Source organism: Sedimentitalea nanhaiensis DSM 24252 (genome assembly GCF_000473225.1).
Classification (GTDB): domain Bacteria; phylum Pseudomonadota; class Alphaproteobacteria; order Rhodobacterales; family Rhodobacteraceae; genus Sedimentitalea; species Sedimentitalea nanhaiensis.
Genome location: NZ_KI421509.1, coordinates 2,074,534 through 2,130,731, shown reverse-complemented (window position 1 = coordinate 2,130,731; position 56,198 = coordinate 2,074,534). Strand labels below are relative to the sequence as shown.

Here is a 56,198-nt window from a genome sequence, read left to right as displayed (position 1 = left end):
CTTTTGGTGGCTGCGGGTTTGTTCTGGATGATTGGGCGGACCCGGATCGGTATCCGTATCCGTGCCGGTGAAAACGACCGTGAAATGATTGCGGCGCTAGGTGTGAATATTTCATTGCTGTACACGTTTGTGTTCGCGCTTGGCGCGGCACTCGCCGGGCTCGCGGGGGCGTTGATCGGGGCGATCCAGTCGGTGCAGGTCGGCATGGGAGAGCCGGTTCTGATCCTGGCGTTTGTCGTTATTGTCATTGGTGGCATCGGGTCGATCAAGGGCGCTCTTGTCGGTGCGATTCTGGTCGGGTTGACCGATACGCTGGGACGCAGTTTTTTGCCGTCATTCTTCGGACTGTTTCTTGAGCCGTCATCGGCGATGTCAATTGGCGCCTCCCTTTCCTCGATGTCGATATATCTGCTGATGATTGGCGTCCTGTTGTTCCGGCCCAAGGGCCTGTTTGGAGGCATCTGAAATGCGCAAGGAATTCTTTTTGAACGCAGCGCTTCTTGGGGTGCTGCTGGCTTTCCCGCTGTGGGCCTGGTCCGTGGATGAGCCATATCTGATCACGCTGGCAACGCGGGCTATCGTCTTTGCAATCGCGGGCATCGGGTTGAATTTTGCCCTGGGGTTTGGTGGGCTGGTCAGCTTGGGACACGCGGCATTTTTTGGTCTCGGAGGTTATGTGATGGGTGTTCTGGCCTTCCATGCGCAGACCTATACACCGGTGATGGGTTGGCCCTTGGTGATCAATGGAACCAAGTCGATGCCGACCATCTGGCTGATCGCGATCGCCCTCTCGGCTCTTCTGGCTGTCGGGATCGGAGCATTGTCGCTGCGCACATCCGGTGTCTATTTCATCATGATCACACTGGCATTTGCGCAGATGCTTTACTACTTTACGATTTCCTGGCCCACCTATGGCGGCGAGGACGGCCTGTCGATCTATGTGCGCAACGGGTTTCCGGGGCTCAACACCATGGACCCGATCCAGTTCTTCGCGATCTGCTACGCCATATTGTTGATCGTTCTCGCCTTTGTCTTTGCCGCTTCGCGTTCGCCGTTCGGGCTGGCGCTGGGGGCCTCGCGCCAGAACGAGGAGCGGATTCAGGCGGTTGGCCAGGTCCCGTTTCGCCTGTACCTGACCGCATTCGCGATTTCCGGGGCCATCACCGGGCTTGCGGGTGCGCTGTTTGCCGATCTCAACCGGTTCATCAGCCCAACGATGTTCTCGTGGCAAACCTCGGGAGAAATCATGATTTTCGTCATTCTTGGCGGTGTCGGGCGCGTGTTCGGGCCCGTTGCCGGCGCGGTGCTGTTTATTCTGCTCGAGCACACGCTGGGAGGCCTGAGCGAGTTCTGGCACATCTATCTGGGGGCGATTCTGCTGGGGGTCGTGCTGTTCGCACGAGGTGGGCTGTACGGGATGGTCGCAGGGCGCGAGGTTGCCCATGACTGAGCCAATTCTTGATATTCGCGGCATCAGCAAAAGCTTTGGGGCCTTGCGGGCGAGCAACAATATCAACATCGATCTTCGCGCTGGCGAGATCCATGCTCTCATCGGGCCGAACGGCGCGGGAAAATCGACTCTGATCAAACAGATCGCCGGTGGATTGCGGCCCGATACCGGCAGCGTTCATTTTGACGGCCAGGATATCACGGCACTTTCCACGGCGGCGCGTGCGCGGCTGGGGATGGGGCGGACCTTTCAGATTTCGTCGCTGGCGATGGAATACACCGTGCTTCAGAATGCTGTGCTTGGGGCGCTTGGCCATCGGGGGGATGTCTTTCGCTTTTTCCGCCCGGTCATGAAAGACGCCGGTCTTTTGGCGACGGCAAGGGCGTCTCTTGAGCAGGTTGGCCTTGAGGAGTTTCACGATGCGCGCGTGTCTGAACTGTCGCATGGTCAACGCCGTCAACTCGAGGTTGCGGTGGCCCTGACCTTGTCGCCAAAGGTTTTCCTGATGGACGAACCGATGGCCGGGCTTGGCGCCGAGGGATCGCACCGGTTGATGGGTTTCCTTGATCAACTCAGACACAAGGCGCCGATCCTGCTGGTGGAACACGATATGGATGCCGTTTTTACACTGGCCGACCGGATCAGTGTGCTGGTCTATGGCGGAATTATCGCCACGGGACCGGTGGAGGACATCAGAGGCAACCCGATTGTCCAAAGCGCCTATCTGGGCGAGGAGACAGCGGCATGAGCCTGTTGAAACTCTCCAATATTTCGGCCTTTTACGGCGCCAGCCAGGCCCTGTTCGATGTCCATCTCAGCCTTGAGGACGGTCAGGTTCTTGCCATGATGGGACGCAACGGAATGGGGAAATCGACCACGATAAAGGTGATCTGCCGATTGCTGAAGCATCGCGGCGGCACGACTATGTTTGGGGGGCGGGACATCAAGCGCTTGCCAGCTCACAAGGTCGCCCGGTTGGGGATCGGCCTGGTTCCGGAAGGGCGGCGCTGTTTCACCAATCTGACCGTGCATGAAAATCTGATCGTCGCGGCGCAGCCCGGAGAATGGGATTTCAGTGCAATTGCAACGTTGTTTCCAAGGCTTGAGGAACGCAAGGATCAACTGTCCCACTCGTTGTCCGGCGGTGAACAGCAAATGCTTGCCATTGGCCGCGCGTTGATGACCAACCCGCGCCTGCTGATCCTGGACGAGGCCACCGAAGGGCTTGCCCCTGTGGTCCGCAACGAAATCTGGGACGCGATCGCGCGCCTAAAGACGCAGACGGGCATGGCCATCCTGGTGATCGACAAATCCATCAAAGAGCTCGCACGGGTCGCAGACACCGCCGTGATCCTGGAAAAGGGCCGCTCTGTCTGGCACGGCGCATTCACCGAGCTTACGCCCGACATCACCGACCGGTATCTGGGCGTCTGACCAAATGAGCTATGTCTTTCCGCAGAAAATCCTTTTCAAACATTGCGACCCGGCCGGTATCGTGTTTTACCCGCGATATTTCGAAATTATCAATGACTGCGTCGAGGCGTTTTTCGACGATGTCGTTGGCCTGCCTTTCGAGCAGTTGCACGGGTATGGCGGTGTTCCGACCGCCGAAATACGAACGACGTTCAAGGCACCAAGCCGTCATGGCGACCGGATCGTATTGGTCCTTGATTGCCTGAAGGTCGGACGCAGCAGTCTGGATCTGTCCATCGTTGCATCCCAGGGGGACGAGGTGAGGTTCATATCTCACTCGACACTGGTGTTGGTGAATGACGAAGGCAGGCCAACACACTGGCCTGACACCGTAAAGGCAAAACTGATACAACAAATGAAAGGAGCCGAATGATGGCAAACAGCATTATTCAGCCTGAAGGATGGACCGACGCCAAGGGCTACGCGAATGGCGTTCTGGCCAAAGATGGCACGCTTTATGTCGGAGGCCAGATCGGCTGGGATGAAACCCAGACGTTTCAGTCCAGCGATTTTATCGGCCAGATGGAACAGGCCCTTACCAATATCCTGGCTGTCGTCAAAAGCGCCGGTGGCGAAGCCGCTGACATTGTGCGGCTGACCTGGTACGTGACCGACAAGAAGGAATACCTCGCGCGCCAACGTGAAGTCGGTGAAGTTTACCGCCGGATTCTCGGGCGGCACTTCCCGGCCATGACAATGGTTGTCGTCAGTGCGCTGATCGAGGATGAAGCCCTGATTGAAATCGAAGCGACCGCCGTTCTGGGCGCAGCCGGTTCGTGAACGGGGCGATATCTGCAATGACATGCAGCAGGCAAAGGGCGGTTCCGTAGCGCGGTGTCCGCAGTCCGCACAGAGGTCCTCGCGACGGTTGCGATAAAGAAGGTCGGTGCGGCGCCTATCGGGCCGGCGATGACAGTCGATACCGGCGCGCGCGACAAAGTCCGGGGATGAACCGCTCACGGGCGGGATCTATTATCGGTACAGCAAAGCCCAAATCCGATCACGATGGCGCATCCGCTGCGGAGCTGTAATCAACCGCTGATATGCGCCCTGTCCAACCCCAGGATGGAAGGTCGTCGCAAAAACTGATGGCGTGCAGGAAATTTCTCCGCCACGAAAAAGGGCCGCGCGAGGCGACCCTTTGACTTATTCTATTTCGTGTCTCAATCAGCCGTTGACGCTGTCCTTGAGGGCCTTGGCAATGGTCATTTTGACCACCTTGTCGGCTTCCTTCTTGAACTGCTCGCCAGTGGCCGGGTTGCGGACCATGCGCTCGGGGCGCTCGCGGCAATAGATCTTGCCGACGCCCGGCAGGGTAACGGCACCGCCGCCGGCGACTTCACGGGTGATCAGCCCGGTGATCGCATCCAGCGCCGCGCCGGCTGCTTTCTTGTCGGTGCCCATGTCCTCGGCCAGTGCGGCGACGAGTTGGGTTTTGGTCATTGGTTTTGACATTGTTTTTAGTCTCCTTCGTCTGCCCGATTTCTAGGGCCTCATGCCGCATATTTAACGGTATATGGTGTATGAACACAACGAATAGTGGTAACTGACAAGCCCAAATATGTGCTTTTTCGCGGTTTTCGGTCGATTGTGGCGAATCAGAGAAAGGCGGTTTCGTCAAATGACCGCAATTTTCGGCTGTGCAGCCGTTCCAGAGGCATGGTGCGCAGGGTTTCCATGGCGCGGATTCCGATGTTCAGATGGCGCGAAACCTGGGTATTATAGAACTCGGACGCCATGCCGGGCAGCTTCAATTCGCCATGCAGGGGCTTGTCGGAGACGCAGAGCAGGGTGCCGTAGGGCACGCGGAACCGATAGCCATTGGCGGCAATGGTGGCGCTTTCCATGTCCAACGCGATGGCCCGCGATTGCGACAGGCGCTGCACCGGGCCGGACTGGTCGCGCAATTCCCAGTTGCGGTTGTCGATGGTGGCGACGGTGCCGGTGCGCATGATGCGTTTGAGGTCATAGCCTTCGAGTCGCGACACCTCGGCCACCGCCTGTTCCAGCGCAATCTGGATTTCTGCCAGTGCCGGGATCGGGGTCCAGATCGGCAGGTCGTCATCCAGGACGTGGTCTTCGCGCAGATAGGCATGGGCCAGCACGAAATCGCCCAGAGCCTGTGAATTGCGCAGCCCGGCGCAGTGCCCGACCATCAGCCAGGCATGGGGCCGCAGCACGGCGATATGATCGGTTGCCGTCTTGGCATTGCTGGGGCCGACGCCGATATTGACCAGGGTAATGCCCGATCCGTCGGCACGTTTGAGATGATAGGTCGGCATCTGCGGCAGCTTAAGCGGTTGCCGGATGGAGGTGTCGGGATCGGTGATCTCGACATTTCCGGTGCTGACAAAGCTGGTATAGCCGCTGTCCTTGTCCGCCAGCACCGAGCGGGCATAGGTTTCGAATTCCGAGACATAGATCTGGTAGTTGGTGAACAGCACGTGGTTTTGGAAATGCTCGGCATCGGTGGCGGTGTAATGCGCCAGCCGCGCCAGCGAGTAATCCACCCGCTGCGCGGTAAACAGCGACAGCGGGCCGGTGCCGTTGGGGGCCACATAGGTGCCGTTGACGATGTCGTCATTGGTGGTGGCCAGGTCCGGCACGTCAAAGATGTCACGCAGGGTGAAATCGGTCGCGCCCTCTTGCGGCACGGTCAGGCTGGGGTTCTGGGCCACGGCGAAATGCACCGGGATCGGGGTGTCCGATGCCCCGATTGTCACCGGCAACCCGTGATTTTTGATCAGCAAGCCGATCTGTTGCGTCAGGTAAGAACTGAACAGATCGGGCCGGGTGACGGTGGTGGCATAGGTGCCGGGGGCGGCGATATGGCCAAAGCTGAGCCGGGTGTCCACATGGGCGTAGCTGGAGGTGGTCATGCGGATTTCCGGATAGAAGGCCCGGATCCGCCGGTCCGGCGCACCGGATTGCATGACCTCGATGAACCGGTCGCACAGGTAGCCAACCGCCTGGCTGTACAGATCCTGCAAGCGGGCCACCGCCAGAACCGGATCGGTGAACTGTTCCGGGGCGGTCACGTCGGGGGTCAGGGTGTCTTTCATGTCTGGGGGTCCAGTACCGGAATTCTTTCAAAGGTTCGTACGTCCACAAGACCCAGGTCCGAGATCCGCAGCTCTGGGATCACGACCAGCGCCAGCAAAGAATGTTGCATGTATGCGTTGTTCAGGGTGCAGCCGCAATCGCGCATGGCTTGCATCATGCGCTCTGCGCTGGCGGCGACCTCGGCGGCCGGGCGGTCCGACATCAGCCCGGCGATGGGTAACTCGACCAGCGCCAGTTCGGTGCCGTCGCGAAACAGGGTGATGCCGCCGCCGACCTCGGCCAGCCGGTTTGCGGCCAGCGCCATCTGATCGCGGTCGGTGCCGACCACGATCATGTGGTGGCTGTCATGGGCCACGGTCGAAGCCATGGCCATCGCGCCGTCATAGCCAAAGCCCGAGACAAAGGCGTTGGTGACCCCGCCGGTGGCGCGGTGGCGTTCCACAAGTGCGATCTGGCAGGTGTCGCCGTCGCCTTGCACCAGCCCGTCGCGCACCGGCAAGTCGGCCCTGAGCGCCTTGGTCGGGGCCTGGTTCTCGACCACGCCGATGACGTTGGCGGTGACGCTGTTGGCGCCCGCGGGCGCGGCAATCTCGAAGTCTGTCGCATCGAGTGCATGGCCCAGATGCACGGTGTTGCGCGCGGTGTCGGGCCAGTCGTAGTGCGGACACTCGATCAGGCATTCACCGTTTTGCGCCACAATCTGCCCGCGTCCGATCACGGTTTCGATCGGCAGGTCATGCAGGTCCGAGGACAGGATCACATCCGCGCGCCGCCCCGGGGTGAGCGATCCGATTTCGCGCTCCAGCCCGAAATGGGTGGCGGTGTTGATCGTTGCCATTTGCAGCGCGATCAGCGGATCGCACCCACAGGCGATGGCGTGACGCACCACCCGGTTCATATGGCCTTCGTTGACCAGCGTGCCGGAGTGGCAATCGTCGGTGCACAGGATGAAATTGCGCGGGTCCAGCCCTTGTTCGGTCACGGCGGTAATCTGCTTTTCCACGTCATACCAGGCACTGCCCAGTCGCATCATCGAACGCATGCCCTGACGGACGCGGGCAATCGCGTCGGACACGCTGGTGCCTTCGTGGTCATCCGCAGGTCCACCGGCGACATAGGCGGCAAAATCCGGACCCAGATCGGGGCTGGCATAATGGCCGCCCACGGTCTTGTTTGCGCGTTGGGTGGCGGCGATTTCGGCCAGCATTTTGGGGTCCGCATTGGCGACACCGGGAAAATTCATCATCTCGCCCAGACCGATGATGCCGGGCCACCCCATCGCCTCGGCCACGTCCTCGGGCGAAATTTCAAAACCGGTGGTTTCCAGCCCCGGCGCACTGGGCGCGCAAGAGGGCATTTGGGTGAAGATGTTGACCGGCTGAATCAGCGCCTCGTCATGCATCATCCGCACCCCTGCGAGACCCAGCACATTGGCGATTTCGTGCGGGTCGGTGAACATGGACGTGGTGCCATGGGGGATCACCGCGCGGGCGAATTCCGCCGGGGTCAGCATGCCGCTTTCGATATGCATATGGGCGTCGCACAGGCCAGGTAGCATGTACCGCCCCTGTGCCTCGATCACCTGGGTGTCGGGGCCGATCTGTGCGCGTGCATCTGGCACCACACAGGCAATGCGGCCCCTGGTAATGGCGATGTCATACCCGGGCAGGGTTTCGCGAGAATGGACATTGACCCAGATGCCACCGCGAACGACCATGTCGGCGGGGGCGCGACCGGCGGCAACGGCGATCAAATGGGCGGCAGCGTCGGGCCAGCTGGCAAGGGGTGTTTGTGTCATGGAGCAATTGTCCTGAATGCAAAGGCGGGTGCAACCCCCTGAACCGCTTGCCAGAGGCAGGGAATTGCGAAAGGCTGCGACGCATGGACTATGAAACGATCAAAGCCGACGCTTTTGGCCGAAGCCTGTCAGGGATCGGGCTGAACCTGCTGGTGCGCGATGTGCCTGCGCAATGCGCATTTCTGCATGCCGTATTCGGCATGACATCGCATCGGGTCACAGCGGATTTTGCCATTGTCACCTATGGCACGCAGGTGTTTCAGCTGCACAGCGATGGCACGTATCATTCCAATCCGCTGTTGGGTCTGGTGCCGGAAAGCCCGCCGCGTGGCGGGGGCGTCGAGATACGACTGTATGAGACGGACCCCGACAAGGCCGCCGGGCTGGCGGACAAGGCGGGTGGAACGATACTGCAGGCACCGACCGACAAACCGCATGGCCTGCGCGAAACCTATATCCTGTGTGAAAACGGCTATGCCTGGGTGCCAAGCCGACCCTTGTGATGTGCCGCCATTTCAGCGCGCAGCCACGAGGCAAAGGCCACGGTGCCGGGTGAATGTTCGGCCTGCGGAGACAGGATCAGGTAATAGGCTTCCTGCATCGGGGCGCGGTGGTCGAACGGAGCCACCAATTGCCCGGCATCGATCAGGCCCCCGGCAATTGCGTCATGCGCCAGCGCCAGCCCGCCGCCGGACAGGGCGACGGACAGGGACAGGCTGAATGTGGTGGCATAGGTCACAGGCGGATCGGGCCATGTCAGCGACTGATCCTCGGCCCAGGCAGCCCAGTTGCACAACAGATTCGAGCAATCGTACAGCGGCTGCATTGCCAGATCGTTCAGAGTGACCGGATAGCCAGGGGCACAGACCGGGTAGTAATGGTCGCTACGCAGCAGTTCGGCGCGCACCGTATCGGCGGGGCGCAGAGAAAACCGGATTTCCACATCGACACCGTCCGCCATGCCGCGCGGCTCCCACAGGTCGGTCGAGATGTTCAGTTGAACTTCGGGGTGAACGGTGCGGAACCGGGCCAGACGCGGTGCCAGCCAATGTACCGCAAAGGTCAGGTTGGATTGCACCTGTACCACGTCCTGGTCGGTTCCGGTGACCGCGCGGGTGCCGCGCACCAGGGTGCGAAAGGCGTCGCGCACCACGGGCAGATAGGTCATCCCGGCCTCGGTCAGTTCCAGTGCGCGGGGGCGGCGATGAAACAGCGGGCGGCCCAGATAGCTTTCCAGCGATTTGATCTGCTGGCTGACCGCGCTTTGCGTCATGTTCAGATCGCGTGCGGCACCGGTGAACGACAGGTGGCGGGCTGCGGCTTCAAACGTGCGCAACCAGCCCAGCGGGGGGAGGGGGGCTTGCATGCCATAAATCTGCCATAAGTCAGGCTAATGGGAAAGGTCGGAATTATTCGTTCGCAAAGAACCGCCTGCACAGGCACAGTTCGCTACAAAATCAGGAGGCTGAAATGGCTGGCACGGAATTGCGCCGCAACATGGATCACTGGCAGGACCGCGTGGATCTGGCGGCGGCGTTTCGCTGGACCGCACGGCTGAACATGCACGAAGGCGTATCGAACCATTTTTCGCTGGTGGTCAATGACGAAGGCACGCGGTTTCTGATGAACCGCAATCAGGTGCATTTCAGCCGCATCAAAGCCAGCGAACTGTTGGAACTGGATGCTACCGATCCCGCCCCGCTGAGCGGACCGGACGTGCCGGATGCCACTGCCTGGGGGCTGCACAGCGCCATTCATCGCCATTGCCCGCATGCGCGCTGTGCGATGCATGTGCATTCGATCCATGCCACGGTGTTGGCCAGCCTGGCCGACAGCCGCCTGCCACCAATCGATCAGAACTGTGCCACCTTTTTTGACCGCTACGTCATTGACGATAACTATGGTGGGTTGGCGTTCGAGCAAGAGGGCGAACGCTGTGCCGGACTGTTCGCGGATCCACGCCATAAGGTGATGATCATGGGTAATCATGGCATCCTGGTGATCGGCGAAAATGTCGCGGACACGTTCAATCGGATGTACTTTTTTGAGCGTGCCGCCGAGACCTATATCCGCGCGCTGCAAACCGGTCAGCCGTTGCGCATGCTACCCGATGACGTTGCCGAAACGACCGCGCGTGAACTGGAAGATTACCCCGAACAGGCAGAGCGGCACCTGGCAGAACTCAAGGCAATTCTGGATGACGAAGGCAACAGTTACGCCCAGTAAGCCAAGTCTGCGCACTTACCTTACCCTTTGACAGAAAGACCCGTCGCTATGCAATACGGCCTGACCGAAGAACAGGAGATGATCGTCTCCACCGTCCGCAGCTTTGTGGAAAAGGAAATCTATCCGCACGAGGATCTGGTCGAACGCACCGGAGAGGTGCCTGCCGAAATCGCGGATGAGATCAAGCGCAAGACGATCGCGTTGGGGTTCTATGCCTGCAATTTCCCTGAAAGCGTGGGCTGCGCCGGGTTGAACCATATGGAATTCGCCCTGGTCGAGCGCGAATTGGGGCGCGGATCGATGGCGTTGAACCATTTCTTTGGCCGTCCGCAAAACATCCTGATGGCGTGCCAGGGCGAACAGGTCGATCGATATCTGATGCCGGCGGTGCGGGGCGAGCGGATGGATGCGCTGGCGATGACCGAACCGGGGGCGGGATCGGACGTACGCGGAATGAAATGCGCCGCACGGCGTGAGGGTGGCGACTGGGTCGTCAATGGCACCAAGCATTTCATTTCCGGAGCCGAGCACGCGGATTTCATCATCGTTTTCATCGCCACGGGTGAAGATCAAACCCCAAAGGGGCCGAAAAAGCGTATCACTGCTTTTCTGGTGGATCGCGGCACGCCGGGGTTTACCGTCCGGGACGGCTATAAATCGGTCAGCCATCGCGGTTACAAGAACACGATCCTGGAATTCGACGATTGCCGCCTGTCCGATGCGCAGGTGCTGGGCGAAGTCGATGGCGGGTTTGCGGTGATGAATACCTGGCTTTATGCCACCCGGATCACCGTGGCCGCCATGTCGGTGGGCCGGGCGCGGCGGGCTTTCGATTATGCGCTGGACTATGCGGCGACCCGTGAACAGTTTGGGCAGAAGATCGGTAAATTTCAGGGAGTCAGCTTTCAGATTGCCGATATGATCACTGAAATCGATGCCGCCGATCTGTTGACGCTAGCCGCAGCCGACCGGTTGGACAAGGGGTTGCCCGCCAATCGCGAAATCGCCAGTGCCAAGCTCTATGCCAGCGAGATGCTGGCACGGGTGACCGATGCGGCGATTCAGGTTCATGGCGGCATGGGGTTGATGGATGACTATCCGTTAGAGCGATTCTGGCGCGACGCAAGGGTGGAGCGGATATGGGACGGAACCAGCGAAATCCAGCGCCACATTATCAGCCGTGACCTTTTGCGGGGCCGGGGCGCGTGATCCGGTTTCGAATGGGCTGCGCCCATCCGACCGAGGCGAGGGGCCAGCCCCTCGCGCTCCCCGGGATATTTGGGGCAAGAGGAAAAGGGGGCAGGATGTCACCCGCCCCCAGCGGAAAAGAAAAAATCTCTTCCCCTTGCACGGTCATCGGCGTCCCCGCCTGTACCGTAGTGCTTTTGTTGCGTTCCAAGATTAAGAAATCGTGTCTTCCTCTTGCTTTAAATATCCCCGCCGGAGGCTCCCGACATCTACGTCCTTCGCGAGGGATTGCGTAATGCGTGATCTGGCCCGTTTACTTAATCCACACAGCATTGCCGTGATCGGTGGAGGTGCCTGGTGCGCGTCGATCATGCAGGCTGCGGACCGCATCGGGTTTTCTGGCGAGATTTTTCCGGTACATCCCGAAGGCAAAAACATTTCAGGCAGGAAGGCCCTGCGACGGCTTGAAGATTGGCCGGAACCGATTGATGCGGCGTTTGTCGGTATCAACCGGCATGGGACTATCGCGGCGATTGAGACCCTGTCCGGGTTGAATGCGGGCGGTGCGGTGTGCTTTGCCTCGGGGTTCACCGAGGCGACGGCAGAAGATGCCGGTGGAGCGGATCTGCAAGCCCAGCTGGTGTGGGCAGCAGGCCGGATGCCGATTCTGGGACCCAATTGCTATGGCTTCATCAACGCGCTGGACCGGGTCGCGATCTGGCCGGATCAGCATGGCATGCAGCCGGTGGATCGCGGGGTAGCGATTCTGTCCCAGTCTTCGAACATTGCCATCAACCTGACGATGCAGAAACGCGGCCTGCCGATTGCCTATATGGTGACCTGCGGGAACATGGCGCAGGTCGGACAGGCTGAACTGGCGGCGGCACTACTGGATGACACCCGCGTGACCGCCATCGGGCTGCATGTCGAAGGGTTCGGCGACCTGCGGGCCTGGGAGGCATTGGCGCAGAAAGCAAATACGCGCGGAGTTCCACTGGTGGCGCTCAAGGTTGGGCGCAGCGAACAGGCCCGCCAGGCGACCGTGTCGCATACGGCGTCTTTGGCGGGAAGCGATGCCGGGGCGCAGGCGTTTCTGGATCGGTTGGGCATTGCCCGGTTGCACGGGTTACCCGAGTTTCTGGAAACGCTGAAACTGTTGCATTGTACCGGGCGGCTGGGCGGCAACCGAATTGCATCGATCAGCTGTTCAGGGGGCGAAGCGAGTCTTGTGGCGGACATGGCAACCACAAGAGCGCTGTCCTTGCCGCCACTGGATGCGGGGCAAAAGGAGACTCTGCGGCACACCCTCGGGCCGATGGTGGCCTTGGCCAACCCGTTGGATTACCACACGTACGTTTGGCGGGATGCGGACGCCATGGCGCAGGCTTGGGCCGGGATGACGGGCGGAGATATCGACCTGACCCTCAGTATTGTCGACTATCCGCACACGGACGCGACGGATTGGGACTGTGCCACGCAGGCCGCAATCCAGGTGCGCCGGGACACTGGCCGCCCCTTTGCTGTTGTCGCGACCCTGCCCGAATTGATGCCCGAGCCGGTGGCGCGGGACCTGATGGCGCATGGCGTGGTACCGCTGGCGGGGCTGAACGAGGCGCTGGCCGCTGCCGAGGCCGCCGCCGTTGGGCGCGCGCCGTGCCCTGAGCCGGTTCTGTTGCCGGGTTCGGGAGTTCCCGATCTGATCTTGAACGAAGCCGAGGCCAAGGCGGCGCTGGCGGCACATGGCCTGCACGTTCCGGCATGGGGTCTGGTTCTGGCAGGCGCGGAAATGGCGAAAGCGGCAGAACATCTGAGACCGCCTTTTGTTGTCAAGGGCCTCGGCCTGACACATAAATCCGAACATGGCGCCGTACGATTGGGTTTGCAGGCGGATGATCTGGCGCGGGCGGCCCAAGAGATCGGCACTGACGAGGTGTTGATCGAAGAGATGGAAACCGGCGGCGTGGCCGAATTGTTGGTCGGCGTCACCCGCGATGCGGCGCATGGCTTTGTGCTGACCCTTGGGGCGGGGGGGGTACTGACCGAACTATTGCGCGATACCGTTTCGCTGTTGGTCCCCAGCCCGCCCGAGCAGGTTGAACAGGCATTGCGCCAGCTTGGCTGTGCCCCTTTGCTGGCTGGCTATCGCGGCAAGCCCGCTGCACAGATGGCGGCGATCCTGCGCGCGGTGATGGCGGTGCAGTCCTATGTGATTGCCAATGCCGATACTGTCACCGAAGTTGAAATAAACCCGCTGATCTGCACGCCTGACCGGGCGATTGCAGTGGATGCACTGATTCGAAAGGCCCGAAAATGAGTACCGATACATCCCCGATCAAGACCGAGCGCGATGGTCCGATCCTCTTGGTTACGCTGGATCGACCCAAGGCCAATGCGATCGACCTGGCAACCAGTCGTATCATGGGCGAGGTGTTTCGCGACTTTCGCGACGACCCGGACCTGCGGGTGGCGATCCTGACCGGCGGTGGAGAGCGGTTCTTTTGCCCCGGCTGGGATCTTAAGGCGGCCGCAGGTGGCGATGCGGTGGATGGCGATTACGGCGTTGGCGGGTTTGGTGGCTTGCAGGAACTGCGCGGCATGAACAAGCCGGTGATTGCCGCCGTGAACGGCATTGCCTGCGGTGGCGGGCTGGAACTGGCGCTGAGTGCTGACATGATTCTGGCCGCCGATCACGCCACATTTGCGCTGCCCGAAATCCGGTCGGGGACGGTTGCGGATGCGGCGAGCGTCAAGCTGCCCAAGCGCATTCCGTATCATATCGCGATGGAGCTGTTGCTGACAGGTCGATGGTTCGATGCCCCCGAGGCACATCGTTGGGGGCTGGTGAACGAGGTTCTGCCCGCGGATCAACTGATGGACCGCGCGTGGGAGCTGGCGCGGCTGATGGCCAGCGGCCCGCCGCTGGTCTACGCGGCGATCAAGGAGATCGTGCGCGATGCCGAGGATTCCAGGTTTCAGGATGCGATGAGCAGAATCACCCAAAGGCAGTTGGAAACGGTCGACAGGTTGTATTCATCCGAGGATCAGCTTGAAGGCGCGCGCGCCTTTGCCGAGAAACGCGATCCGGTCTGGAAGGGGCGCTGATCCTTCAAGATGCGGCCCGGCACGTCAGCCTCGGCCAAGTGTCAGCCCGTGCCGGACGTGTCGGGCCTATGACATTCCCGCACCAATCCGCTGACGGGTGACGGACGCAGGGTCGTTCACGCCGATGCGCCGCCCTGAACTTTTGCGTGCCTGTGCCCCAGGGGGGCTTTGCGGACCGCCGGAAAAAATCGGAGTGCGACATGGCCAAACCGACAGGGCCACCGTCAGACAGTGGCCCTGTTTTGGACTGTACCCGGCGTTATGTTTTAACGCTTGCGGTCGCGGCGCGAGCTCATCGGCTGGAACGCAACGCCCACATGGGCCTCGCAATAGGGTTTCCCGGCCTGAACCGGCAGGCCGCAGAACCAGAAATCCTCGGTCGCGGGATCGCCCACCGGCCATTTGCAGGTCCGTTCGGTCAGCTCCATCAAGCTGATTTTCTTGGACTTCTTTTCGACCTCGTTGACCTTGGCCAGGGCCTCGGGGCTGATCTCGTTGGCCGAAGGCTGCGGCGGCAGCGGTTGTCCGGCGGGAATGATCTGCTTGCGCAGCGGCACTGCGGGTCGGGTTTCGGGTTCGGTCGAGACCGGGCGCGCGGCCTCGGTCTTGGGGCTGGGGCGCGGCTTGGCCTCGGGCTTGGGCGGCGCTGCCGGGGTCGCCGGTTTTGCCTTGGCTTCGGGTTTGGCCGCAGGGGCACCCGCGCTGCGGTTGGACAATCCCAGCCGATGCACTTTGCCGATTACGGCATTGCGGGTTACCCCGCCGAGTTCCTTGGCGATCTGGCTGGCCGATTGGCCTTCGCCCCACATTTTCTTGAGCGTCTCGACGCGCTCGTCGGTCCAGGACATGGGCTACCTTTCCAGCTAAAAAGCGGCCACCGAATGCGACCGCTTCCGAAATCTGTCTGAGCCCCCTATTTTAATCACTGCGGGCCGAGTTACAAGGCACCTTGGCGGCCGCTGTCGCCGAGACCCTACGAACAGAGCAGGAGGCAGACGGATGCAGCAACAGGGAGAGTCGGGCCAGCCGGGTATGCGCCGCTTTGGCTGGGTAAATTGGCTGGGGCTGCACACGCTGGCGTCGCGCGAGGTAAAGCGTTTTGCGGCTGTGTGGACCCAGACGCTGTTGGCGCCGCTGGTCACCGCCGCGCTGTTTCTGATGATCTTCAATATCGCCATCGGGCCGCGGCGGGGCGATGTGATGGGGGTGCCGTTCCTGCATTTTATCGCGCCGGGTATCCTGATGATGACGGTGATTCAGAACGCTTTTGCAAATACCTCGTCCTCGATCGTGATTTCCAAAGTGCAGGGTAATATTGTCGATACGCTGATGCCGCCGTTGTCGGCGAGCGAACTGGTGCTGGGCTATCTGGCCGGTGGTATCGCGCGCGGCACGGTGGTGGCGCTGACCATTGGCGTCGGGCTGGCGCTGGGTTTGGGGATCGTGCCGCAGTACCCGCTGCTGACGTTGCTGTTTGTGGTACTGGGGGCGGCCCTGATGGGAGCGTTGGGCATCGTTGCGGGGATTTATGCCGAGAAGTTCGATCAGATGGCGGCGATCACCAATTTTATCGTGACCCCGCTGGCCTTTTTGTCGGGCACGTTCTATTCGGTGCAGTCGCTGCCTCCGGGGCTGATGCAGGTGACCCATCTGAACCCGATCTTCTATCTGATCGACGGGGTGCGGTTTGCCGTGATCGGCGTGTCGGACAGCCCGCCAATGCTGGGGCTGGGGGTGGTCTGCGCCAGCGTGCTGGCGGTGACCATGCTGGCCTGGTGGATGCTGAAAACCGGCTATCGGCTCAAGTCCTGACCGCAGGCTCCATCGCCAGCCGCGCCTGACCCAGACGCGGATGCAGATGCCGGGCGATGCCATAGGCGACAAACATCGCCGCCCCTCCGGCGGCAAAGACACCGGCCAACGGCGTTACCAGCAACACCAGCCAGGCCAGACCCGGGGTGGCGATGCCGGACACGTCGCGATAGCTGGAATAGATCGCCGACATCTCGGTGCGCTCGGACGGTTTCACCGCCATCAGGAATGGCAGACCGGCGCAGACATCCAACACGATCAGAAAGAACGACGCCGCCATCAGCACCGCAACCGCCGCCACCGGCAGACCCGACACCAGGGTGGCCAGGCAGAACAGCGCGCCGCAGGCGGCAAAACCGGTGCGCACCGCGCGGCGCAAGGGCTGGCGCTGCATCCATCGCAGGATCAGCGGCGCGGCGAACAGGCTGGCGTTGGTGATCGACAGTGCAAGACCGCCCAACTGGTTGCTCAGTCCGCTTTGAACCGCGAAGATCGGCAGGTATACCACATAGATCCACCATCCACAGGACCGGATCACGGCGAACAGCCAGCCTGCCACCAGCCGCGGCTGGGCAAAGAACCGGGGCAGGAACGCCAGCGGATTGGGTGGCACCCGGTGCGCCTTGGTGATGAGCTTGCCATTGCCCAGCCGCATGAACCAGAAGGTCGCCAGCATGACCAGCGCCGCAGCACCCGAAATCAGGAACGGTGCCGGATACCACACGTGCAGCAGGCTGACCCCAGCGACTGGACCCACGGTCCAACCCAGGGCGCTGTAGAACATACGCGACGTCTCGCAACGGCCCAGTTCAACCCGGGCCACATAGTCCAGCACATAGGCGTTGAAACAGACAAAGGTCATCACGGTGGCGACTGTGTTCAGGGCCAGCGCCAGAACAATGCTGTTGGCGCTGCCCTCGATGGCCAGCGCGGCGGCGGCCACATACAGCAGCGCGCCGGTGCTGTAGACCCGGCGGCGGGGTACGAACCGGATCAGCCAGGGCACCATCAGCCCGGCAACCAGAGACGCGATACCAACCGCAAAATACAGCGCCGACACCACCTGTGCATCCTGCAGCGCCTGGTACAGGATGAGCGGAAATACCGAGATCAGGATACCGCGCACGACAGCCTCGAGCCCCGCCAAAGTGGCAAAGCCGCGAATCCCCGGCGCTGGGGCATGGCGGACCCATTCCGGTATGCGTTTCTCGTGCATCGTGCGTCTCTCTGGGTTGCTTGCTTTGTGTCAAGACTGTCAAAGTAGACAGCGCGGGTCGCCCGCAAACACGACGTTTTCAGGGGTCGCTTTTGCCCGCTGGAGCGGCGAGCGTTTTGCGGGCGGGCCAGGTCCGAGACCATGGCCAGGCGGACCGTTTTGCCTGACCGTTCTGTACGATCCGGCGAGAAAATGTTAGGGTAGGATGTCTCCGCGCGTTATCTGCAAAATATTTGCCCCTGCAGAAAGGAGGGCAGTCAATGATCATGCGCATCTTTCAGGTCACGACCCGACCTGGCAAAGAACAGGCGTTCAGCCGGTTCTTTCACGACACGGCGATCCCGCTGATGCGGCGCACCGAGGGGCTGGAGACCATCTTGCCCGGACGCGCCCGCGCCGACAGCCCACGTGAATTCAGTTTTGTCATGGTGTGGCGCGATCTGGCGTCGCTTCAGGCCTTTGTGGGCGAGGATTACCAGACCCCCCATATCGACCCGGCCGAGGCCGAGTTGGTCGAGAGCCGGACGATCAGGCATTACGATCTGGTCCAGGGCTGAACCGCGCCCCCGCAACAGGAGAGATCCAGATGCTGACAGGACAATGTGGATGCGGGGCGGTGACCTATCGCCTGATGTCAGAGCCAATGTCCGTTCATTGCTGCCATTGCCGGGATTGTCAGCGGCAGACCGGTTCTGCCTTTGTGCTGAACGCCCTGATCGAAGCCGAACGGGTCAATTTCCACGGGCCCGTGGCCGAAGCGACCTTTCCTTCCGGCAGCGGCAAGGGGCAGGTGGTGACCCGTTGTGCGGTCTGCGGAGTCGCGCTGTTCAGCGCTTATCTGATCCGCGAAGGCAAGCTGCGCAACGTGCGGGTCGGAACCCTGGACCAGCCCTCTGCATGCCCGCCGGATGTTCACATCTTTACCGCCAGCAAACAGCCTTGGGTGATGCTGGCCGGGGATATTCCGGCCTTTGAGGGGTTTTACGATATTGCACAGGTCTGGCCGCAGGATCGTCTGGCGCGGTGGGCGGCGTTGTTCGGGCCGTGATCGCGCCGGTTTCTCGCACAGCCGAAAGCTGTGTCCGGTTTATCGATAGACCAGCGTGCCATCCTCGAGATTGGCCGCGGGCAGGGTGATGCGGTCGTCGAAATAGTCCTGCGTCATCAGCCACGGCTGGCGGTCGCCCTGCCTTGGCATCACGTCCAGCGCACGCAGGATATAGCCCGCGTTGAAGTTTTCCGGGTCGATCCAGGGCCGGACCGGCATGTCACGGTCGGTGTCGCGCAGGGCCGGGGTGACCGACGCAGCCCCCCTGTCCTGCATGTGGGCCAGCAGGCGGCAGACGTAATCCGATACCAGATCGGCGCGCATCGTCCAGCTGGTGCGCAGATAGCCGAACACCATCGCCAGATTCGGCAGGCCGGTCAGCATCACGCCGCGATGGGTCCAGCTTTGGGTCAAATCCACTGGTGCGCCATCGACCTGAAACGCCACATCGCCCAATGCGCTCAGCGTCAGCCCGGTGGCGGTGACGATAATATCGGCCTCCAAAACCTGGCCTGAATCCAGTTCGATGCCGGTTGCGGTGATCCGTTTGATCGTGTCGGTGACAACCGAGGCCTGCCCGGAGCGGATGGCCACGAACAGATCGCCATCGGGCACCATGGCGACGCGTTGCCGCCAGGGGCGGTAGCTGGGCGTGAAATGGGTGGCGACGTCGTAATCCGGACCCAGATAAGCCTGCGCGGCGCCGATCAGTTCGGCGGCCACCGCCTGTGGTTCTTCGCGGGACCGGCGGACCATGGTCTTGCCGTCCTGCAGGAACTTGCGGCGCATTATCTCGTGCACCCAGTCCTGTGGTATGTCCAGCGCCTGTAGCGTGGTCGCAAGCTCGTCCCGTTTGGGGCGCGGATAATAATAGGTCGGCGAGCGTTGCAGCATGGTCACATGCGCCGCCGTCTCGGCCATCGCCGGGATCAGCGTTGCCGCCGTCGCCCCCGAGCCGATGACCACAACGCGCTTGCCTGTGTGGTCCAGATCCTGTGGCCAGTGCTGCGGATGCACGATCTGTCCTGTAAAATCGCCCATCCCCGGCCAGTCGGGTTGATAGCCTTGCGTGTGGCGGTAATAGCCTGAACACATCCACAGGAACCGGCAGGTCAGGGTGACGGTTTCAACGCCGCGCTCCACGGTCACGGTCCACAGGTTGGTCCCGCTGTTCCATCTGGCGGCCCTGACCGTCTGGCCGAACCGGATGTGGCGGCGCAGATCGTTTTCGTCCAGCGCTTCGTCCAGATAGCGCAGGATCTCGTCGGCCGTGGCGATGGGCACCCCGGTCCAGGGTTTCCACTCGAACCCAAATGTATACAGATCGCTGTCCGAGCGGATGCCCGGAAATCTGTGCGTGTGCCATGTGCCGCCGAAACTGTCCTTGCTGTCCAGCATCGCGAACCGCATGTCAGGCAGGGTGCGCGACAGATGATAGGCGGCGTCGATCCCCGACATTCCGGCCCCCACGATCAACACGTCGAAATGGTCCTGGCTGTCGGTCATCGCCTCACTCCTCGCTGGTGTTTGTGGTCGGATCATGGCCGCGATTTTATGTAGCGCAAAGCGATCCGTCGCGTCACATGCCTCGATCCGTTTCAAACCCCGCCGCAAAAAACGCTTTCCTTGCCGGAAACTCTGGCCTAAGACCGGCGCATGAACACCGCCAAGCATATCCTTTTTGCCCGACGCCGACGCCAAACCGCATAACGGCTGCCGTGTTCATTGCGCCTTTGCAGGCGCGCCCCCTTTCAAAAAACGTTGACCCAATGACCCGTTGTGAGGCACTCACAGGGTTTCTTGCCTGAAAAGGATGATCCGATGATCCCGTCCGTTCTGCCGACCTATAACCGCGCGCCCCTGACATTCGTCAAGGGCGAAGGCTCTTGGCTGATCGAGGCCGACGGGCGACGTTTTCTGGACCTTGGCGCGGGAATCGCGGTCAATGCCCTGGGGCACGCCCATCCGGCTCTGGTGGCGGCGCTGACCGAACAGGCGCAGACGCTGTGGCATGTCTCCAACCTCTATCAGATCCCGCAACAGCAGGCGCTGGCCGACCGGCTGGTCGCCGCCACCTTCGCGGACACGGTGTTCTTTACCAATTCCGGCACCGAAGCCTGCGAACTGGCGGTCAAGATGGCGCGCAAATATTGGCACGACAAAGGCCAGCCGCAGCGCACCGACATCGTGACGTTCGAAGGCGCGTTTCATGGCCGCTCGTCTGCGGGGATTGCCGCAGCGGGATCGGAAAAGATGACCGGCGGGTTTGGCCCCCTGCTGCCCGGCTTTGTGCATCTGCCCTGGGGCGATCACGAGGCGTTGCAGGCGGCGATCACCGATACCGTTGGCGCGATCCTGATCGAGCCGGTCCAGGGCGAAGGCGGGATCCGACCTTTGCCGGATCAATGCCTCAAGGGGCTGCGCGATCTCTGCGATGAGCATGGCATTCTGCTGATTCTGGACGAGGTGCAATGCGGTATGGGCCGCACCGGCAAGCTGTTCGCCCATGAATGGTCCGGGATTACGCCGGATATCATGATGGTGGCCAAGGGTATTGGTGGCGGCTTTCCGCTGGGTGCAGTGCTGGCCACGGAAACCGCTGCCTCGGGTATGGTCGCGGGGACGCATGGGTCCACTTATGGCGGCAACCCGCTGGCCTGTGCGGTGGGCTGTGCCGTCATGGATATCGTCGCCGATGCCGGGTTTCTGGATCGGGTCGGCCGCAAGGCAGGCCAGCTGCGCCAAAGCCTCGAAGGGCTGGTCGCAGCGCATCCAAAGGTGTTCGAAGCGGTGCGCGGGTCGGGCCTGATGCTGGGTCTGAAATGCAAGGCGGCCAACACCGACGTGCTGCAGGCCGCCTATGACGTGGATCTGATCGTCGTTCCCGCCGCCGACAATGTAATCCGACTGCTGCCGCCCCTGACCATCTCCGAAGAGGAAATCACCGAGGCGTTGAGCCGCCTTGATCGTGCGGCGTCTGCAATCAAAGCAGCCTGATCTTTCTCTTGCCAAAAATACTCCGGGGGTCCGGGGGCAGCGCCCCCGGCAACCGCAACAACAAAGCGATAAGACGATGAAACATTTTCTCGACATTCACAAAACCGACCCTGCCGACCTGCGCGCCATGATCGATCAGGCCGGGCGGATGAAACAGGCGCGGCTGGACCGCCCGAAAGGTGCCGCCGACGACACGCAACCGCTGGCCGGGCGCATGGTGGCGCTGATTTTCGAAAAACCCTCGACCAGGACGCGGGTGTCCTTTGATGTCGGCGTGCGCCAGATGGGGGGCGAAACCATGGTATTGTCGGGCAGTGACATGCAACTGGGCCATGGCGAAACCATCGCCGACACCGCCCGCGTGCTGTCGCGCTATGTCGATCTGATCATGATCCGCACCTTTGACGAAGCCGTGCTGACCGAGATGGCGGAATATGCTGATGTGCCGGTGATCAACGGGCTGACCGACCGTACCCACCCCTGCCAGATCATGGCCGATGTGATGACCTATGAGGAACACCGTGGCCCGATTTCTGGCAAAAAAGTGGTCTGGACCGGGGATGGAAACAACGTCTGTGCCTCGTTCTTGCATGCCGCCGGGCAATTTGGGTTCGACCTGACCTTTACCGGCCCGGCGCAGCTCGATCCCGAGGCCGATTTTGTCGGCTTTGCCCGCAGCAAGGGATCGAGCATTACCATCGAGCGCGATGCCCACAAGGCAGTGCGGGATGCCGATCTGGTGGTGGCCGACACCTGGGTTTCGATGCATGATGCCCAATCCGCACGCGAGCGGCGTCACAATATGCTGCGCCCCTATCAGGTCAACGCGGCGCTGATGGCGCAGGCCAAACCCGACGCGCTGTTCATGCACTGCCTGCCCGCGCACCGCGAAGAAGAAGTCACTTCGCAGGTGATGGACGGGCCCCATTCGGTGATCTGGGACGAGGCCGAGAACCGCCTGCATGCGCAAAAGGCGATCATGCGCTGGTGCCTGGGGGTCTGATTCACGCTCGCTTCGGCTGCGTGAGCCAGTTCATAGAACCGGCACCGGTCCGGCGCTAGTGTCGGTGCCACCGGGTCCGCTGCAACCCCATGCGCCGGCCCGGCCCAACCGGCATTTCCGCCGTCATGCAGGAGAGATGAAAGGGGCCGACGGACCCGGAAATACAATGAGTCCAAGGCCTCTACTAAGGCCTTTACCGAGGCTCGCGACGAGGTGTCGGTTGCGCTGGCCTGTCTGGACCGGTCGATTTCCGAAGTCGAACGCCAGATGAGGGACCTGGGGCGCGGGTTCGAGGCGTTTGTCGGGTAAAATCACAGCGCCGCCGAAATCAAGACGGAAAGCGCGAGGCTGGGCAAGACGCTGACCGCGATCGGAGCGATAAAAGCCGAATACGAAACCCGCGTCGCCGCCGCGAAACGGCGGCAGGAAGCCGCTCATGGTGAGGTGGCACGTCATATTCGCGAGATCGGCGCACTGATGTCGGATAAGGCGACGGCCAACGATTTCGGCCCGACGAATCCGAAATACATCAAGATCGGGAATAAGATCGTCGCCTATCACAAAAACACGGCGCTCCGGCATAATTAGGGAGCGATTCCCAAACGCTCCCGCCCGGAATGCCCGCGCCCCAAAATGCACCCCGTCCGTTCCCCTTGCCGGAAAACCGCCATGGCGATCCCATCAAGACCATCAAGAAGAAACCCGCAGACCTTGAAAAAGGCTGCCAAGAACGACGCTGAATGGAAGAAATACGAGAAAAACCTCAAGGGCTTCGAGACGGATCTCAAGGATATTTCCAGTATCGACTGAACATGCTCGCACCGGTTTCAGTCGACAATCGCGTTCAGCAACAGGAAGATGACCGCTGACATCGCGGCAGCAGCGGGCACCGTAATCACCCAGGCGGCGACGATGGTCAGAAAATGCGACCGTCGCACCAGCTTGCGGCGGCGGCGTTCCTCGGGTGCGATGCGTTTTACGTCCGGGCTTAACGCCAAGGCGCGCAGGCGTCGCTCCATGTGCCATTCGCGATAGAACCCGACTCCGAATACGCCGCCGACGGCAATATGAGTGGAACTCACCGGCAAGCCCAGGCCGCTGGCCAGGATGACCGTAATCGCAGCGGACAGCGCGACGCAAAAGGCGCGCATCGGGTTCAGCTTGGTGATCTGGTCACCGACCATGCGGATCAGCCTGGGGCCGAACAGGAACAGGCCAAACGAGATCCCGAACGCCCCGATAATCATGACCCAGATCGGAATCGACACCTGAGCGGCGAAATTCCCGAACTGGGTAGCATGAACGATGGCTGCAAGTGGTCCGACCGCGTTGGCAACGTCATTGGCACCATGGGCAAAGCTGAGCAGGGCGGCGGAAATCACCAGCGGCGGGCCGAACAGGGTCTTGAGCGACCTGTTGCGGTTCTCCAGGCCCTCGGATTGCCGACGGATCAGCGGTCGGGCCAGCAGCCAACACAGCACCCCGATGATCAGGCCGAATGTTGCAGCCTGGCCCAGCTCAATTTTAATGAGCCGTTGCAGCCCCTTGAGCGCCAGATAGGTGGTGAAGGTTCCGGCCATCAGACCAATCAGCACCGGAACCCAGCGCCGCGCGGCGGTGATCTTGTCATCCTGATAGATAATGCGCGTCTTGATCAGCGCCAGAAACAGGGCCGCAATCGCGCCGCCCAAAAGCGGTGAGACCACCCAGCTGGCGGCAATCGCGCTCATCGTGGGCCAGTTCACCGCGCCGAAACCGGCGGCGGCGATACCCGCGCCCATCACCCCCCCCACAACGGCATGTGTTGTCGAGACCGGCGCACCGATCCAGGTGGCCAGGTTGACCCAAAGTGCGGATGAGATCAACGCGGCCATCATGGCCCAGACAAACAGGTGCGCGTCCTGCATGCTGACGGGGTCGATGATATCCTTGGAGATCGTCGAGACCACATCGCCTCCGGCCAGCAACGCGCCCGCGCTTTCGAACACGATGGCGATCAGGATCGCCCCGCCCATGGTCAGCGCCTTTGCTCCAACGGCGGGGCCCATATTGTTGGCCACATCGTTGGCGCCGATATTGATCGCCATATAGGCACCGAAAGCGGCGGCGAAAATGACCGCCAAGTGCCCGGGCCCCTGCCCAAGGATCACCGCCCCCACGAGGGCCGCAACACCGATAAAGGCCAGCGCCACCCCCCCCGCAACCAACGGGCGCGAGACATAGGCGGTGGCATATTCGATATGGCTGATCCGGTTCAGATCCGTGTCCAGCGTTTTCCACTGGTTGCCGATCGGTGAATTCGCCATAGGTCTGCCCGGTTATTGCGCGCCGGGTTCGTGCCTGCCGCGTCTGTTAGAGTCAACTACATTCGAGCGCTGCGTGCCCGGCGTCATAGGCTGCGCAGGATAGTTTTCAGACCGGGTTCGTCCACCATGTTGGCTGCGTCCTGAGGGCTTACCCATTTGCGGCGGCGTTGATCCGCTTCGGGGAAATCGGCCACGATATCGATGACGCGGGCCAGATAGACCTGCGTCTCGACGGGAGCCTCGGCACCGTTGTCCAGACCCTTGAGGTAGTCATATTGCCCGATCGCATGCAAATCCGCTTCGGCCTTGCTGACGCCAGCTTCTTCCCAGGCTTCCTGAAGTGCGGCTTGCGGTCCGTCCATGCCGTCTATGGGCCAGCCCTTGGGAACGACCCAACGGCCGGTGTCACGGCTGGTAATCAGCAACACCATCTTGCCACAGTCGCTGTCGCGATAGCACAGTGCAGCCATCTGCACCCTCTTGGGGCGCCGCAACATTGGGCGCACCAGTTCCGTCCATGCTTTGGTCAAAGCGTTTGTCATCATCTATTTATGCCTGCGAACTCGTAACTTTTTTATTATACATCCAGTTTACCGCTAATTTTTCGAAAAGCCAAACAGGGGCCGCTCGGAGCGGATCCAAGCACCCTTGCGCCCGACTGACCGTCCGCCCATGCTGAGTGCGATGAGGCGGCGGGAATTGGCACCATGGCAAAAGCAGAGATAGGTATCTTTGGGCAGGGTACAATGGGTCGAGCCCTGGCTTTGAATCTGGCCGAGCGTGGCCATGATGTGGCCATCGCCAGCCGCGATGCATCGGAAATAGACGCTGCAATGGCCGGGGCCGGCCCGCTTGCCGCTCGTCTGCATCCGACGCGATCCCTGTCCGAATTCGTCGCCATTCTGCGCCAGCCCCGTGCGGTGCTGTTCATGATCCCCTCGGGCGCGCCGCTGGATGACATGATCGCCCGGATCCGGCTGCTGCTGGATGTCGGGGACACGATCATCGACGGCGGCAACGCCGATTTCAACGCCACCCGCGCCCGTGCCGCCGATCTGCAACCGGGCGGGCTGCACTATGTCGGAATGGGCGTGTCCGGGGGTGAGCAGGGCGCGCGTCATGGCCCGTCGATGATGGTCGGCAGCAGCGATCAAAGCTGGGCGCAGCTGCGACCGATGCTGCACGCGATCGCCGCGCGCTTCCGGGGAGATCCCTGTGTCGCCCACGTCGGTCCCGACGGAGCGGGGCATTTCGTCAAAACGGTGCACAACGGTATCGAATATGCCGATATGCAAATGATCGCCGAGATCTACGGGCTGATGCGCGATGGTGCAGGGCTTGCACTGGCGCAGATCGCAGAGCGGTTTGACGCCTGGCGTGACGGGCCGTTGCAGTCCTTTCTGATCGACACCACGGTTCGGGCCCTGCGCACGGTTGACCCGCAGACCGGACATGCCCTGGTCGATCTGATTTCGGATCGCGCCGGGCAAAAGGGCACCGGGCGCTGGACCGTGATCGAAGCGTTGAAGCTGGGCCAATCCGCAAGCGCGATCGAGGCGGCGGTGGCGGCGCGGGCCTGGTCGGCAGAAAAGGACATGCGCGTGGCCGCCGAACATCTGCTCCCGGCGGTTCAGCCGGGTGCAATTCCGCCGCCAGAGGTTTTGGAACAGGCCTTGCTGGCGGGGCGTATCCTGGCGCATGCTCAGGGCTTTCGGGTGATGCAGGCGGCGTCCGAGGCGTATGACTGGTCGCTTGATCCGGCCCGGATTGCCGAAATCTGGCGTGCGGGATGCATTATCCGCTCGGCCTTGCTGGATGATCTGGCATTGGCGTTGCGGGGCGACCTTCCCTTTGGTCATCTGGTTCTTTCGCCGGTTTTGCGCGCGCGCCTGACCGCCAGCATCCCCGCACTGCGGCAGGTGGTGGCCGCGGCCACCCTGTCGGGGCTGGCAGTGCCGTCCCTGTCTGCTGCCCTGGGCTGGTATGACAGCTTGCGGCGCGGGCGCAGTACGGCGAATTTGATCCAGGCGCAGCGCGACATGTTTGGCGCCCATGGGTTCCATCGGCTGGATCGGCCCGGTACCCATCACGGCGATTGGGTCGGGGAATTGCAATCGACAAAGGACAACACGGGATGAAGACAGCATTGGTGACGGGCGCGGCCCGTGGGATTGGACTGGCGACCGCCAAACGGTTGTTGGCGGCGGGCTGGCGCGTGGCGATCCTGGACCGTGACGAACCCGAGCTGAACAAGGCCGCCCAAGAGCTGAGCGATGTGCATGCGGTACTGGCCGATGTGTCGATTCCCGAACAGGTCGAGGGTGCGCTGCATCAGATCAGTCAGCGGATCGGCGTGCTGGACGGGCTGGTGAACAACGCAGGCGTCGCGGATTTCGGCCCGATCCGCGACACGACCTATGATCGCTGGCGCACGGTCCTGGCGACCAACCTGGACGGCCCGTTCCTGATGACCCAGGCGTTCACCGATCTGCTGGCGGCGGATGGCGGCGGCGCAGTGGTCAATGTGACTTCGATTTCGGGCCTGCGCGCCAGTACCCTGCGCGTGGCCTATGGCACCTCCAAGGCCGCATTGGCGCAACTGACACTGCAACAGGCGGTGGAATTGGGCGAGTTGGGCATCCGGGTGAACGCGGTGGCACCGGGACCCGTTGACACCAAGCTGGCGCTGGCGGTGCACACGCCCGACATCCGCGCCGCCTATCACGACGCGCTGCCACTGAACCGCTATGGCTCCGAGGACGAGATCGCCGCCGCTATTGCTTTCCTGCTGGGTGACGATGCCAGTTTCATCACCGGACAGATACTGGCCGCCGATGGGGGATTTCAGGCCACCGGAATCGGGTTGCCCAGTCTGCGGAAATAAAGGCAGTCGCTGACCGGACGCCATGGCGCGCGGCTGCGTTTCGGCCTGACCGGCACTTCGCCCGCTTGTCACACCCGGACGAGCTCATCTAGGCATCGTTGTGATCGGTTCCGCTGCTGCGTTACGGTTGCAATGGCCCAAGGTTGGAGTCCGCGAAGATCGCGGCCCGCCAAGGCGCTATTTCTTGGAACCGTCCTTTTTCGCAGGCTGATTATTGTCGTTGTCCCGTCTCTGCATACGTTCCGCGCTTTTCTTTTTTCGGATTTTTTTCTTGTAGTGCTTTTCGACCCCGGGAATGAACAGCAGAATCTTCTGCTGCTTCTTTGACAGACCGGACTCGGTCAGGGACTGTTCGAACTCTGCATGTTCCCATTCCGCCACCTTCTCGGCAAATTCGGCATCGGCCTCAATCTGGCGCAGACGTTGCAGCTGCTGTTCGTCGTCTTCCCTCAAGGATGGGTGTGCCTTCGACAAAGGGTACTTTGCGTGCAATTCGTGAATCGCGCGCATCTCTGGGTCCGTACGGAACTTTCGGAATTCCTCGATCTCTTCGGCCGCGATGGGCGGCCCGCCATTTTCCATGGTAATTCCGGGTATGTTCAGCAACTGGCAGAATCCGGGAACACCGCCGATATGGGTGTTCACATGCGCAGCACCGGTGGCGATCAGAAAGGTCGCGTCCGGGTGGCGTTCAAGCCGCTCCTGTATGACTTGCATTGAATGATTGTGCATGGCCGCGCACCGCTTTGCGCCATACACCGCCTCGTCGCTCTGGTCGGTCTTGCATTCGGGCGCATCCAGCCCGACGACGGAGATCCCCTTTGCCTTGGCCTTCAGAACAAAGGCGAGAAAACTGAATTCGCCAAGATTCTCGCCGCCATACTGATCCTTGCCATATTCCTGGTCCAATCGCAGCAAAACGTCCTCAAGCTCTCTGGGCATCTCGTCCGCGTCACAGTCGGGCGACAGGAAATAGTCCAGCAACTCCTGCGCACCGCTCTGGATCTCTTCGATAAAGACGATCTCGGGGCATTGGGAATTGTCAAGCATGTCCAGCATCGGCTCTCTGGACTTGTTGTCCTTGTGGGTAATTCCCACCACCAATCCATTCGCCTTGCCCCGCCCTCTGGCGAGCGTTGCCGAGATTTCCTGCCCGTCGCCTTCCTCGGGCAGATCGGGTTTGGGAATGTCGTCGGGGAATGGAAAATCGGCAAACCCGGCTCTCGCATCGTCCGCGTTGTATTTGAGCTGCTGCTTGTATTCCGGTTCGCCAAACTGCTCTACAATATCTTCCTGCGTGGGTTTGGAATGATGCTTGATCAAATAGGCAAGCTTCAGCACTTCACCGATCGTGACATTCGTCTTCCCGGCAAAATCCAGGCGGAACATTTCGATTTCCGAGTGCCCTATCCCAAGGCAGACAGTGTCGCCTTCCAGCCAGATGAAGGACAAAGGCTCGTCTGATTTCGCTCTCACACACTTCAGGAATTCCTTGCGGTATTCCACCCGGTGCTCGTTCTCGCCAAGAGTCTCAGGTATATCGGATATGTCGATGCGGATCTTGGCCTGTCGCTGCGGTTCAGGATCTGGCTTTTCCATGAGATTGGTCCAATCATCTTCTGAAATGAAATCGCGTTTTGATAGCAGTCCGTCACATTAGGGCTATACCCCATGACGAAACAAAGGAAATTTGTCGTGATAAGGCCGGGGGATATCTACCGCCTCGGCTTTGCCCGCACCGTCGGGTCGGCCTGGGTCGGATCCTCGGGCCAGGGGTGTTTGGGGTATTGTGCGCGCATGTCCTTGCGCACATCGCCGTAAGAGCCGGTCCAGAACCCGGGCAGGTCGCGGGTGATCTGGATCGGGCGCTGTGCGGGGGACAGCAGGGTGACCTTCAGGGGCACGCCGGCGCTGGTCGGGTGGCGGGTGACTCCGAACATCTCTTGCAATCGTACCGCGATTTCCGGAGCCTCGCCGCCATAGTCGATCGGCACGCGCCGCCCCAGCGGGGTGGCGAAATGCGACGGAGCCAATCGATCCAGCATCTGGGTCTGCTCCCAGGTCAACGCCGCGCGCAAGGCAGGCAGCGGATCGAATTTTTTCCAATCCGCGCCGCTGCGGACCCCGGTCAGCAGCGGCAGCAGCCAATCCTCCAGACTGTCGAGCAGCCCCTGGGTCGAGAAATCCGGCAGATTGGCACCCGTGGCACGCACCAGTTCAACCCGCGCCGCCAATCGCAACGCCGCGCCGCTGAGTGTCAGCCCCAGATCGCGCACTCCGTCCAGCATGGCGCGGGCCACCGCGTCGTCCGGGGCATCTTTCCAGATCCGATCCTGTAGCACCAGCGCGCCGAATCGTTCCTGTTGGCGCGTCAGTACCCGGCGGTCGCGGCGTGACCATTCGCAGAGATCCTGCCACTGTATACGGTCCGCGAAAAGGCTGCGGATTTCGGCCACGCCGATCTGGGCAGCCAACCGGATTTTTGCCTCGCGCGGATCGCCATCGGTATCGGTTGCCACAATAAAGGGCGCGGTGGCCAGCGGGTCGCCGTCGCGCATAACGGCTCCCTTGCCGCCCGACAGCACATAGCGCGGGGCCTCGCCCGGGCGGCGCTGTCCGATGCGGTCCGGATAGGCCAGCGCCGCCATCTCGGCGAGGCTCAAGCCATTGGCGCGGTTCTGTCGTATCGCACGGCCCAGCCGTTTGGCCTCGGTTGTGATCCGGGTCAGCGCGGCGGTGTTGACCTCATAGGGATGCGCCCGCCCGAACCCGCGCGGATCTCGCAAGGCCCGCAACCGCAACGCCAGATCACACGGTGCGCCCCGCAGCGGATCGCGCTCGGCGATCAGCGCGGCCAGCGGAGCGGCCTGAGGTCCGGCCACCGCCAGCATATGTGCCAGTCGCGGATGCAGGGGCAGGGCGGCCAGTGTCTTGCCATGCGCGGTGATCCGGCTCGTTTCGTCCAGGGCCCCCAACAGCATCAGCAGGCTGCGTGCCTCGGCCAGCGCCCCCTCGGGCGGCGGGGTCAGAAACGCCAGGTCGTCTTCGGTTGCACCCCACAACGCCAGCTCCAGCGCCAGGCCGGTCAGATCGGCTGCCTCGATTTCCGCGGGTGGGAAGCTTTGTAATGCGCCCTCTTCGCCCTGGGTCCACAACCGGTAACACACGCCTTCGGCTACCCGTCCGGCGCGCCCCTGTCGCTGGGTCGCCTCGGCGCGCGTGACGCGTTCTGTCACCAGCCGCGACATGCCCGACCCCGGATCGAACCGGGCCCGGCGGGCTTGCCCCATGTCGACGACGACGCGAATGTCCGGCAGGGTCAACGAGGTTTCCGCGATCGAGGTCGCCAGCACCACCTTGCGGCCCTGCGGTACCGGCGCGATGGCGGTCTGTTGGGCGGCAAAGGGCATCGCCCCGAAGAGCGGGCGCAGAGTACAGGACGTGGGCAACTGACGCTGCAAAGCGCCCTCTGCGCGGCGGATCTCTCCTTGGCCGGGCAGGAACACCAGCAGGCCGCCGCCCATCTCGCGTGTCTCGGCTTCGGCTTGCACCACCAGGTCCACCAGCGCATCGACCAGCCTGGGTTTCGGCCCCAGGGGGCGCTCCAGCCAGCGGGTTTGCACCGCAAAGCTGCGCCCTTCGGATGTCACCATCGGCGCTTTGATCAGCCGCGCGACGGGTTCGGCATCCAGGGTTGCGGACATCACCAGCAGGCCCAGATCCTCGCGCAGCGCGCCAGCGACCTCAAGACACAGGGCCAGACCCAGATCCGCGTTCAGCGAGCGTTCGTGGAATTCATCGAACACCACCATGCCGACATCGGGCAGGTCGGGGTCCGATTGCAGCATCCGCGTCAGGATGCCCTCGGTCACCACCTCTATTCGCGTTGCAGACGAGATTTTGACCGCACCCCGCATCCGGTAACCCACAGTCTGTCCCACCGGCTCGCCCAGCGTGCTGGCCATCCGCTCGGCGGCGGCCCGCGCGGCCAGGCGGCGCGGCTCGAGCATGATCATACGCAAGCCTTTGGGCACCAGCCCGGCGGCCAGCAGCGCCAGCGGCACCCGCGTCGTTTTTCCTGCGCCGGGCGGGGCCTGCAACACGGCGCGTCCCTGCGCCTGCATGGCTGCGATCAGCTCGGGCAGAGCATCGTCGATCGGCAAGGGAGCGGTCAGTGTCATCCCCGCCTTATCGCCAATGGTCGCAGCGGCGTCCAGACGGGTGCGGATGGTCTGGACAAACCGGCGCGCACTGCGTCATGTAGCGGGCACCAAATCGCGGGGGCAGGCATGGACATGACAGAACTGGGTGACAGGGTACTGGCAGGCGAGCGCCGGGCGTTGGCGCGGGCGATCACGCTGGTGGAAAGCCAACGCAGCGATCATCGCCAACAGGCCACGGCTCTGCTGGAACATGTCGCGTCAAAGGGGCGTCAGGCGCTGCGCATCGGTCTGTCAGGGACGCCGGGCGTGGGCAAGTCCACCTTTATCGAAAGTTTTGGGATGATGTTGACCGCGCAGGGGCTGCGGGTGGCGGTGCTGGCGGTCGATCCCAGCTCGACCCGGTCGGGCGGTTCTATCCTGGGCGACAAAACCCGGATGGACAGGCTGTCACGCGACCCCAATGCCTTTATCCGCCCTTCGCCCAGCCAGACGCATCTGGGTGGCGTCGCCCGGCGCAGCCGCGAAGCCGTCGCGCTGTGTGAAGGCGCCGGATTCGATGTGGTGTTGGTTGAAACCGTCGGTGTCGGGCAATCCGAAACCGTGGTGGCGGAAATGAGCGATCTGTTCCTGTTGCTGCTGGCCCCGGCGGGGGGCGACGAACTGCAGGGCGTCAAGCGCGGTATCATGGAAATGGCCGACGTTATTCTGGTCAACAAGGCGGATGGCGACCTGAAGCCCGCGGCGATGCGAACCTGTTCGGATTATGCCGGGGCGCTGCGCCTGCTGCGCAAGCGTCCGCAGGATCCCAAGGGCTTTCCCAAGGCGATGATGGTCTCGGCAATCGAGGAAAACGGACTGACCGAGGCATGGGCCGAGATGCAGGCGCTGGTGGATTGGCGCAAGGAGACCGGCCATTGGGATGCCCGGCGCGCGGCGCAGGCAGAATACTGGTTCCACGAGGATGTGCGTCAAGGTGTGCTGGCGCAGCTGCAAAAAGGCGAAGTGCGACAGCAGATGGTGCGGCTGGGCACGTTGGTCGCCGATGGTGTCGTGACCCCCTCGGCGGCGGCGCGCGAAATGCTTGAGCAACATCTGCATAGATGACGCTGACGCCGCATCGCATCTTTGATGGCGACCGGCTGCGAGCGACGCTGTTTAACCCCGATGGTGCGCGGCTGTTCGTCAGCTTCCGTCAACGGGTGGCCGGGTCCGGCGGTTTTTCCGACCCTGCGCCGGTGCTGACTTTTGCCGATCATGGCCATGCCCATCTGCATCTGCAATCGAGCGAGAACGACTGGTTCATCAACTCTGAGACTGTAGACCTGGAAAGGGTCCTGCGCGGGCTTTCGTCACGCTATACGGCGGTCCGGGCTATGGGATTTTCAATGGGAGGCTATGGCGCACTGCGTTTTGCGCGCGCGCTGCGTCTGGGGCGGGTGGTGCTGATCTCGCCCCAGGTCTCGATCCACCCGTCGGTCGTGCCATGGGACGGGCGTTATGTCGATTGTGCCGGCGGCTTCGATCCCGATTTGGGCGATCTGGCCAGCAGGGGCAAGCCGGGTTTGCGCGGAATTCTGGCCTATGACCCGTTCCGAGTGCGGGATCGTCGCAATGCGCGTGCCATTTCAAAGCTGTTTCCTGGCCTGCAGTTGTGCGCGCTGCCCGGTGGAGGGCATCCTGCCACTCAGATCCTGCGGCTGGGCGGGTCGTATGGGCGAATCCAGATTCGCCTGCGCCAAGATCGGTTGGATCGGCGCTGGGTGGTGCAGGAACACCGCAACTTGCGCAGTGATTCGGCGGTTTATTGGTCGCGGCTGGCAAAATATGCCGCCGAACGCGGGCGCCCGGGTCTTGCGGAAACTGCGCGGCGTGTCGCCGGCGTGCTGAAAGCGTCAGACCTGTGATAATCCGCGGATGGACGACCTGACGCGGCTTGACGGGGCCGGCCTTTGCGCCTATCAGCACCAGACAGAATTCCAGGCGCGGCCCGTGCGGCGCCTTTTTGTATTGTGATGCGGGATGATCCGCACCCCAGATGAGACGAGGTAAGTGACATGTCGCGCCGCTGCGAATTGACCGGAAAAGGCCCGATGACTGGCAACAATGTCAGCCATGCGAAAAACAGAACCCGCCGCCGGTTTCTGCCCAACCTGAATGATGTGACCCTGCAGTCCGAAATCCTTGGACGTGGCGTCAAGCTGCGGATCTCGGCTTCGGCGCTGCGCAGCGTCGATCACCGGGGCGGTCTGGACGCGTTCCTGGCCAAAGCCAAGGACGACGAACTGTCGACCAACGCGCTGAAGGTCAAGAAAGAGATCGCCAAGGCCGCTTCCGCCGCCTGATCGATCTTTCGACCTGTCAGCTGACAGGGCTGATGCAGCCTCGCGATTTTTGCGGGGCTGTTTGCATTGGTGCGGTCCGATTGCGCTTGCACGCATTTGTCAGGCGGGCATATACCACCGCTGATATGGCTCTTACACTGCGCACATTTGCCGGCTTTGGTCTGGTCTTGCTGCTTTTGCTGACAAGTCTGGGCATGGCCGTTGCGCGCGGTGCTCCTGGGGCTTCGGGGCGGATCGAGCTGTGTACCGGCACCGGGCCAGTCATGGTCGATGTCGATGAGAACGGTGTCCCGGTGGGACCGCCGTATATCTGCCCGGATTACGCGCTGACCCTGCTGGCCCATGTCGCCGCGCCCGATACCGTACCGCTACAAGTGCTGCGCGCGCCGCAATTGGCGTACCCGCCTGTCTCCGCCCCACGCAGCGCCCGTCTGTGCCCGGTCCGTCTGGCCCGTGCGCCGCCTTTGCCCGTCTGACGATCCCTTCTTTCGATTTTCAGACAACTTTTGCAAAGGAGAGACGCGATGTCCCTCAAAACCACCCTTATGGCGGCCGCAGCCGCCCTGACATTGACCGGTGTGGCCCAAGCGGGCGACATCACGGTGATGGAGCCCTATGCGCGCAGCGCTACCAGTAGTTCGGTGACGGGCGCGGCCTTCATGACCCTCGTGAATAATGGCGATCAGGATGATACCCTGATCGCGGCCAGTTCGGATATTGCCGCGCGGGTTGAATTGCACACTCATATCGAAAACGATCAGGGTGTGATGCAGATGCGCCAGATCGAGGGCGGTATTCCGGTGCCCGCAGGGGGCAGCCATGCGCTGCGGCGCGGCGGCGATCATGTCATGTTCATGGGTCTCAAGATGCCTTTGAACGACGGTGATGTAGTCCCGCTGACCCTCATCTTTGAAAAGTCCGGAGAGATGACTGTCGACGTGCCAGTGGACCTGACACGCAAGCCCAAACACGGCGGGATGCAGCACAAGCAGGGCAGCTAGGAGCGCAAGCGTCCTGTCTCGGGCCGCTCTGCGGCCGTCGACCGAACGCGGGCCGGGCCTTTCAGGGTCCGGCCGTCGCGGGACGGCGGCGGTTTAGCATCGTTGCAACCCAATCGGGTGCCGTGACTGTTGCCGGGCCAAACCGCGTTTCGCAAAAGCGGGCGGTGATTTCCGAAGGTTCGAGGTTCAGCTCGACGGTGTGGGCTCCTGCTGCCGTGGCCGCGTCCACGAGACCCGCAGCGGGGTAGACCTGTCCCGAGGTGCCGATGGCGGCAAAGAGATCGGCCGTGCCGACATGGCCAAGGATCTGTTCCATGCGATAGGGTATTTCGCCGAACCAGACCACGTCGGGCCGCGCCATCGGCGCGGTACAGTTCGGGCAGGGCTGATGGGCCCGCATCACAGGCGGCGCGGGCCATCGATGACCGCATGCGCCACAGAGCGCGCCCGTCAGAGTTCCATGCATGTGCAGGACGTCACGTGCGCCGCCGGCTTCGTGCAGCACATCGACATTCTGCGTCACGATCACCACCTCGCCGGGCCATTCTCTCTGCAGCTGCGCCAGTGCGCGATGGGCGGCGTTGGGAACGGCCTGCGCCGCCTGTGCGCGCCGTGCGTTGTAGAACCCCTGCACCAGACCGGGATTCTTTGCAAACCCTTCGGGCGTCGCCACGTCCTGGATCCGGTGTTGCGACCACAGCCCGGCTTCGTCCCGGAACGTGCCCAGCCCGCTTTCCGCCGAAATTCCGGCCCCGGTCAATATCACGATTTTTTCCACACCGTTCGCTTGGGTATTCACCCGTCAATCACCCGTAACTGCCCCGCTAGCCATGGCAGGCGCGTCACCGCCGTATCGATCATCTGTGCCTGCACCAGATGGCGCATGGTACCGGCCACGTCGCGCGGCACCCGGTCGGCCCAATCGGCCCCTGCAAACAGTGAGATCGTTCGCGCAAAACTGCCAAAGGGCAGCGCAAAAGCGTCAATTTCGTCATGGAACCGCACCGCTCGCATGTAGCCCAGCGGCGTCGTTACCGCCCAGCCGATGCGCCGTGCCACCATCGCCATCAGCGCCAGATGGCTGCCGATCTCGAACCGTTCCTCGAACTCAAGCTGCTGCCGCGTCAGATGCGCTTCGATCTGTTGCCCGATCAGCTGTTCACGGGCATAGCGCAACAGAGGCAGACCATGCGCGCCTTGCAGGATCTCGTCCGCCGAACCGATAGCGCCCCGTGGTGCCACCAGCATGAAGGGGTCGCGCACAAGCGGGTATTCCACGACTCCCTGCTGCACTCGGTTGGTGCTGGCCGCCACCGCGATATGGAACCGGCCGGCCTGCATCGCGGTGCTGATTTCGTGACTTGGTGCAGTGATCAGCTTGAACCGGCATCCGGTCAGGCTGTCGGCCAGAATTGTCACCAAACGTGGCGTCAGATCGTTGTCAAAATCGTCAATCAGCCCAATCGAAAGCGTGCCGAGATGGCTCAGATCCATCACCGTCAGCTCGCTTTGCGCCTGACGCAATTCGGCCAGCACGGTCTGGGTGCGCGCCAGAAACCCCCGCCCCGCCGGTGTCAGCCGCATCGGGCGGCGGGCGCGGTCGATCAGATCGGTGCCCAGGGCGGTTTCCAGATTGCGCAACTGCTGGCTGACGGCGGGTTGGCTCAATCCGGTCAGCTCGGCGGCCTGAGCGACAGATCCGGTCCGGGCCAGGGCCTCGAATACTTCAAGCCCCCGCAGGGTCACGCCCTTGATCAACATTGCCCGATGTTCCGCATGTCACCCGTTGTGAAGCGGTGGCGATCAACGGTCAAGCCCCGCAGGTCCGGCGCGGCTTAGCTGCAGGTCTGCCGGGCGCGTTCGCCAAAGGCCTTGTAGCGCAGCCAGAACGTCTCGTCGCTGCGCCGGTCCGACTGGCGTACCTGCTGGGCCATATGCGGGTCCTGAAAGAATTTCGCCGCCTTCTTGCGCTCAGAGCGACTCAGGCTGCTGTTGGCCACCGCCTGTATGCACCGGCACATCTGCGGCGTCGCCGCCGTGCGCCCCGAGGTCCGGCAGGCCCGGTCGATGACTCCGGCGTCAACCTGTACCGGGATCGATACGGACACCATGCCCGCACAAGCGATTGCCAATAGAAAACGTGTCATGCTGCTGCCTCATTCCATCACCTGGGGTCTTGCCGCCCCTGAGTCTCGATGCTCAGTATGGCGCAATCCGGTTAACGGATCAATTGAGTTCGCGAGATGAGCACGGCAGAGCAAAACACAGCATTCCAAAGGCAGTCATTCATTGGACCGGACACACGTCGCTCATCAGATCCACTGAAAATGGAGATGCAACCGAAACAACATTATATTGTCCGGTCCCGGAGAAATCAGACACCAGGATCGGCAACGATCTCAATACCCTCCAATTGAAAACGGTCTAAAACAACAACATCACCATTCGTATCTCTAGCCAGGATATCAAAAACCACAAGTTTCGGGCCTATTGATTTTGGCCGGGGTCCAACAACATTAAGGTCTCGCACCACCTGGTTCTTCGAAAGGTCCAACTTTTGAGTGTAGGTTGATTCTACTGACGGATTGCTCAAATCGCTTGCATCAAACAATAAACTTTGCAGCGCCACCGCAACGGTGAATTTTTCATTGTTTCGGAATGTCATGTCAAAAGTTATCGGAATCCCCGGGTAGGGCGAATTTGTGAATACATTCGCTTTTTCGATCGAGACATCGAAATTTCCGACTTCGAGGCCCCCCTCTGATAGCTCGGGGTTTGATGTAAGGATTTCAGCTGGCCTTGCAAAGCGATAGTCCGTCGGCGTTTTGGAAGGGGGAGGCTGCGGCTGTGTGAAGGTACCTACATATGCCTCCTCAAATGTATCGCACCCAGAAAGCCCGGCAATGACCGCAATAGCTGATAGAATAGAATATTGTTTCACGATGTCATGACCTTGAAGTAGTCGCCCTTCACATTTAGCCCTGCCATGGTTTCAAACATCTTTTCCCCTGGCTTTTCTGCTTGGATGGCCAATGGCTGGATGTATCTTCCGCCTGCCGGTACATTAGCGTCCCATTTGAACGAGGGCCCGTCAGATTCTATTGAGGAGCGCTCAAACTCCATTGCAGGTAGAGCTAATCCGTGATCAACAACGTTTTCAGTATATTCATTCTCGTCGAATACTGCAGACACAACTTTACCCTGTTGGGCTTGATTTTCATCCGGATTGCTGAGTTCTACATCAACCCGCAGATCGCGATAAAGCTGAATGGATTTCTGAAAAAGTTCCAACGCTGAGATTAATGCGAGAATAAGTGCCGAAAAAGAGATTGCCTCGGCCCGTGGAGTTCCCAATCCCCTTTCAGGGGAGTTCGAAAACGGATCGACAATCGCTAGCGGGGTTGCTGCCATCGAGGCTATCACAATACGCCGCGATAAGATCGGTATGGGCTTTCGGGCTGTCTGTGACTGATACCAATCATAGGTTTCTGATCGGCGAAGCCCCTTCGGAAGCTTAAGTCTGTTTTGAACGGTGTGGATCATAGACTTACCCTCTAAAACAGCTAACTCGCTAAAACAGCTAACTCGAAATACTATATAAGGAACATCTGAAAAACCTGCCGCTTCTGGCGTGATCTGGTAGACTTGAGGCAACCCGCCAAGGAGCCGTTCCGATGCCAAAGCAACCTGTTTTTCCCGGTCTTCGCGATGTGATGAAGAAGAAGGTGACGCGGCGGGAACAGTTTCTGGCGGAGATGGATGAGGTGGTGCCCTGGGGCCGCATGCTGGCGCTGATCGCTCCGCACTACCCGAAAGTCGGCTCCAAGGGCGGTCGCCCGCCGATGCCGCTGGAGATGATGCTGCGGGTCTATTTCCTCCAGAATTGGTATGCCCTGAGCGACCCGATGGCAGAAGAGACGCTGTATGACAGCGATGCGATGCGCCGCTTTGCCGGGATCGAGCTGGGTGACGACCGCATTCCGGATGAGACTACGATCCTCAACTTTCGCCACCTGCTCGAACGGCATGGGCTGACTGAGGCGATTTTCGCGGAGGTGAGCGCGCATCTGGCAGACAAGGGGATCACCCTGCGCTCGGGGACTTTGGTCGATGCGACCATCATCGACGCGCCGTCCTCGACGAAGAACAAGGCGGGTGCACGCGACCCCGAGATGTCGTCCACGAAGAAGGGAAATGACTGGTATTTCGGTATGAAAGCCCACATCGGCGTCGATGCGGACAGCGGCGTTGTTCACAGCCTGGACACCTCGACCGCCAGACTGCACGACAGCCAGGTCTGGGACGACCTGCTGCACGGCGAGGAAACTTCGGTCTGGGCCGACAAGGGCTATGTCAGCGCCGAGCGCGAGGCGGCGTTCACGGGACCGGGCAAGTTCTGGGGCGTCATGCGCAAGGCGCCCAAGGGTGGCAAGCTGCATTCCCTCGACGAACGGATCAACCGGGTGATCGCGATGGTGAGAGCCAAAGTCGAGCATCCGTTCCGGATCGTGAAGCGCCAGTTTGCCCACGTGAAAACCCGCTACCGGGGCCTCGCCAAGAACCGCGCCCAGCTCTTCACGCTGTTCGCACTCGGGAACCTGTTTCTGGTGCGACGGAGGCTGATGGCATGAGGATGAGTCCGCCCAGAATACGCCAAAACGCCGAAATGGCAGCCCTGAAGCCGCTTGACCGGCCGCAAACAACCTGTCTCACGCCTTGCCAGACCATCAAGCCAAAATCTCGGCGCAGCCGAACCGGTTGATCAGACGTTCCATAATATCAAATTTTCGGGAAAAATCAACCCACACGGGGGCCTCCGTTGATTTTGACAACTTAAGACGGTGTTGCCCACACCGTAGGCCTAGACGAAATCTGCGCTTCTCGGGAGCTATCTGAGCATGCCTCAGAGCGTTCCGATTCGAATTGACGTCTGCGAGCGGAATATCTGAAACCAAAAACGGATCATACAGTACCGTTGATGTGTGCTTGACCAACCCACAAAACCTAATCATATCCCGATCCATGACAGACCTCGCACATATTCGCAATTTCTCCATCGTCGCGCATATCGACCACGGGAAATCCACGCTTGCCGACCGCCTGATCCAGGAGACCGGCACCGTTGCCGGCCGTGACATGAAGGAACAGCTGCTCGACGCCATGGACATCGAACGCGAGCGGGGCATCACCATCAAGGCCAACACCGTGCGCATCGACTATTTGGCCGACGACGGCGAGCAATATGTGCTCAACCTGATCGACACGCCGGGGCACGTCGACTTTGCCTACGAGGTCAGCCGCTCGATGCGCGCGGTCGAGGGCTCGCTGCTGGTCGTGGACAGCACCCAGGGCGTTGAAGCGCAGACGCTGGCCAACGTGTACCAAGCCATCGACGCCAACCACGAAATCGTGCCGGTCCTGAACAAGATCGACCTGCCTGCCACCGACTGCGACCGTGTGGCCGAACAGATCGAGGACGTCATCGGCATCGATGCCTCCGGCGCGATCCGGGTCAGCGCAAAAACCGGCGTCGGCATCCACGAAACCCTGGAAGCCATCGTCAACCACCTGCCTGCCCCCAAGGGCGCCCGCGACGCCCCGCTCAAGGCGATGCTGGTGGACAGCTGGTATGACTCCTACCTGGGCGTGATCGTTCTGGTGCGCATCATGGACGGCGTGCTGAAAAAGGGCGACCGGGTGCGGATGATGCAGAACGGCAGCGTCCACCATGTCGACCGCATCGGGGTCTTCCGCCCCGCCATGCAGGTGATCGACGAATTGGGTCCGGGCGAGATCGGCTTTCTCACCGCCAGCATAAAGCAGGTCCGCGATACCCGCGTCGGTGACACCATCACCCATGAAAAGAACGGCACCGACAAGGCGCTGCCCGGTTTCAAACCGTCCCAGCCGGTGGTGTTCTGCGGCCTGTTCCCGGTGGATTCCGCCGAATTCGAAGACCTGCGCGACGCGATCGAGAAACTGGCCCTGAACGACGCTTCTTTCTCTTATGAAATGGAAACCTCCGCCGCCCTCGGCTTTGGCTTTCGCTGCGGCTTTCTGGGGCTGCTGCACCTCGAGGTCATCCGCGACCGGATCGAGCGTGAGTACGATATCGAGCTGATCACCACCGCGCCCAGCGTGGTCTATCATATCTATATGCGTGACGGCACCATGGCCGAGCTGCACAACCCCGCCGACATGCCGGACCTGACCCATGTGGATCACCTGGAAGAGCCGCGCATCAAGGCGACCATCCTTGTGCCCGACGAATACCTCGGCGATGTGCTGAAACTGTGCCAGGATCGCCGCGGCATCCAGATGGACCTGACCTATGCCGGCAGCCGCGCCATGGTGGTCTATGATCTGCCCCTGAACGAGGTTGTCTTCGACTTCTACGACCGGCTGAAATCGGTCACCAAGGGCTATGCGTCGTTCGATTATCACCTGACCGACTACCGCCAGGACAACCTGGTCAAGATGTCGATCCTGGTCAATGACGAGCCCGTCGATGCCCTGTCGATGATGGTCCACCGCGACCGCGCCGAGGCGCGGGGCCGCGCCATGGTCGAAAAGCTCAAGGACCTGATCCCGCGCCACATGTTCAAGATCCCGATTCAGGCCGCGATCGGCGGCAAGGTCATAGCCCGCGAGACCCTGTCGGCCATGCGCAAGGACGTGACTGCCAAATGCTATGGCGGCGATGCGACGCGCAAGAAAAAGCTGCTGGAAAAGCAGAAGAAGGGCAAGAAGAGGATGCGCCAGTTCGGAAAAGTCGATATTCCGCAAGAGGCGTTTATTTCCGCCCTGAAGATGGACAGCTAATACTGACTTTCGTTGGGCGGCGTCTGCATTTGGTTCATCCAGGCCATAGCGCATGCCAGGTCGATGACGGGGTTGAACGAGCTGACGGTTTTCTCGCAGCGCAGGACGATTCTGCGGAAGCGTTTGAGATTGTTGGGAGACTCTCGACGAGATGCCGTTCCTTGTTGGACGCCCAGTCGATAGGGCGGTCCTCGCGGCGGGTTAAGTGGCGCTTGATATGGCCGCAGGATCCAGATCGACGGCAATGAACGTGCGCAGGTGATCGCATCATAGACTGCCTGTCAGTGAGCGTTCAAAACTGACCCAGTCTTTGAGGCGCAATGCGCCCGGGCGGGCCGCCTTCACATAGCGAGTCCGGCTGGGGCATTGCTTGCGCGACGATTATTTTTGCTGCGGCTTTTGCTCTGCGCGAAGCGGTATGAGGCATTGCCGGTCTCGACGATGGCGCAGTGATGGGTGACGCGATCGGCAGTGACCGTAAATTCCCCAGCGCGCCGAACCTGCTGGATCGGGGCTTCACAGCGGAGAAACCAAACCAGAAAGGGGCCGGCGACATCAGCTGTGTTTGGCCCCGTGAATGTTGGTTGTTTCTCGCTGTGATCCTGGATCCGTATGCACGACGGGCGATCGGTCGGGCGGTCAGCAGGCAGGCTGCGATGGCGCTCTTCGAATACATAAACGGCTTCTACAATCCGCGACGGCGGCACTCAGAACTGGGCCGCAAAAGCCCCGTCGGCCCTCGAACGGAAAGCGGCCAGAACGAGCACCTGGGACGGCACAAAGCGCGATAGGTCCAGCCTTCATGCGATACAGCGCCTTTCCCGGCCCGGGAAGCCTGGCGGAAAACTCCAGCTTCAAACGATCCCGTTTTCATGGGGCCGTGCCGTTGAGTGCTCTGAGCGTTCCATAAAAATCATCCACGGCGGTCTGAGCCGTATCACGCAACCCCGAATAATCCGGTGACGAGGCAGATTTGCTCTCTTTGGCGCCAGCTTCTCCGACCGCGCGGGACACGTTCTGAACGAACTGGCACACGGGCAGTCTAAGTTCGCCGAACTTTTGCAATGCGGCGTCGACGGACAAATCGCCCGCCAATAATAGTGCTAGAACAACCGCATCCTGCATGGCCATCGCGCCACCTTGCCCCATAAATGGGGTCGAAGCGTGACAGGCGTCACCAATCAAGACAACGCGACCGCGATGCCATGGAAGCGGCAGCACGACCTCTTCGACAGCCGTATAGAGAATTTCGCTCTCTGGCCCCAGTGCGTCCAGAAACTGCCGGGCCGGGCCGCTGAACTCCGCGAATCGGCTTTGCATGGTTTCGGCCCATGTTTCCGGTGGGAAAAAGGACCCCTCCGGCTCTGCGACAGTGCCGAAGGTGTACAGCCGGTCATCACTTATCGGCATGATGCCGAAGCGTTTTCCCGGCCCCATCATCATGATTTTGTTCACGAGGGTTTCCGGGCGTTCATGTACTGACCGCCATATGCCAAATCCGGTATATTTGGGTTTAACATCAATCCCGATCATCGGGCGAATTTCTGAGCGCAACCCATCAGCGCCGATTACCAGATCATAGCTGTCGCAAGACCCATCCGTGAGCGTTACGCTGGCGGTGTGTTCGGATTGCTGAATGGACGTTACGGTCGTGCCCAGGATAATTTCAACGCCCATGGCTGCGAGCTTGTTGGCCATAACACGGTGCAACTCGGCACGTTTGATTCCCAGAATTGCCGGAATTTTCCCGTCGTCTGCTGTCGGGTACTTCGTTTCGACAATTTCAGCACCAGAGTGGTCAAAGTAACTGTTGATCCCATCAGGAATGGTAAAGCCTGCTATCAGAATTTCATCGAGCACGCCGAGATCGCGCAAGCTTTCCAGGCCGTTGCTATAAACGAAAATTCCGGAGCTCTGGAATTTCCACAGCTCCTGCTTTTCGACGATTCGCACATTGTGCCCCGCAGAGGAAAAAGAGATTCCTGCTGCGCAACCAGCGATCCCGCCGCCTACAATGAGGATATTCAAAGAAGAATTGGCCATAGTGCACACCCTTGATGTTCAATATAGAACTAATTGTTCACATTATCGGGCTGAATATCGCTTACGTCAAGATTGTTTTGCTGCTTAGAATACTTGGCTGCCTTGAAGGCCGGCCCAGCCACCACTGTATGCACGACGGGTGAGTGATCTTACATCAGCAGTTCAGGGCGCGGTTCTCATAATTTTCTTGACAGAAAATGAATCTCCACAATACTTGAACTAACAGTTCACTATTGAACGATAAGCGAAGGGTCGGCGAACGGCTAAGCCTACAACAAACCTGCCGTAAATCGCCACCGTTGGAGGTGGCGCGCGGCTTTTGGGTAGGGTGCGAACCAAAGCGTGCAGAAACAGCCACGCCCCCTGAACTCCGTTGACATGACCAACAACCAAAAAAGTGGAGACAACATGAAACATTTTCTGAAAAGCACTCTGGTGGCCGCATCGCTGGCGATCACAACCGGAGCAACCTGGGCTGAAGAATTCACGATGAACGCGGTGTCTATGACTCCGCGCCAAGCCAGTATTTCCGCAGGCTTCGCCATGTTTATTGAAGAGATCAACAACGAATTCAAAGGTGAATTCCAGATCAAATGGCGTGGTGGTCCAGAAGTCATGCCGCCATTCAAGCAGGCCGAAGCCGTTCGCAACGGTGCGATTGACATGGCTTTTACCAGTCCCAGCTACTATTCCGGTTTGGTGCCAAGTTCGACGTCCATGAATCTGTCGTTCAAGCGGTACGATGAGATCAACCAGACCGGTTACTATGAACGCATGACAGAAATCCACGCGGAAAAAGACCTTGTTTTTCTGGGTGAAGTGCCGGCGACAGACCTGAGCTTTCTGCTCTATTTGAACGCCCCGATCACGTCGCTTGATGACCTCAAAGGCAAGCGTGTCCGCGTTTTCCCGACGCTGGCACCCCTCGTCGAAGCTTTGGGCGCAGAACCGCTGATTTTGCCGATAGGTGAAATCTATACCGCAATGGAGCGTGGTACTATTGACGGGTTCGCAATGGGCCCGCTTGTGCGTGGCGAACAATACAAAGGTGTTGTGTCTACTGTCGTTTATCCGGGCGTATACCGGGCCGGTTTCCCAATCCTGGTGAATCAGGACGCATGGAACGAGATGCCGCAGGAATTGCGCGACCGCATCACGGCTTACGTAAGAGGCAATCTTTCGTCTCGGATTGATGCTATCTGGGCGGAAAAGGTTGTGAAAGCGGCTGAGGGAATGGCTGCCGAGGGTTTCTCGAAGTTTGAATTGTCGTCAGAAGACGCCGTGTCACTCCGTGAGCTGGCACTGGATGCCGCATGGGCAGGCGTGGCCGAAGCCGCCGGTGAAGAGCAAGCTTCGGAACTTCGCTCGATGCTGGTCGACTGACCGGGCATTTATACCGTGAACAGAACGAGGCGAAGGCCCCGTTCTGTTTCTTCGTGCCGGGCCTGCTACGTTTTGAGCCGCCCACGCTGGACTGCTGCGGCGGGATTGCCGATAGTCCCCGATCCGGCTGCCGCGCGTGGGCGGCTTTTTGGATGAACGCCAATCCGGCGATATCTTGGCCAAGGGTGCCTCCCATTCACAATAGCACTGATCAGGCCAAGAGCATGGTTCTGGACCCGCGCTGCTTGGCCGTATTGCGGCGGTGGCAGCAGATCTTGGGTCATCGGCCGCCGGTCTCAAAGCTGTGTCAAACCGCAATTCCCAGCCCGCCAAGCGGGCGGATAGCGCGCTGTGGGCCCTTATTAACAATACGCTGCGGATTTCATTACCAACCTGTGAACGCGGTTGTTGACACATGAACGGGAATCTGTAAATAATAATAATGAACAATAAGTTCACATATGAACAGATAGTAAGGAGACCATCAATGGCAGCGCCCAAGAAATTTCCGTCGATCGAACCAGATGACGTCGAGATCCCCGAAGGCAAAACGCTGGGTGAGTGGGTCGAGAGCCGCGTCGCGCGTTATGAAACGCGGACGCTGGACTGGAATGCTCTGAAATTCCAGGCTGACCATGACCCGAAATACAAACGTGCCCAGATGCGCTATATTGGGACCGGTGCAACCGGTGTGGCTTCGGATGACAATGTTATTCCTGCCGAGAATTTCACGTTTTCAACCATGGTTCTGCCGGCAGGCTGTGAGGGTCCGTTGCACATCCACCGCGACGCCGAAGAAGTGTTCTTTGTCCTCAAAGGACATAAGATCCGCTTGTTCATCGAACATCAGGGCGAAGAAGTCGAAACCGTCCTGACTGAACGCGACATCATTTCCGTGCCCCCGGGCGTATATCGCGGTCTGCGCAACGAGGGCATTGAAGAGGCTCTGATGTGTGTGATGATCGGCAACCCGAAACCGGTAACGCCGACATATCCAGAAGACCATCCTGTTTCAAAGCTGAAGCGCTGATCCGGGAAGACAAAGATGTCCGATATCGTCGAAAAAACAGCAGATGGCGTCACTTACCTAGAGCGTCCGGGGCATCGTGACGCCATGGTGTTTTTGCATGGTATCGGATCAAATGCCTCATCGTTCCAGCACTTGTTGAGCCATTTGCCTGGGGATGTAAGGGCAATTGCCTGGAATGCACCCGGCTATGGCGGCTCACGTCATTTGAGCGCGCATTGGCCTTTGGCATCTGATTATGCGGATGCGCTGTACGGATTTCTGAATGCTGTCGGAATCCGGAGCGCGACTCTGGTCGGCCATTCGCTTGGAACGCTCATAGCGGGTGCTTTTGCCGAGGCATATCCAAACCGGGTTGAGCGGCTGATCCTGGCATCCTGTGCTTGTGGGTATGGGGTTGATCAAGGGGCGAGCTTGCCAAAAGCCGTTGCTGGCCGGATCGAAGAGCTGGATCTGCTCGGTGCGGATACGTTTGCAGCACGGCGCGCGCCGCGATTGGTATTTGAACCGCTGCTGCATCCAGATGTCGTTGCACAGGTGCAAAACGCTATGTCACGGGTTGATCGCGCCGGATATGCGCAAGCCGTCAGGATGCTGGCCTCGGGGGATCTGCCTGCGTCTCTTCGCAACACCCGGGTTGATGTCGGTTTTATTATCGGCATCAATGATCGTGTCACGCCCGAGCAACAGACCCTGAGCGCAGCGCAAGCATGGTCCGCGTCGACAGGGCGCAGCCCCGAAATTCATCGTATCAACCATGCCGGGCATGCGATTTATCAGCAGAAGCCTACGGAATTTGTCCAGGCCTTACTCGCTTTGCATCAATGTGACCGGCAAGATCGAACGAACAACGACACAACCGCCAAGGGAGGAAAGAAATGAACAACCCGATACGAGTTGGCCATTTGCGCGGCATCGTCATGCGTGCGCCGGATATCACTGATACAGCCGATTTCTATACCAAACTATGGGGGCTGCGCATTGCGCAGTCCGAAGAAGGTATCACCTATCTGGGTGGAACCGGATCTGAACCCTTTATTTACGGTCTGAAGGACAGCGACACCTACGGTATAGAATATATCCATTTCGGGATGAAAAATCGTTCGGATATGGATGCGCTTTATGCGCAGGTGGTTGCCAATGGTGCGAGCGCGCTTGGGGCTCCGGCGGTGTTCGATGACCTTATCGGCGGATACGGTTTCGAGGTGCTGGATCCCGACAACCGCCGTCTGCGATTTACCACCGATCTGCAGATGAAGGATGCTGAAGATGTTTTTGCCTATCCGCGCAAAGTTTCGCATGTGGTGCTGAACACCCCGGATATGGAAGGGCTGGAGCGCTGGTACCAGGAGGTTCTGGGCTTTAAAGTCAGCGACTATTCCGCAGATCAGATGGTGTTTTTGCGTTGCAGCAGCGACCATCATTCCATCGCGCTTGTCCGTGCGAAATACCCGGCGATAAACCATGTGGCTTTTGAGCTGCCCGATCTCGACAGTTATATGCGCGCCATTGGCCGGATGAAACAGCAAGGTCAGGTGCCAAGCTGGGGGCCTGGGCGGCATGGGCCGGGCAACAACCCGTTTGCCTATTTTGTTTCGCCCTCGGGCTATGTGATCGAATTCACATCCGAGTTGCAGCAGATTGATGAGGCCACCCACCAAGCACAGGTCTGGTCGCGCACCGACCCGGATTCGATGGATCGCTGGATGACGGCCGGCCCTCCCACACCGGCGCAGCGCACCGTTATGGCCGGTCGGATTGACCCCGGCTTTCCACATCTGAAGAAAGACTGACGGTGGATCTGGGTCTGACAGGAAAAACCGTGGTTGTGACCGGCGGCTCGTCCGGCATTGGTCTGGCCACGGTCAAGCTTGCGCTGGCAGAAGGCGCAAACGTCGCTTTTTGCGCCCGCGGCGCGGATCGGCTGAACCGCGTGCGCGACGATCTTGCAGCGGCCTACGGGGAAGCTCGCCTTCTGGCAAAGGCGTTTTCGGTGCTTGAACCCGAGGCGAACACCGTGTTCGCACAAGAGGTCTGCGCAAGGTTTGGCGGTTGCGATGCGTTGATCACAAATGCGGGGCAGGGCAGGGTTTCAACCTTTGCCGACACCTCGGATACCGACTGGCGCGATGAGCTTGAGCTGAAAATCTTCAGCCAACTGCACCCTATCCGCGCTTTTCAGGATCAGCTGCGCGCCAGCGGGACCGGGTCGGTCACCGCAGTCAATTCGCTGCTGGCATATCAACCCGAACCTCATATGGTCTGCACCTCAGCCGCGCGGGCCGGCGTGCAAAACCTGCTGAAATCTCTGGCCACCGAGTTGGCCCCCGACATTCGGGTCAACTCCATTTTGATCGGCCTGGTTGACAGCCAGCAATGGCAACGCCGTTTTGAGGCCCGCCCCGATCAGAGCCAGTCGCGCGAAGCGTGGTTCCGCGATCTGGCGATAAAAAAGAACATCCCACTTCAGCGATTGGGACATGCAGCAGAGGCCGCGCGAGCGCTTTTGTTCCTTTCCTCTCCTGCGGCCAGCTATGTGACGGGCGCTAAATTGGAACTCTCCGGCGGCGTTTCCCGCTTTATCTGAATTACGACGAGAAAGACCCCCATGACCAAGACCGTTGGATATCAAATTGCTCAAAGCCTTGCTGATGCCGGTGTGACAACCGTCTTTGGTGTGATCTCAATTCACAATATGCCAATCCTTGACGGGATTGCCGAACAGGGCCGCATCCGGTTTGTCACTGCGCGTGGCGAGGCCGGGGCCATGAACATGGCGGATGCGTTTTCGCGCGTGTCCGGCGAAGTTGGCGTTGTACTCACCTCAACCGGAACAGCCGCAGGTAACGCCGCCGGTGGGCAGGCCGAGGCCCTGACCGCTGGCAGCCGTTTGCTGCACATCACCACACAGGTCGATCGTGAATTCATGGACCGTAACCAGGCTGCTATTCACGATGTACCCAAGCAGCCTGAGATGCTGAAAGGCGTTTCCAAGGCCTATTTCCGGATCTGGGATGAGAAGTCCGCAATCGGCACGCTGGACGCCGCCATTCGAGCCGCCAGCACTCCTCCTGCTGGACCCGTCAGTCTGGAAATTCCGGTGGACGTTCAGCGTTTGGATGCGGTCACCAGCTTTGAGCTGTCTCCCCCGACCGTCACCGCCCCCAAGGCCAGCGACGCCCAACTGGATGCCTTGGCCGAGCTGGTCAAATCGGCCAAACGCCCGATGATCTGGCTTGGAGGTGGCGCACGCGAGGCCTCGGTCGAGGCGTGCGAGTTGGTCCAACGGGGCTTTGGCGTCGTGACCTCGACCCAGGGACGCGCTGTTGTGCCCGAAGATAACCCATCCACCCTTGGCGCTTTCAACATGACCCCCGAAGCACAGGGGATCTATCAGGCATCGGACCTGATGATCGTGGTCGGGTCGCGCCTGCGGGGCAATGAAACCCTGAACAACAAGATGAAACTTCCGCAGCCCCTGGTGCAGATCGACGCCGAGCCCAGCCAGTGCGGGCGGAACTATCCGGTGGATATGTTCCTGAATGGTGGTGCGGCGCAAACGCTGCGTGGATTGCTGGATCGTTTACCCGATCGGCTGGATGTTGATCCGAACCATAGTTATGAAATTGCGGTCGCACGGGCCAAATCCGAAGGCGCATTGCGTGAGCGTCTGGGACCGTATCAAGTGGTGGCCGATCACCTGCTGGAAGTTGTCCCGGCCGGGTGTCACCCTTGGGTGCGCGATGTGACGATCTCGAATTCCACCTTTGGCAACCGGTACGTGCAGATCGCGGCCCCGAACCTCGGTGTTCACGCACTTGGGGGCGGTATTGGCCAGGGGATTGCCATGGGAATCGGCGCGGCGGTGGCCTCGACAGATGCGCGGGTGATTACTTTGCTGGGCGATGGTGGGTCGATGCTGGGCATTGCCGAGCTGATCACCGCAGTCGATGAAGATCTGAATGTGACCTTCCTGTTGATGAACGATGCCGCTTATGGCGTGATCGAGAATATTCAGGACGCGCAGTATGATGGCCGTCGCCACTATTCCAAGATCAAGGTGCCCAACTTTGCCAAGCTGTGCGACGCCATAGACATGCCGCACATGATGGTCGACAATATCGGTGCCTTTGCCGAGACCTTTGATCAGGCCATGGCCGTCAAGGGACCGGTTTTGCTTGAGGTGGACATGGTCAAAATCGGCCCGTTTGCGGAATCCTTCTCGGGGCCGCCCGCCGGTGCCGCAGGCAACAAGGTATAAATCCCATGCAGCATCTGGCCCTGATCGGGTTTGGCGCGATTGGCCAGACCCTTTTGCAAGCAATCTGTGACTATCCCGGCGGCGCGCCAGAGCGGCTTTCGCTGCTTGTGCGGCCCGGCGCGGCGGATCGAACGCGTTTGCTGGCGGAGGGCATCGGCGCGGGGCAGATCGGCCAAATCGACATTACTACCGATATTGCGGATTTGCTGGTCGCGATGCCGGATCTTGTGGTTGAATGCGCGGGTCATCAGGCTGTTGCGGAATTTGGTCCTCGTGTCCTGGACGCCGGGACAAGCCTTGTGGTCGCCTCGATCGGCGCACTTGGGGATGATGTGTTATTCCAATTGCTGAGGGATGCGGCGGAAAAGACCAGTGCCCAGATTATCTTGCCTGCAGGGGCCATTGGCGGGGTCGATGCCTTGGCTGCGGCCCGCCTGTCGGGCCTGCAAGGCGTCATTTATACGGGGCGCAAACCGCCAAGCGCCTGGAAAGGGACAGAGGCCGAGCAACGCCTGGACCTTGACGCCCTGACCCAGGAAGCTGTATTTTTTGAAGGCTCCGCCCGGCAAGCCGCCAAAGCCTTTCCGAAAAACGCCAATGTGGCCGCAACGCTGGCCTTGGCTGGCGTCGGGATGGATGCAACCCGGGTTCGACTGATTGCGGACCCGCAAGTCACAGCCAATATCCACGAATATGAGGTCAGATCGGCAGCGGTGGACTATTCGGTCCGCCTGATCGGAAAAGCCTCGCCTCTGAACCCAAAAACATCCCTTTCAACGGCATTCAGCCTCGCGCGGACCATCCTGAACCGGTCTGACGCCATCGTAATCTAGGAGCGGACATGGATCATTCCTTTCCCGACGGGCGCCTGTTTGTAGGCGGCGAATGGCAGACCGGACGCGGCTCCGATATCACTTCGGTTTTCGCTGCGGATGGCACTGAAAATACAACTTTGGCCGGGGCCTCGAAAGAAGATGTCGAGGTCGCGATCGATCGTGCAATAACGGCCCAGACCGACCCGGCTTGGCAGAACCTGAAACCGCATGAGCGTGCGACCTATCTTTACCGGATCGCGGATGGCATCACCGCCAATATTGACCGGATTTCGTGGTTGCAAAGCCGCGACACCAGCAAAACCCGCACTGAAACACGCGCGCTTGCGACATCGGCGGCGGCGACGTTCCGGTATTTTGGGGCTGTTCTGGAAACCGCAGATGATCTTTTGACCTCGCCGCGCGGGGATTATCTGACCTATTCGGTCCATGAACCGCTGGGGCTTGTCGGGGCAATCACGCCGTGGAATTCACCAATCGCATCGGATGCGCAAAAGGCCGCGCCCGCCTTGGCTGCGGGCAATGCGGTTCTTTTGAAACCGGCCAGTTGGTCGCCTTTGATCAGCCTTGAACTGGCCCGCATCGTCGAAGAGGCCGGCCTGCCCAAAGGGCTGTTCTCGGTTTTGCCGGGATCGGGCCGTGAGGTTGGAAACCTTTTGGTAGAGCACCCCGATATTTCCAAAGTGTCCTTTACAGGCGGTACGTCAACCGGGCGCCAGCTTGCCCATGTCGCCGCCGAAAAACTGATGCCGGTTTCGTTGGAACTGGGGGGTAAATCGCCGACCATCGTGTTTGAGGATTGCAATGAGGTTCAGGCCCTCGCCGGTATCCTGTTTGGGATTTTTTCGTCCAGTGGCCAAAGCTGCATTGCCGGTTCGCGCCTGTTTGTGCAACGCAGTATCTACGACCGGTTTGTGGATCGGCTGGTTCAGGCCACTAATGCCCTGCGTGTCGGACACCCGTTTGATGCGGCGACACAGGTGTCGTCGATGGTGCATGCCGACCATCGCGCCTCGGTCGAAGGGTATGTGCAGGCCGCCCGCGATGAAGGCGGAGAGGTCCTGACTGGGGGCTCGCGCCCTACCGGAGCGGACTATGATCAGGGGGCCTATTACAAGCCCACGATTATCGCCGGATTGACAAACCAAGCGCAAACCTGTCGAGAAGAGATTTTTGGCCCCGTTCTTGTTGTCATGCCGTTTGACGACGAAGAAGACGTGATTGCCATGTCCAATGACAATGATTATGGGCTGGCCTGCGGGATCTGGTCGCGCGATCATGCGAAATGCTGGCGTCTGGGGCGGGCCATACGGGCCGGCACGGTCTGGATCAACACCTACAAGCAATTTTCGATCACGACGCCGTTTGGGGGCGATGGTGCAAGCGGCATGGGGCGCGAAAAAGGCCGGGATGGTTTGCGTGCATACCAGCGGCAAAAGTCGATTTATCAGGACCTGTCCGGCTTACCACACCCCTGGGCGCGCTTGCGTTAATATTGGTCGCCGCCATAGCCCAGCCCCAAAGACGCCTGTTTTGCCGCGTTCAAGACGGCAGTTCTGACCGCCCCATCACCAGCTTTGGTCTCCTCGGCGAACAAGTGCTGGGGACCAGAAACATTCAGCGCACCGGCAACGTGCCCGTTGCGATCAAAGACGACCGCCGCGCACGAGCCGATGCCGTTTTCATAGTTCCCCTCGCTCCAGGCAAACCCGGCAGCCTTGTCTGCTCTGGCCTGTTCCAGAACGGCCTCCAGGGTCACTGGGGTCTTGTCGGTGCGCGGGGTAAGTTCTGTAGTGGCAAAATGCTCGGTCAGTTCCGACACGGATAACTCCGCCAAAATTGCACGCCCGATCGATGATGCGTGCGCGGGCAGGCGTGATCCGGCGCGCACATTGCTGACGAGATGGCTGTTCGGGGTTTCCCGGCTGAGGTAAACGATTTCCGGACCATCCAGAATGCCCAGATGTGACGACATGCCGGTGGCCTTGGTCAATTCAGCCAGAATCGGTTGACAGACTTGAACAATATCGCGCCCATGAATGGCCTGTGCGGCCAGGCTGATAAGGCCCGGTCCCAGCCGGTATCCCGCACCTTCCTCAATTTCTTCAATCATACGGTTGTCGGCAAGGGTGTGGATCAGGCGAATCAGTGTGGTGCGGTTGATCCCCAATTCCTTGGAAGCGGTGCTGAGATTTCGGCACTTTTTGCCGTTTCCAATATAACGAAGCAGGTTCAATGCCCGCTCGACCGGTGGGACGGAGTAGGCAGTAGACACTTTGTCGGGAGTGGGGATCATTACAACCTCTTGCGATTTTTGTACAAAATAGAACAGATTGCGCGTGTTTGAACAGACCTAAGCAAAAAAAGTCGCCTATTTCAGCATTTGGTTCTTACCGGCAACCGAGGGTCAAAAAAACTGTTTTCTTGTTTGGTAAATGTTGCTAGCATTCGTTGAACGATATGTTCAATTTTGAACACTTAGGGGGAGTGCCGTGAACAAACTGAATGTCGGAATCTGTGGTGGGGGTATTGGTGGCTTTAGCGCAGCAATAGCACTTCGAAACGCCGGACATGTCGTTCAAGTCTTTGAGCGGGCTGCCGAATTTAATCGAATCGGGGCGGATATCAACCTGACACCCAATGCTGTTTTCGCTCTGGACAAGCTTGGCGTCGGAGAATACCTGCGCAAAACCGCAGCGCGTCCCACATATCGGATCAGTCGAGATGGGGTCACGGGGGAGGAGACCTCGCGTCTTCCGATGAGCGATGCCGCTGAGAAAAAATATGGCGCGCCGCAATTGACAATCCACCGCGCGGATCTCTTGAAGTCTCTGCAGAGCCAATTGCCCGAGAGCAGCATTCATCTGGGAATGGCGGCAGCTGTGGTTGAGCAGGCCGACAATGGAGCTACGATCAAATTCGAAGACGGATCAAGCCAAACCTTTGATGTGGTGATCGGCGCGGACGGGATTCATTCTGCGGTCCGTACCTCGCTTTGGGGCAAGGACGATCCGAAGTTCACGGGCATCGTATCCTACCGGGCGGTTTTTCCAAAGTCTCAGGCCGAAGGGCTTGAGGATCTGGATGCGTTCACCAAATGGTGGGGAGAGATTTCTGAAAAGCAGATCGTGACCTTTCCGCTGACTCTGGGCGAAGAGATTTTTGTTTTCGCAACTACACCGCAGGACGGTTGGACTGAAGAAGGTTGGACCTTGCCCGGAGATGCCGATGAATTGCGAGCAGAGTATTCGAACTTTCACCCCAATGCACAGGCGCTGCTCGCCAATTGCACCGAAGTGACCAAATCTGCACTGCATGTGCGCGAGCCGATGGCGCAGTGGGCACGAGGCCGGGTCACGATATTGGGCGACGCGGCGCATCCAATGGTGCCGTTTATGGCGCAGGGTGCGTGTATGGCAATCGAGGATGCCGTTGTGCTGGCTCGCTCGCTGGAGGGTGTCGGACCCGATGGTGTTGAAGAGGCACTGCAGCGTTATGAAAACGCCCGCAAAGGCCGCACAGCGGAAGTTCAGAAAAACTCGCTCGCCAATGAATGGCTGAAAGAAGGTGGCAATGCTGACTGGGTCTATGGATACAATGCCTGGACCGTAGGACTGGGTTGAAGCGGACACCAGGGGAGAAACCGTGAAACAGGTTCTAAAAGCCACGATTGTTGCGGCAATCGTGGCGGTCGCATCCACCTCAGCCTGCGCCGGAAAAATCGCGAGAGACGCCATTTTTCCGATCCCAAAACAAGCGGGGATTTCCAGGGGCTTTGCGATGTTTGTCGATGACATCAATGCCAGGTTCGATGGTGAATTCGAGTCCAACTGGCGCGGTGGTCCTGAGGTGATGCCTCCGTTTGGGCAGGCAGGGGCCGTGGGTGGCCGTGCAATGGACATCATATTCACCGGCCCCAGCTACGATGCGGGGCAGGTGGCCACATCGACCACGATGAACCCATCGGAACAGACCTATGCAGAAATCCGTGAAACCAAGTATTGCGAGCGGATGACAGAACTGCATGCTGAGAAAGACGTGTTCTTTCCGGGCGAGGTTCGCGCAACCGATCTTGCCTTTCACATCCCCCGGCATGCGCCGTTCTCGTCGATTGCTGGGCTTGAAGGTAAACGCATGCGCGGTGCCGCCGATTGGGCGTCTCAGTTCAAGGGTGTTGTGTTTCAGGCCCTTTCCCCTGGCGTCTATCGTGCGGGCTTTCGGCCTCTGCTCTACAAGGAAGCCTGGAATGGTCTGCCGGAAGATCGGAAAAATCGCATCATCGCCGATGTGCGTGATGATCTGTCTCCACGAATTGGCGAAACCTGGGCCACGGATGTCGATGAAGGCGTGCAGAAAGTGATGGATGCCGGGCTTGAGGTCATGGAGCTTTTCGCTGAAGGCCAAAAAACTCTGCGTACCAGAGCATTGGGTGTTGATTGTCACTGAGAACTGACCCGGCAACTGCAGAAATTGTCATTGAGAATTGACCCATGTGCAACCTTGCCCCTGCTTGATTCAGCTGGGGGCTATTGGAGTGGTAGACATGGGATTTTTGAGGGTCATTCGGAAATGGGCGCTGCGAGACAAGATGCCCATTCGCGAGATTGCGCGGCGAACAGGCGTGTCTCGCAACACGATCAAGAAATATCTGCGGGCCGGGATTGTCGAACCCGAATTCCAGAGACCGGACCGGCCGAGCAAGCTGGATCCGTATGCTGAGAAGCTGACAGCTTGGTTGCTGTCTGAGCAGCGCAAAA

At 60.3% G+C, this 56,198-nt stretch carries 56 protein-coding genes and 1 pseudogene (1 of these 57 running past the window's edge); 39 read left to right on the top strand and 18 right to left on the bottom strand.

All coding sequences use genetic code 11. From position 1 onward, the window contains the following. The 6 genes in view from NANH_RS0112230 to NANH_RS0112205 are tightly spaced (at most 4 nt apart) and all read left to right on the top strand, a layout consistent with a single transcriptional unit that may run on beyond the window. Positions 1-465, top strand: the 3' portion of a protein-coding gene (locus tag NANH_RS0112230) for a branched-chain amino acid ABC transporter permease (protein WP_027262297.1). Its footprint begins 453 nt before the window's first position; 465 of the gene's 918 nt are visible here — the last part of the coding sequence; its start codon lies off the left edge, out of view; it ends in the stop codon at positions 463-465. 1 nt (position 466) lies between these two features. Continuing rightward, positions 467-1,450 carry a branched-chain amino acid ABC transporter permease gene (locus NANH_RS0112225; protein WP_027262296.1) on the top strand — a complete coding sequence of 328 codons (984 nt, stop codon included), beginning with the start codon at positions 467-469 and terminating at the stop codon, positions 1,448-1,450. Continuing rightward, positions 1,443-2,198 (top strand): ABC transporter ATP-binding protein, encoded by a 756-nt coding sequence (locus tag NANH_RS0112220; RefSeq protein ID WP_027262295.1) that lies wholly within the window; start codon positions 1,443-1,445, stop codon positions 2,196-2,198. The genes NANH_RS0112225 and NANH_RS0112220 overlap by 8 nt, the downstream gene beginning before the upstream one ends. Next, entirely contained in the window at positions 2,195-2,884 is a 690-nt protein-coding gene (locus NANH_RS0112215) for an ABC transporter ATP-binding protein (RefSeq protein ID WP_027262294.1), read from the top strand. Before NANH_RS0112220 ends, NANH_RS0112215 begins: the two co-directional genes overlap by 4 nt. 4 nt (positions 2,885-2,888) lie before the next feature. Further along, positions 2,889-3,296: an acyl-CoA thioesterase gene (locus tag NANH_RS0112210; protein ID WP_027262293.1), complete on the top strand. Its 408-nt coding sequence runs from the start codon at positions 2,889-2,891 to the stop codon at positions 3,294-3,296. Continuing rightward, positions 3,296-3,703 (top strand): RidA family protein, encoded by a 408-nt coding sequence (locus NANH_RS0112205; protein WP_027262292.1) that lies wholly within the window; start codon positions 3,296-3,298, stop codon positions 3,701-3,703. The genes NANH_RS0112210 and NANH_RS0112205 overlap by 1 nt, the downstream gene beginning before the upstream one ends. 387 nt (positions 3,704-4,090) lie before the next feature. On the opposite strand, the gene NANH_RS0112200 is transcribed toward NANH_RS0112205, so the two are convergent. The 3 genes from NANH_RS0112200 to NANH_RS0112190 form a co-directional block, all read right to left on the bottom strand. Further along, the gene (locus NANH_RS0112200; protein WP_027262291.1) at positions 4,091-4,378 is read right to left on the bottom strand and encodes an HU family DNA-binding protein; all 288 of its coding nucleotides are present in this window, start codon (positions 4,376-4,378) and stop codon (positions 4,091-4,093) included. 143 nt (positions 4,379-4,521) lie between these two features. Beyond that, on the bottom strand, positions 4,522-5,985 hold the full coding sequence (locus NANH_RS0112195; RefSeq protein ID WP_027262290.1) for an AMP nucleosidase: 1,464 nt from the start codon (positions 5,983-5,985) through the stop codon (positions 4,522-4,524). Beyond that, complete coding sequence (locus NANH_RS0112190) at positions 5,982-7,784, bottom strand: adenine deaminase (protein WP_027262289.1); 1,803 nt, start codon at positions 7,782-7,784, stop codon at positions 5,982-5,984. Before NANH_RS0112190 ends, NANH_RS0112195 begins: the two co-directional genes overlap by 4 nt. Positions 7,785-7,867: 83 nt before the next feature. Here NANH_RS0112190 and NANH_RS0112185 point away from each other — a divergent pair, with 83 nt between their 5' ends. After that, entirely contained in the window at positions 7,868-8,287 is a 420-nt protein-coding gene (locus tag NANH_RS0112185) for a VOC family protein (RefSeq protein ID WP_027262288.1), read from the top strand. Here NANH_RS0112185 and NANH_RS0112180 read toward each other — a convergent pair. Continuing rightward, positions 8,257-9,150 (bottom strand): LysR family transcriptional regulator, encoded by an 894-nt coding sequence (locus NANH_RS0112180; protein ID WP_027262287.1) that lies wholly within the window; start codon positions 9,148-9,150, stop codon positions 8,257-8,259. The genes NANH_RS0112185 and NANH_RS0112180 overlap by 31 nt on opposite strands. Before the next feature lie 104 nt (positions 9,151-9,254). On the opposite strand from NANH_RS0112180, the gene NANH_RS0112175 reads away from it, so the two are divergent. The 4 genes from NANH_RS0112175 (at position 9,255) to NANH_RS0112160 (ending at position 14,300) form a co-directional block, all read left to right on the top strand. Next, entirely contained in the window at positions 9,255-10,010 is a 756-nt protein-coding gene (locus tag NANH_RS0112175; protein WP_027262286.1) for a class II aldolase and adducin N-terminal domain-containing protein, read from the top strand. Positions 10,011-10,058: 48 nt separating this feature from the next. After that, complete coding sequence (locus tag NANH_RS0112170; protein ID WP_027262285.1) at positions 10,059-11,219, top strand: acyl-CoA dehydrogenase family protein; 1,161 nt, start codon at positions 10,059-10,061, stop codon at positions 11,217-11,219. Positions 11,220-11,493: 274 nt separating this feature from the next. Further along, positions 11,494-13,512 (top strand): acetate--CoA ligase family protein, encoded by a 2,019-nt coding sequence (locus NANH_RS0112165; RefSeq protein WP_027262284.1) that lies wholly within the window; start codon positions 11,494-11,496, stop codon positions 13,510-13,512. Beyond that, positions 13,509-14,300 carry a carnitinyl-CoA dehydratase gene (locus NANH_RS0112160; protein ID WP_027262283.1) on the top strand — a complete coding sequence of 264 codons (792 nt, stop codon included), beginning with the start codon at positions 13,509-13,511 and terminating at the stop codon, positions 14,298-14,300. Before NANH_RS0112165 ends, NANH_RS0112160 begins: the two co-directional genes overlap by 4 nt. Positions 14,301-14,566: 266 nt before the next feature. On the opposite strand, the gene NANH_RS0112155 is transcribed toward NANH_RS0112160, so the two are convergent. Then, positions 14,567-15,148 carry a GcrA family cell cycle regulator gene (locus NANH_RS0112155; protein WP_027262282.1) on the bottom strand — a complete coding sequence of 194 codons (582 nt, stop codon included), beginning with the start codon at positions 15,146-15,148 and terminating at the stop codon, positions 14,567-14,569. A gap of 151 nt (positions 15,149-15,299) precedes the next feature. On the opposite strand from NANH_RS0112155, the gene NANH_RS0112150 reads away from it, so the two are divergent. After that, the gene (locus NANH_RS0112150) at positions 15,300-16,112 is read left to right on the top strand and encodes an ABC transporter permease (protein WP_027262281.1); all 813 of its coding nucleotides are present in this window, start codon (positions 15,300-15,302) and stop codon (positions 16,110-16,112) included. On the opposite strand, the gene NANH_RS0112145 is transcribed toward NANH_RS0112150, so the two are convergent. Further along, complete coding sequence (locus NANH_RS0112145) at positions 16,102-17,328, bottom strand: MFS transporter (protein ID WP_027262280.1); 1,227 nt, start codon at positions 17,326-17,328, stop codon at positions 16,102-16,104. The genes NANH_RS0112150 and NANH_RS0112145 overlap by 11 nt on opposite strands. A 260-nt stretch (positions 17,329-17,588) precedes the next feature. Between NANH_RS0112145 and NANH_RS0112140 the strand changes: the two genes are divergently transcribed. Next, positions 17,589-17,885 carry a putative quinol monooxygenase gene (locus NANH_RS0112140; RefSeq protein WP_027262279.1) on the top strand — a complete coding sequence of 99 codons (297 nt, stop codon included), beginning with the start codon at positions 17,589-17,591 and terminating at the stop codon, positions 17,883-17,885. Between the two features lie 29 nt (positions 17,886-17,914). Next, complete coding sequence (locus NANH_RS0112135) at positions 17,915-18,376, top strand: GFA family protein (protein WP_074920671.1); 462 nt, start codon at positions 17,915-17,917, stop codon at positions 18,374-18,376. Positions 18,377-18,415: 39 nt separating this feature from the next. Here NANH_RS0112135 and NANH_RS0112130 read toward each other — a convergent pair whose 3' ends face one another. After that, entirely contained in the window at positions 18,416-19,882 is a 1,467-nt protein-coding gene (locus tag NANH_RS0112130; protein WP_027262277.1) for a flavin-containing monooxygenase, read from the bottom strand. Between the two features lie 315 nt (positions 19,883-20,197). On the opposite strand from NANH_RS0112130, the gene NANH_RS0112125 reads away from it, so the two are divergent. The 4 genes from NANH_RS0112125 to NANH_RS28540 all read left to right on the top strand — a co-directional run bounded on the left by NANH_RS0112125 (position 20,198) and on the right by NANH_RS28540 (position 23,186). Further along, complete coding sequence (locus NANH_RS0112125; RefSeq protein WP_027262276.1) at positions 20,198-21,373, top strand: aspartate aminotransferase family protein; 1,176 nt, start codon at positions 20,198-20,200, stop codon at positions 21,371-21,373. 76 nt (positions 21,374-21,449) lie between these two features. Then, positions 21,450-22,376 carry an ornithine carbamoyltransferase gene (gene argF, locus NANH_RS0112120; protein WP_027262275.1) on the top strand — a complete coding sequence of 309 codons (927 nt, stop codon included), beginning with the start codon at positions 21,450-21,452 and terminating at the stop codon, positions 22,374-22,376. Positions 22,377-22,820: 444 nt separating this feature from the next. After that, positions 22,821-22,964, top strand: a complete 144-nt coding sequence (locus NANH_RS28545; protein ID WP_154665574.1) for a hypothetical protein — start codon at positions 22,821-22,823, stop codon at positions 22,962-22,964. Positions 22,965-23,045: 81 nt separating this feature from the next. Then, positions 23,046-23,186, top strand: a complete 141-nt coding sequence (locus NANH_RS28540) for a hypothetical protein (protein ID WP_154665573.1) — start codon at positions 23,046-23,048, stop codon at positions 23,184-23,186. Between the two features lie 17 nt (positions 23,187-23,203). Here NANH_RS28540 and NANH_RS0112100 read toward each other — a convergent pair whose 3' ends face one another. Beyond that, positions 23,204-24,682 (bottom strand): inorganic phosphate transporter, encoded by a 1,479-nt coding sequence (locus NANH_RS0112100; RefSeq protein ID WP_027262274.1) that lies wholly within the window; start codon positions 24,680-24,682, stop codon positions 23,204-23,206. A gap of 83 nt (positions 24,683-24,765) precedes the next feature. Then, positions 24,766-25,224: an NUDIX hydrolase gene (locus NANH_RS0112095; protein ID WP_027262273.1), complete on the bottom strand. Its 459-nt coding sequence runs from the start codon at positions 25,222-25,224 to the stop codon at positions 24,766-24,768. Between the two features lie 165 nt (positions 25,225-25,389). Between NANH_RS0112095 and gndA the strand changes: the two genes are divergently transcribed. Together gndA and NANH_RS0112085 are read left to right on the top strand one after the other, a co-directional pair. Continuing rightward, positions 25,390-26,820, top strand: a complete 1,431-nt coding sequence (gndA, locus tag NANH_RS0112090) for an NADP-dependent phosphogluconate dehydrogenase (protein ID WP_027262272.1) — start codon at positions 25,390-25,392, stop codon at positions 26,818-26,820. Continuing rightward, positions 26,817-27,566: an SDR family NAD(P)-dependent oxidoreductase gene (locus tag NANH_RS0112085; RefSeq protein WP_027262271.1), complete on the top strand. Its 750-nt coding sequence runs from the start codon at positions 26,817-26,819 to the stop codon at positions 27,564-27,566. The genes gndA and NANH_RS0112085 overlap by 4 nt, the downstream gene beginning before the upstream one ends. Positions 27,567-27,743: 177 nt before the next feature. Here the strand turns inward: NANH_RS0112085 and NANH_RS0112080 are convergent, their stop codons facing one another. Then, the gene (locus tag NANH_RS0112080; protein ID WP_027262270.1) at positions 27,744-29,165 is read right to left on the bottom strand and encodes a hypothetical protein; all 1,422 of its coding nucleotides are present in this window, start codon (positions 29,163-29,165) and stop codon (positions 27,744-27,746) included. Positions 29,166-29,281: 116 nt separating this feature from the next. Then, on the bottom strand, positions 29,282-31,747 hold the full coding sequence (gene hrpB, locus NANH_RS0112075; RefSeq protein WP_036049806.1) for an ATP-dependent helicase HrpB: 2,466 nt from the start codon (positions 31,745-31,747) through the stop codon (positions 29,282-29,284). A 108-nt stretch (positions 31,748-31,855) separates the two neighbouring features. Between hrpB and meaB the strand changes: the two genes are divergently transcribed. The 5 genes from meaB (at position 31,856) to NANH_RS0112045 (ending at position 35,072) form a co-directional block, all read left to right on the top strand. After that, complete coding sequence (gene meaB, locus NANH_RS0112070) at positions 31,856-32,833, top strand: methylmalonyl Co-A mutase-associated GTPase MeaB (RefSeq protein WP_027262268.1); 978 nt, start codon at positions 31,856-31,858, stop codon at positions 32,831-32,833. Continuing rightward, entirely contained in the window at positions 32,830-33,633 is an 804-nt protein-coding gene (locus tag NANH_RS0112065; RefSeq protein WP_027262267.1) for an alpha/beta fold hydrolase, read from the top strand. The genes meaB and NANH_RS0112065 overlap by 4 nt, the downstream gene beginning before the upstream one ends. A 150-nt stretch (positions 33,634-33,783) precedes the next feature. Beyond that, positions 33,784-34,071, top strand: a complete 288-nt coding sequence (gene rpmB, locus NANH_RS0112055) for a 50S ribosomal protein L28 (RefSeq protein WP_027262266.1) — start codon at positions 33,784-33,786, stop codon at positions 34,069-34,071. Positions 34,072-34,196: 125 nt separating this feature from the next. Then, positions 34,197-34,547 (top strand): hypothetical protein, encoded by a 351-nt coding sequence (locus NANH_RS0112050; protein ID WP_036049803.1) that lies wholly within the window; start codon positions 34,197-34,199, stop codon positions 34,545-34,547. A 48-nt stretch (positions 34,548-34,595) separates the two neighbouring features. Further along, entirely contained in the window at positions 34,596-35,072 is a 477-nt protein-coding gene (locus NANH_RS0112045) for a copper chaperone PCu(A)C (RefSeq protein WP_027262264.1), read from the top strand. 61 nt (positions 35,073-35,133) lie between these two features. Here NANH_RS0112045 and NANH_RS0112040 read toward each other — a convergent pair whose 3' ends face one another. The 5 genes from NANH_RS0112040 to NANH_RS28530 all read right to left on the bottom strand — a co-directional run bounded on the left by NANH_RS0112040 (position 35,134) and on the right by NANH_RS28530 (position 38,615). Beyond that, positions 35,134-35,850: an NAD-dependent deacylase gene (locus tag NANH_RS0112040; protein ID WP_027262263.1), complete on the bottom strand. Its 717-nt coding sequence runs from the start codon at positions 35,848-35,850 to the stop codon at positions 35,134-35,136. Positions 35,851-35,867: 17 nt separating this feature from the next. Beyond that, positions 35,868-36,833, bottom strand: coding sequence for a LysR family transcriptional regulator (locus NANH_RS0112035; RefSeq protein ID WP_027262262.1), 966 nt, complete (start codon positions 36,831-36,833; stop codon positions 35,868-35,870). A 74-nt stretch (positions 36,834-36,907) separates the two neighbouring features. Further along, positions 36,908-37,219 carry a hypothetical protein gene (locus NANH_RS0112030; RefSeq protein WP_027262261.1) on the bottom strand — a complete coding sequence of 104 codons (312 nt, stop codon included), beginning with the start codon at positions 37,217-37,219 and terminating at the stop codon, positions 36,908-36,910. Between the two features lie 227 nt (positions 37,220-37,446). Next, on the bottom strand, positions 37,447-38,013 hold the full coding sequence (locus NANH_RS28535; protein ID WP_139236500.1) for a hypothetical protein: 567 nt from the start codon (positions 38,011-38,013) through the stop codon (positions 37,447-37,449). Next, positions 38,010-38,615 carry a hypothetical protein gene (locus NANH_RS28530; RefSeq protein WP_139236498.1) on the bottom strand — a complete coding sequence of 202 codons (606 nt, stop codon included), beginning with the start codon at positions 38,613-38,615 and terminating at the stop codon, positions 38,010-38,012. Before NANH_RS28530 ends, NANH_RS28535 begins: the two co-directional genes overlap by 4 nt. A 131-nt stretch (positions 38,616-38,746) precedes the next feature. On the opposite strand from NANH_RS28530, the gene NANH_RS0112015 reads away from it, so the two are divergent. From NANH_RS0112015 to NANH_RS26135, 3 genes and pseudogenes are all read left to right on the top strand, one after another. Beyond that, positions 38,747-39,703, top strand: coding sequence for an IS5 family transposase (locus NANH_RS0112015; RefSeq protein ID WP_036049083.1), 957 nt, complete (start codon positions 38,747-38,749; stop codon positions 39,701-39,703). A 391-nt stretch (positions 39,704-40,094) separates the two neighbouring features. Further along, positions 40,095-41,894 carry a translation elongation factor 4 gene (gene lepA / locus NANH_RS0112005; RefSeq protein ID WP_027262259.1) on the top strand — a complete coding sequence of 600 codons (1,800 nt, stop codon included), beginning with the start codon at positions 40,095-40,097 and terminating at the stop codon, positions 41,892-41,894. A gap of 470 nt (positions 41,895-42,364) precedes the next feature. Next, positions 42,365-42,628 (top strand): annotated as a pseudogene (locus NANH_RS26135) (IS3 family transposase); the annotation flags it as partial. 136 nt (positions 42,629-42,764) lie between these two features. Here the strand turns inward: NANH_RS26135 and NANH_RS0111995 are convergent. Then, entirely contained in the window at positions 42,765-43,937 is a 1,173-nt protein-coding gene (locus NANH_RS0111995; RefSeq protein WP_036049794.1) for an FAD-dependent monooxygenase, read from the bottom strand. Between the two features lie 408 nt (positions 43,938-44,345). Here NANH_RS0111995 and dctP point away from each other — a divergent pair, with 408 nt between their 5' ends. From dctP to NANH_RS0111950, 8 genes are all read left to right on the top strand, one after another. Continuing rightward, positions 44,346-45,320, top strand: a complete 975-nt coding sequence (dctP, locus tag NANH_RS0111985; protein ID WP_161631369.1) for a TRAP transporter substrate-binding protein DctP — start codon at positions 44,346-44,348, stop codon at positions 45,318-45,320. A 487-nt stretch (positions 45,321-45,807) separates the two neighbouring features. Then, entirely contained in the window at positions 45,808-46,350 is a 543-nt protein-coding gene (locus NANH_RS0111980; protein WP_051372398.1) for a cupin domain-containing protein, read from the top strand. A gap of 15 nt (positions 46,351-46,365) precedes the next feature. After that, positions 46,366-47,229 (top strand): alpha/beta fold hydrolase, encoded by an 864-nt coding sequence (locus tag NANH_RS26130; RefSeq protein ID WP_051372396.1) that lies wholly within the window; start codon positions 46,366-46,368, stop codon positions 47,227-47,229. Beyond that, positions 47,226-48,140: a VOC family protein gene (locus tag NANH_RS0111970; protein ID WP_027262255.1), complete on the top strand. Its 915-nt coding sequence runs from the start codon at positions 47,226-47,228 to the stop codon at positions 48,138-48,140. Before NANH_RS26130 ends, NANH_RS0111970 begins: the two co-directional genes overlap by 4 nt. A gap of 2 nt (positions 48,141-48,142) precedes the next feature. After that, a complete protein-coding gene (locus NANH_RS0111965; RefSeq protein WP_211237092.1) occupies positions 48,143-48,934 on the top strand; it encodes an SDR family oxidoreductase in 792 nt (263 codons plus the stop codon). Positions 48,935-48,955: 21 nt separating this feature from the next. Then, positions 48,956-50,608 carry a thiamine pyrophosphate-binding protein gene (locus NANH_RS0111960; protein ID WP_036049791.1) on the top strand — a complete coding sequence of 551 codons (1,653 nt, stop codon included), beginning with the start codon at positions 48,956-48,958 and terminating at the stop codon, positions 50,606-50,608. A gap of 5 nt (positions 50,609-50,613) precedes the next feature. Then, positions 50,614-51,441, top strand: a complete 828-nt coding sequence (locus NANH_RS0111955) for an aspartate dehydrogenase (protein WP_027262252.1) — start codon at positions 50,614-50,616, stop codon at positions 51,439-51,441. A gap of 8 nt (positions 51,442-51,449) precedes the next feature. Beyond that, a complete protein-coding gene (locus NANH_RS0111950; protein WP_027262251.1) occupies positions 51,450-52,934 on the top strand; it encodes an aldehyde dehydrogenase in 1,485 nt (494 codons plus the stop codon). On the opposite strand, the gene NANH_RS0111945 is transcribed toward NANH_RS0111950, so the two are convergent. Beyond that, positions 52,931-53,737 carry an IclR family transcriptional regulator gene (locus NANH_RS0111945; protein WP_027262250.1) on the bottom strand — a complete coding sequence of 269 codons (807 nt, stop codon included), beginning with the start codon at positions 53,735-53,737 and terminating at the stop codon, positions 52,931-52,933. The two genes, NANH_RS0111950 and NANH_RS0111945, sit on opposite strands and share 4 nt — an antisense overlap. Before the next feature lie 196 nt (positions 53,738-53,933). Between NANH_RS0111945 and NANH_RS0111940 the strand changes: the two genes are divergently transcribed. The 3 genes from NANH_RS0111940 to NANH_RS26125 all read left to right on the top strand — a co-directional run. Continuing rightward, positions 53,934-55,064 (top strand): FAD-dependent monooxygenase, encoded by a 1,131-nt coding sequence (locus NANH_RS0111940; RefSeq protein ID WP_027262249.1) that lies wholly within the window; start codon positions 53,934-53,936, stop codon positions 55,062-55,064. 22 nt (positions 55,065-55,086) lie between these two features. Beyond that, on the top strand, positions 55,087-55,887 hold the full coding sequence (locus NANH_RS0111935; protein ID WP_027262248.1) for a type 2 periplasmic-binding domain-containing protein: 801 nt from the start codon (positions 55,087-55,089) through the stop codon (positions 55,885-55,887). Between the two features lie 97 nt (positions 55,888-55,984). Beyond that, positions 55,985-56,198: helix-turn-helix domain-containing protein (locus NANH_RS26125; RefSeq protein ID WP_036049787.1), on the top strand; the 214-nt coding region annotated here is incomplete at its 3' end.

What these genes read in the sequence shown, in the direction of transcription:
- NANH_RS0112225 (WP_027262296.1), top strand. Translation starts at nt 467, where the DNA reads ATGCGCAAGGAATTCTTTTTGAACGCAGCGCTTCTTGGGGTGCTGCTG.
- NANH_RS0112220 (WP_027262295.1), top strand. Translation starts at nt 1,443, where the DNA reads ATGACTGAGCCAATTCTTGATATTCGCGGCATCAGCAAAAGCTTTGGG.
- NANH_RS0112215 (WP_027262294.1), top strand. Translation starts at nt 2,195, where the DNA reads ATGAGCCTGTTGAAACTCTCCAATATTTCGGCCTTTTACGGCGCCAGC.
- NANH_RS0112210 (WP_027262293.1), top strand. Translation starts at nt 2,889, where the DNA reads ATGAGCTATGTCTTTCCGCAGAAAATCCTTTTCAAACATTGCGACCCG.
- NANH_RS0112205 (WP_027262292.1), top strand. Translation starts at nt 3,296, where the DNA reads ATGGCAAACAGCATTATTCAGCCTGAAGGATGGACCGACGCCAAGGGC.
- NANH_RS0112200 (WP_027262291.1), bottom strand. Translation starts at nt 4,378, where the DNA reads ATGTCAAAACCAATGACCAAAACCCAACTCGTCGCCGCACTGGCCGAG.
- NANH_RS0112195 (WP_027262290.1), bottom strand. Translation starts at nt 5,985, where the DNA reads ATGAAAGACACCCTGACCCCCGACGTGACCGCCCCGGAACAGTTCACC.
- NANH_RS0112190 (WP_027262289.1), bottom strand. Translation starts at nt 7,784, where the DNA reads ATGACACAAACACCCCTTGCCAGCTGGCCCGACGCTGCCGCCCATTTG.
- NANH_RS0112185 (WP_027262288.1), top strand. Translation starts at nt 7,868, where the DNA reads ATGGACTATGAAACGATCAAAGCCGACGCTTTTGGCCGAAGCCTGTCA.
- NANH_RS0112180 (WP_027262287.1), bottom strand. Translation starts at nt 9,150, where the DNA reads ATGCAAGCCCCCCTCCCCCCGCTGGGCTGGTTGCGCACGTTTGAAGCC.
- NANH_RS0112175 (WP_027262286.1), top strand. Translation starts at nt 9,255, where the DNA reads ATGGCTGGCACGGAATTGCGCCGCAACATGGATCACTGGCAGGACCGC.
- NANH_RS0112170 (WP_027262285.1), top strand. Translation starts at nt 10,059, where the DNA reads ATGCAATACGGCCTGACCGAAGAACAGGAGATGATCGTCTCCACCGTC.
- NANH_RS0112165 (WP_027262284.1), top strand. Translation starts at nt 11,494, where the DNA reads ATGCGTGATCTGGCCCGTTTACTTAATCCACACAGCATTGCCGTGATC.
- NANH_RS0112160 (WP_027262283.1), top strand. Translation starts at nt 13,509, where the DNA reads ATGAGTACCGATACATCCCCGATCAAGACCGAGCGCGATGGTCCGATC.
- NANH_RS0112155 (WP_027262282.1), bottom strand. Translation starts at nt 15,148, where the DNA reads ATGTCCTGGACCGACGAGCGCGTCGAGACGCTCAAGAAAATGTGGGGC.
- NANH_RS0112150 (WP_027262281.1), top strand. Translation starts at nt 15,300, where the DNA reads ATGCAGCAACAGGGAGAGTCGGGCCAGCCGGGTATGCGCCGCTTTGGC.
- NANH_RS0112145 (WP_027262280.1), bottom strand. Translation starts at nt 17,328, where the DNA reads ATGCACGAGAAACGCATACCGGAATGGGTCCGCCATGCCCCAGCGCCG.
- NANH_RS0112140 (WP_027262279.1), top strand. Translation starts at nt 17,589, where the DNA reads ATGATCATGCGCATCTTTCAGGTCACGACCCGACCTGGCAAAGAACAG.
- NANH_RS0112135 (WP_074920671.1), top strand. Translation starts at nt 17,915, where the DNA reads ATGCTGACAGGACAATGTGGATGCGGGGCGGTGACCTATCGCCTGATG.
- NANH_RS0112130 (WP_027262277.1), bottom strand. Translation starts at nt 19,882, where the DNA reads ATGACCGACAGCCAGGACCATTTCGACGTGTTGATCGTGGGGGCCGGA.
- NANH_RS0112125 (WP_027262276.1), top strand. Translation starts at nt 20,198, where the DNA reads ATGATCCCGTCCGTTCTGCCGACCTATAACCGCGCGCCCCTGACATTC.
- argF (WP_027262275.1), top strand. Translation starts at nt 21,450, where the DNA reads ATGAAACATTTTCTCGACATTCACAAAACCGACCCTGCCGACCTGCGC.
- NANH_RS28540 (WP_154665573.1), top strand. Translation starts at nt 23,046, where the DNA reads ATGGCGATCCCATCAAGACCATCAAGAAGAAACCCGCAGACCTTGAAA.
- NANH_RS0112100 (WP_027262274.1), bottom strand. Translation starts at nt 24,682, where the DNA reads ATGGCGAATTCACCGATCGGCAACCAGTGGAAAACGCTGGACACGGAT.
- NANH_RS0112095 (WP_027262273.1), bottom strand. Translation starts at nt 25,224, where the DNA reads ATGACAAACGCTTTGACCAAAGCATGGACGGAACTGGTGCGCCCAATG.
- gndA (WP_027262272.1), top strand. Translation starts at nt 25,390, where the DNA reads ATGGCAAAAGCAGAGATAGGTATCTTTGGGCAGGGTACAATGGGTCGA.
- NANH_RS0112085 (WP_027262271.1), top strand. Translation starts at nt 26,817, where the DNA reads ATGAAGACAGCATTGGTGACGGGCGCGGCCCGTGGGATTGGACTGGCG.
- NANH_RS0112080 (WP_027262270.1), bottom strand. Translation starts at nt 29,165, where the DNA reads ATGGAAAAGCCAGATCCTGAACCGCAGCGACAGGCCAAGATCCGCATC.
- hrpB (WP_036049806.1), bottom strand. Translation starts at nt 31,747, where the DNA reads ATGACACTGACCGCTCCCTTGCCGATCGACGATGCTCTGCCCGAGCTG.
- meaB (WP_027262268.1), top strand. Translation starts at nt 31,856, where the DNA reads ATGGACATGACAGAACTGGGTGACAGGGTACTGGCAGGCGAGCGCCGG.
- NANH_RS0112065 (WP_027262267.1), top strand. Translation starts at nt 32,830, where the DNA reads ATGACGCTGACGCCGCATCGCATCTTTGATGGCGACCGGCTGCGAGCG.
- rpmB (WP_027262266.1), top strand. Translation starts at nt 33,784, where the DNA reads ATGTCGCGCCGCTGCGAATTGACCGGAAAAGGCCCGATGACTGGCAAC.
- NANH_RS0112050 (WP_036049803.1), top strand. Translation starts at nt 34,197, where the DNA reads ATGGCTCTTACACTGCGCACATTTGCCGGCTTTGGTCTGGTCTTGCTG.
- NANH_RS0112045 (WP_027262264.1), top strand. Translation starts at nt 34,596, where the DNA reads ATGTCCCTCAAAACCACCCTTATGGCGGCCGCAGCCGCCCTGACATTG.
- NANH_RS0112035 (WP_027262262.1), bottom strand. Translation starts at nt 36,833, where the DNA reads ATGTTGATCAAGGGCGTGACCCTGCGGGGGCTTGAAGTATTCGAGGCC.
- NANH_RS0112030 (WP_027262261.1), bottom strand. Translation starts at nt 37,219, where the DNA reads ATGACACGTTTTCTATTGGCAATCGCTTGTGCGGGCATGGTGTCCGTA.
- NANH_RS28530 (WP_139236498.1), bottom strand. Translation starts at nt 38,615, where the DNA reads ATGATCCACACCGTTCAAAACAGACTTAAGCTTCCGAAGGGGCTTCGC.
- NANH_RS0112015 (WP_036049083.1), top strand. Translation starts at nt 38,747, where the DNA reads ATGCCAAAGCAACCTGTTTTTCCCGGTCTTCGCGATGTGATGAAGAAG.
- lepA (WP_027262259.1), top strand. Translation starts at nt 40,095, where the DNA reads ATGACAGACCTCGCACATATTCGCAATTTCTCCATCGTCGCGCATATC.
- NANH_RS0111995 (WP_036049794.1), bottom strand. Translation starts at nt 43,937, where the DNA reads ATGGCCAATTCTTCTTTGAATATCCTCATTGTAGGCGGCGGGATCGCT.
- dctP (WP_161631369.1), top strand. Translation starts at nt 44,346, where the DNA reads ATGAAACATTTTCTGAAAAGCACTCTGGTGGCCGCATCGCTGGCGATC.
- NANH_RS0111980 (WP_051372398.1), top strand. Translation starts at nt 45,808, where the DNA reads ATGGCAGCGCCCAAGAAATTTCCGTCGATCGAACCAGATGACGTCGAG.
- NANH_RS26130 (WP_051372396.1), top strand. Translation starts at nt 46,366, where the DNA reads ATGTCCGATATCGTCGAAAAAACAGCAGATGGCGTCACTTACCTAGAG.
- NANH_RS0111970 (WP_027262255.1), top strand. Translation starts at nt 47,226, where the DNA reads ATGAACAACCCGATACGAGTTGGCCATTTGCGCGGCATCGTCATGCGT.
- NANH_RS0111960 (WP_036049791.1), top strand. Translation starts at nt 48,956, where the DNA reads ATGACCAAGACCGTTGGATATCAAATTGCTCAAAGCCTTGCTGATGCC.
- NANH_RS0111955 (WP_027262252.1), top strand. Translation starts at nt 50,614, where the DNA reads ATGCAGCATCTGGCCCTGATCGGGTTTGGCGCGATTGGCCAGACCCTT.
- NANH_RS0111950 (WP_027262251.1), top strand. Translation starts at nt 51,450, where the DNA reads ATGGATCATTCCTTTCCCGACGGGCGCCTGTTTGTAGGCGGCGAATGG.
- NANH_RS0111945 (WP_027262250.1), bottom strand. Translation starts at nt 53,737, where the DNA reads ATGATCCCCACTCCCGACAAAGTGTCTACTGCCTACTCCGTCCCACCG.